General features: G+C 64.7%; 61 protein-coding genes (2 of these 61 running past the window's edge). 32 read left to right on the plus strand and 29 right to left on the minus strand.

Annotation, left to right across the window (positions count from 1 at the left end; genetic code table 11):
* Window positions 1-305, minus strand: partial view of a MarR family winged helix-turn-helix transcriptional regulator gene (locus tag E4K09_RS08505; protein WP_134496313.1) — the 5' portion only. Its footprint begins 235 nt before the window's first position; 305 of the gene's 540 nt are visible here — the first part of the coding sequence; it begins with the start codon at window positions 303-305; the stop codon falls past the left edge of the window.
* Between the two features lie 122 nt (window positions 306-427).
* Here E4K09_RS08505 and E4K09_RS08510 point away from each other — a divergent pair, with 122 nt between their 5' ends.
* Complete coding sequence (locus E4K09_RS08510; protein WP_134496314.1) at window positions 428-1,339, plus strand: DMT family transporter; 912 nt, start codon at window positions 428-430, stop codon at window positions 1,337-1,339.
* Between the two features lie 60 nt (window positions 1,340-1,399).
* Here the strand turns inward: E4K09_RS08510 and E4K09_RS08515 are convergent, their stop codons facing one another.
* From E4K09_RS08515 to E4K09_RS08525, 3 genes are all read right to left on the minus strand, one after another.
* Window positions 1,400-2,332, minus strand: a complete 933-nt coding sequence (locus tag E4K09_RS08515) for a ribose-phosphate pyrophosphokinase (RefSeq protein ID WP_134496315.1) — start codon at window positions 2,330-2,332, stop codon at window positions 1,400-1,402.
* A gap of 152 nt (window positions 2,333-2,484) precedes the next feature.
* Window positions 2,485-3,000: a hypothetical protein gene (locus tag E4K09_RS08520; RefSeq protein WP_134496316.1), complete on the minus strand. Its 516-nt coding sequence runs from the start codon at window positions 2,998-3,000 to the stop codon at window positions 2,485-2,487.
* A 62-nt stretch (window positions 3,001-3,062) separates the two neighbouring features.
* Window positions 3,063-4,223: a benzoate/H(+) symporter BenE family transporter gene (locus tag E4K09_RS08525; protein ID WP_134496317.1), complete on the minus strand. Its 1,161-nt coding sequence runs from the start codon at window positions 4,221-4,223 to the stop codon at window positions 3,063-3,065.
* Between the two features lie 157 nt (window positions 4,224-4,380).
* Between E4K09_RS08525 and uvrC the strand changes: the two genes are divergently transcribed.
* From uvrC to E4K09_RS08570, 10 genes are all read left to right on the plus strand, one after another.
* Entirely contained in the window at window positions 4,381-6,396 is a 2,016-nt protein-coding gene (uvrC, locus tag E4K09_RS08530) for an excinuclease ABC subunit UvrC (RefSeq protein ID WP_134496318.1), read from the plus strand.
* Between the two features lie 92 nt (window positions 6,397-6,488).
* The gene (gene pgsA / locus E4K09_RS08535) at window positions 6,489-7,067 is read left to right on the plus strand and encodes a CDP-diacylglycerol--glycerol-3-phosphate 3-phosphatidyltransferase (protein ID WP_244610420.1); all 579 of its coding nucleotides are present in this window, start codon (window positions 6,489-6,491) and stop codon (window positions 7,065-7,067) included.
* A gap of 4 nt (window positions 7,068-7,071) precedes the next feature.
* Window positions 7,072-7,323 carry a molybdopterin converting factor subunit 1 gene (gene moaD / locus E4K09_RS08540; protein ID WP_134496320.1) on the plus strand — a complete coding sequence of 84 codons (252 nt, stop codon included), beginning with the start codon at window positions 7,072-7,074 and terminating at the stop codon, window positions 7,321-7,323.
* A gap of 30 nt (window positions 7,324-7,353) precedes the next feature.
* Window positions 7,354-7,806, plus strand: a complete 453-nt coding sequence (locus E4K09_RS08545; protein WP_134496321.1) for a molybdenum cofactor biosynthesis protein MoaE — start codon at window positions 7,354-7,356, stop codon at window positions 7,804-7,806.
* 68 nt (window positions 7,807-7,874) lie between these two features.
* On the plus strand, window positions 7,875-8,111 hold the full coding sequence (locus E4K09_RS08550; RefSeq protein WP_134496322.1) for a hypothetical protein: 237 nt from the start codon (window positions 7,875-7,877) through the stop codon (window positions 8,109-8,111).
* A gap of 577 nt (window positions 8,112-8,688) precedes the next feature.
* Window positions 8,689-9,606, plus strand: coding sequence for an extensin-like domain-containing protein (locus tag E4K09_RS08555; RefSeq protein WP_244610421.1), 918 nt, complete (start codon window positions 8,689-8,691; stop codon window positions 9,604-9,606).
* Window positions 9,607-9,795: 189 nt separating this feature from the next.
* Window positions 9,796-10,143 (plus strand): hypothetical protein, encoded by a 348-nt coding sequence (locus E4K09_RS29750; RefSeq protein WP_244610422.1) that lies wholly within the window; start codon window positions 9,796-9,798, stop codon window positions 10,141-10,143.
* Window positions 10,140-10,802: a ribonuclease T2 family protein gene (locus tag E4K09_RS08560; RefSeq protein ID WP_204985705.1), complete on the plus strand. Its 663-nt coding sequence runs from the start codon at window positions 10,140-10,142 to the stop codon at window positions 10,800-10,802. The genes E4K09_RS29750 and E4K09_RS08560 overlap by 4 nt, the downstream gene beginning before the upstream one ends.
* A 72-nt stretch (window positions 10,803-10,874) precedes the next feature.
* Complete coding sequence (locus tag E4K09_RS08565) at window positions 10,875-11,723, plus strand: 23S rRNA (adenine(2030)-N(6))-methyltransferase RlmJ (protein ID WP_134496325.1); 849 nt, start codon at window positions 10,875-10,877, stop codon at window positions 11,721-11,723.
* A 75-nt stretch (window positions 11,724-11,798) separates the two neighbouring features.
* Window positions 11,799-12,404 carry a glutathione S-transferase gene (locus tag E4K09_RS08570; protein WP_134496601.1) on the plus strand — a complete coding sequence of 202 codons (606 nt, stop codon included), beginning with the start codon at window positions 11,799-11,801 and terminating at the stop codon, window positions 12,402-12,404.
* A gap of 59 nt (window positions 12,405-12,463) precedes the next feature.
* Here E4K09_RS08570 and E4K09_RS08575 read toward each other — a convergent pair whose 3' ends face one another.
* The gene (locus E4K09_RS08575; protein WP_134496326.1) at window positions 12,464-13,198 is read right to left on the minus strand and encodes an outer membrane protein; all 735 of its coding nucleotides are present in this window, start codon (window positions 13,196-13,198) and stop codon (window positions 12,464-12,466) included.
* A 294-nt stretch (window positions 13,199-13,492) separates the two neighbouring features.
* Between E4K09_RS08575 and E4K09_RS08580 the strand changes: the two genes are divergently transcribed.
* Entirely contained in the window at window positions 13,493-14,251 is a 759-nt protein-coding gene (locus E4K09_RS08580) for an SDR family oxidoreductase (protein WP_134496327.1), read from the plus strand.
* Here E4K09_RS08580 and pgeF read toward each other — a convergent pair.
* The 3 genes from pgeF to lgt are packed head-to-tail and all read right to left on the minus strand — an operon-like array spanning window position 14,241 to window position 16,951.
* Window positions 14,241-15,008, minus strand: coding sequence for a peptidoglycan editing factor PgeF (gene pgeF / locus E4K09_RS08585; protein ID WP_134496328.1), 768 nt, complete (start codon window positions 15,006-15,008; stop codon window positions 14,241-14,243). The genes E4K09_RS08580 and pgeF overlap by 11 nt on opposite strands.
* Before the next feature lie 12 nt (window positions 15,009-15,020).
* The gene (locus E4K09_RS08590; RefSeq protein WP_134496329.1) at window positions 15,021-16,097 is read right to left on the minus strand and encodes a class I SAM-dependent methyltransferase; all 1,077 of its coding nucleotides are present in this window, start codon (window positions 16,095-16,097) and stop codon (window positions 15,021-15,023) included.
* On the minus strand, window positions 16,094-16,951 hold the full coding sequence (gene lgt / locus E4K09_RS08595) for a prolipoprotein diacylglyceryl transferase (RefSeq protein ID WP_134496330.1): 858 nt from the start codon (window positions 16,949-16,951) through the stop codon (window positions 16,094-16,096). Before lgt ends, E4K09_RS08590 begins: the two co-directional genes overlap by 4 nt.
* A gap of 136 nt (window positions 16,952-17,087) precedes the next feature.
* Between lgt and E4K09_RS08600 the strand changes: the two genes are divergently transcribed.
* The 5 genes from E4K09_RS08600 to E4K09_RS08620 all read left to right on the plus strand — a co-directional run bounded on the left by E4K09_RS08600 (window position 17,088) and on the right by E4K09_RS08620 (window position 20,248).
* Window positions 17,088-17,360, plus strand: a complete 273-nt coding sequence (locus tag E4K09_RS08600; RefSeq protein ID WP_134496331.1) for an accessory factor UbiK family protein — start codon at window positions 17,088-17,090, stop codon at window positions 17,358-17,360.
* A gap of 245 nt (window positions 17,361-17,605) precedes the next feature.
* Window positions 17,606-18,106, plus strand: coding sequence for a type III secretion system chaperone family protein (locus E4K09_RS08605; protein ID WP_134496332.1), 501 nt, complete (start codon window positions 17,606-17,608; stop codon window positions 18,104-18,106).
* A gap of 88 nt (window positions 18,107-18,194) precedes the next feature.
* Window positions 18,195-19,022, plus strand: coding sequence for a pyrroline-5-carboxylate reductase (gene proC, locus E4K09_RS08610; RefSeq protein WP_134496333.1), 828 nt, complete (start codon window positions 18,195-18,197; stop codon window positions 19,020-19,022).
* A 147-nt stretch (window positions 19,023-19,169) separates the two neighbouring features.
* Window positions 19,170-19,871, plus strand: coding sequence for a TetR/AcrR family transcriptional regulator (locus E4K09_RS08615; RefSeq protein WP_134496334.1), 702 nt, complete (start codon window positions 19,170-19,172; stop codon window positions 19,869-19,871).
* Between the two features lie 17 nt (window positions 19,872-19,888).
* Complete coding sequence (locus E4K09_RS08620; protein ID WP_134496335.1) at window positions 19,889-20,248, plus strand: tRNA-binding protein; 360 nt, start codon at window positions 19,889-19,891, stop codon at window positions 20,246-20,248.
* 126 nt (window positions 20,249-20,374) lie between these two features.
* On the opposite strand, the gene E4K09_RS08625 is transcribed toward E4K09_RS08620, so the two are convergent.
* The 3 genes from E4K09_RS08625 to E4K09_RS08635 are packed head-to-tail and all read right to left on the minus strand — an operon-like array spanning window position 20,375 to window position 23,036.
* On the minus strand, window positions 20,375-21,742 hold the full coding sequence (locus E4K09_RS08625; RefSeq protein WP_134496336.1) for an ATP-binding protein: 1,368 nt from the start codon (window positions 21,740-21,742) through the stop codon (window positions 20,375-20,377).
* Entirely contained in the window at window positions 21,739-22,458 is a 720-nt protein-coding gene (locus E4K09_RS08630; protein WP_134496337.1) for a response regulator, read from the minus strand. Before E4K09_RS08630 ends, E4K09_RS08625 begins: the two co-directional genes overlap by 4 nt.
* A 38-nt stretch (window positions 22,459-22,496) precedes the next feature.
* Entirely contained in the window at window positions 22,497-23,036 is a 540-nt protein-coding gene (locus E4K09_RS08635) for a MarR family winged helix-turn-helix transcriptional regulator (protein ID WP_134496338.1), read from the minus strand.
* Window positions 23,037-23,188: 152 nt separating this feature from the next.
* Between E4K09_RS08635 and E4K09_RS08640 the strand changes: the two genes are divergently transcribed.
* From E4K09_RS08640 to E4K09_RS08650, 3 genes are all read left to right on the plus strand, one after another.
* The gene (locus E4K09_RS08640) at window positions 23,189-24,076 is read left to right on the plus strand and encodes a branched-chain amino acid aminotransferase (RefSeq protein ID WP_134496339.1); all 888 of its coding nucleotides are present in this window, start codon (window positions 23,189-23,191) and stop codon (window positions 24,074-24,076) included.
* Window positions 24,077-24,341: 265 nt separating this feature from the next.
* Window positions 24,342-24,629: a DUF3072 domain-containing protein gene (locus E4K09_RS08645; protein ID WP_134496340.1), complete on the plus strand. Its 288-nt coding sequence runs from the start codon at window positions 24,342-24,344 to the stop codon at window positions 24,627-24,629.
* A gap of 154 nt (window positions 24,630-24,783) precedes the next feature.
* A complete protein-coding gene (locus tag E4K09_RS08650) occupies window positions 24,784-25,776 on the plus strand; it encodes a Tim44 domain-containing protein (protein ID WP_425293825.1) in 993 nt (330 codons plus the stop codon).
* Between the two features lie 76 nt (window positions 25,777-25,852).
* On the opposite strand, the gene E4K09_RS08655 is transcribed toward E4K09_RS08650, so the two are convergent.
* Window positions 25,853-26,434: a type 1 glutamine amidotransferase domain-containing protein gene (locus E4K09_RS08655; RefSeq protein WP_134496342.1), complete on the minus strand. Its 582-nt coding sequence runs from the start codon at window positions 26,432-26,434 to the stop codon at window positions 25,853-25,855.
* Between the two features lie 231 nt (window positions 26,435-26,665).
* Between E4K09_RS08655 and E4K09_RS08660 the strand changes: the two genes are divergently transcribed.
* Complete coding sequence (locus tag E4K09_RS08660) at window positions 26,666-26,890, plus strand: hypothetical protein (protein ID WP_134496343.1); 225 nt, start codon at window positions 26,666-26,668, stop codon at window positions 26,888-26,890.
* Window positions 26,891-26,901: 11 nt separating this feature from the next.
* Here E4K09_RS08660 and E4K09_RS08665 read toward each other — a convergent pair whose 3' ends face one another.
* The 5 genes from E4K09_RS08665 to E4K09_RS08685 form a co-directional block, all read right to left on the minus strand.
* Window positions 26,902-27,624: a metallophosphoesterase family protein gene (locus tag E4K09_RS08665; protein ID WP_134496344.1), complete on the minus strand. Its 723-nt coding sequence runs from the start codon at window positions 27,622-27,624 to the stop codon at window positions 26,902-26,904.
* Window positions 27,617-28,540, minus strand: coding sequence for a nucleotidyltransferase family protein (locus tag E4K09_RS08670; RefSeq protein ID WP_425293832.1), 924 nt, complete (start codon window positions 28,538-28,540; stop codon window positions 27,617-27,619). The genes E4K09_RS08665 and E4K09_RS08670 overlap by 8 nt, the downstream gene beginning before the upstream one ends.
* A complete protein-coding gene (locus E4K09_RS08675) occupies window positions 28,537-30,120 on the minus strand; it encodes a class I SAM-dependent methyltransferase (RefSeq protein ID WP_134496346.1) in 1,584 nt (527 codons plus the stop codon). Before E4K09_RS08675 ends, E4K09_RS08670 begins: the two co-directional genes overlap by 4 nt.
* 101 nt (window positions 30,121-30,221) lie before the next feature.
* A complete protein-coding gene (locus tag E4K09_RS08680) occupies window positions 30,222-30,596 on the minus strand; it encodes a hypothetical protein (protein WP_134496347.1) in 375 nt (124 codons plus the stop codon).
* Between the two features lie 276 nt (window positions 30,597-30,872).
* On the minus strand, window positions 30,873-31,658 hold the full coding sequence (locus E4K09_RS08685; RefSeq protein ID WP_134496348.1) for a BON domain-containing protein: 786 nt from the start codon (window positions 31,656-31,658) through the stop codon (window positions 30,873-30,875).
* A 175-nt stretch (window positions 31,659-31,833) separates the two neighbouring features.
* On the opposite strand from E4K09_RS08685, the gene E4K09_RS08690 reads away from it, so the two are divergent.
* The 3 genes from E4K09_RS08690 to infA all read left to right on the plus strand — a co-directional run bounded on the left by E4K09_RS08690 (window position 31,834) and on the right by infA (window position 32,884).
* Window positions 31,834-32,094: a hypothetical protein gene (locus tag E4K09_RS08690; protein WP_134496349.1), complete on the plus strand. Its 261-nt coding sequence runs from the start codon at window positions 31,834-31,836 to the stop codon at window positions 32,092-32,094.
* Between the two features lie 206 nt (window positions 32,095-32,300).
* Entirely contained in the window at window positions 32,301-32,510 is a 210-nt protein-coding gene (locus tag E4K09_RS08695) for a cold-shock protein (RefSeq protein ID WP_047188264.1), read from the plus strand.
* Between the two features lie 92 nt (window positions 32,511-32,602).
* Entirely contained in the window at window positions 32,603-32,884 is a 282-nt protein-coding gene (gene infA, locus E4K09_RS08700; protein ID WP_009494617.1) for a translation initiation factor IF-1, read from the plus strand.
* Window positions 32,885-32,998: 114 nt separating this feature from the next.
* Here infA and E4K09_RS08705 read toward each other — a convergent pair whose 3' ends face one another.
* On the minus strand, window positions 32,999-33,547 hold the full coding sequence (locus E4K09_RS08705) for a sigma-70 family RNA polymerase sigma factor (protein WP_134496350.1): 549 nt from the start codon (window positions 33,545-33,547) through the stop codon (window positions 32,999-33,001).
* Complete coding sequence (locus tag E4K09_RS08710; RefSeq protein WP_134496351.1) at window positions 33,544-33,747, minus strand: NepR family anti-sigma factor; 204 nt, start codon at window positions 33,745-33,747, stop codon at window positions 33,544-33,546. The genes E4K09_RS08705 and E4K09_RS08710 overlap by 4 nt, the downstream gene beginning before the upstream one ends.
* Window positions 33,748-34,049: 302 nt before the next feature.
* Here E4K09_RS08710 and E4K09_RS08715 point away from each other — a divergent pair, with 302 nt between their 5' ends.
* Window positions 34,050-34,208: a DUF3309 family protein gene (locus E4K09_RS08715; RefSeq protein WP_134496352.1), complete on the plus strand. Its 159-nt coding sequence runs from the start codon at window positions 34,050-34,052 to the stop codon at window positions 34,206-34,208.
* Window positions 34,209-34,863: 655 nt separating this feature from the next.
* Here the strand turns inward: E4K09_RS08715 and uvrB are convergent.
* From uvrB to E4K09_RS08735, 4 genes are all read right to left on the minus strand, one after another.
* Window positions 34,864-37,569: an excinuclease ABC subunit UvrB gene (uvrB, locus tag E4K09_RS08720; RefSeq protein WP_134496353.1), complete on the minus strand. Its 2,706-nt coding sequence runs from the start codon at window positions 37,567-37,569 to the stop codon at window positions 34,864-34,866.
* A gap of 224 nt (window positions 37,570-37,793) precedes the next feature.
* On the minus strand, window positions 37,794-38,846 hold the full coding sequence (locus E4K09_RS08725; RefSeq protein WP_134496354.1) for a DUF808 domain-containing protein: 1,053 nt from the start codon (window positions 38,844-38,846) through the stop codon (window positions 37,794-37,796).
* Between the two features lie 273 nt (window positions 38,847-39,119).
* Window positions 39,120-39,341, minus strand: a complete 222-nt coding sequence (locus E4K09_RS08730) for a hypothetical protein (protein WP_134496355.1) — start codon at window positions 39,339-39,341, stop codon at window positions 39,120-39,122.
* A 200-nt stretch (window positions 39,342-39,541) separates the two neighbouring features.
* Complete coding sequence (locus E4K09_RS08735) at window positions 39,542-39,931, minus strand: DUF3775 domain-containing protein (RefSeq protein ID WP_134496356.1); 390 nt, start codon at window positions 39,929-39,931, stop codon at window positions 39,542-39,544.
* Between the two features lie 192 nt (window positions 39,932-40,123).
* On the opposite strand from E4K09_RS08735, the gene E4K09_RS08740 reads away from it, so the two are divergent.
* Both E4K09_RS08740 and E4K09_RS08745 read left to right on the plus strand, forming a co-directional pair.
* A complete protein-coding gene (locus tag E4K09_RS08740) occupies window positions 40,124-40,465 on the plus strand; it encodes a DMT family protein (protein WP_134496357.1) in 342 nt (113 codons plus the stop codon).
* Window positions 40,466-40,485: 20 nt separating this feature from the next.
* Complete coding sequence (locus tag E4K09_RS08745) at window positions 40,486-40,806, plus strand: YnfA family protein (RefSeq protein WP_134496358.1); 321 nt, start codon at window positions 40,486-40,488, stop codon at window positions 40,804-40,806.
* Between the two features lie 53 nt (window positions 40,807-40,859).
* Here E4K09_RS08745 and E4K09_RS08750 read toward each other — a convergent pair whose 3' ends face one another.
* The 3 genes from E4K09_RS08750 to E4K09_RS08755 all read right to left on the minus strand — a co-directional run bounded on the left by E4K09_RS08750 (window position 40,860) and on the right by E4K09_RS08755 (window position 43,476).
* Entirely contained in the window at window positions 40,860-41,999 is a 1,140-nt protein-coding gene (locus E4K09_RS08750) for a PQQ-dependent sugar dehydrogenase (RefSeq protein WP_134496359.1), read from the minus strand.
* Window positions 42,000-42,078: 79 nt separating this feature from the next.
* Complete coding sequence (locus E4K09_RS28950; RefSeq protein WP_166802226.1) at window positions 42,079-42,252, minus strand: hypothetical protein; 174 nt, start codon at window positions 42,250-42,252, stop codon at window positions 42,079-42,081.
* Window positions 42,253-42,495: 243 nt separating this feature from the next.
* Window positions 42,496-43,476, minus strand: coding sequence for a Bug family tripartite tricarboxylate transporter substrate binding protein (locus tag E4K09_RS08755; RefSeq protein ID WP_134496360.1), 981 nt, complete (start codon window positions 43,474-43,476; stop codon window positions 42,496-42,498).
* A gap of 122 nt (window positions 43,477-43,598) precedes the next feature.
* On the opposite strand from E4K09_RS08755, the gene E4K09_RS08760 reads away from it, so the two are divergent.
* From E4K09_RS08760 to E4K09_RS08775, 4 genes are all read left to right on the plus strand, one after another.
* Window positions 43,599-44,801 (plus strand): pyridoxal phosphate-dependent aminotransferase, encoded by a 1,203-nt coding sequence (locus E4K09_RS08760; RefSeq protein WP_134496361.1) that lies wholly within the window; start codon window positions 43,599-43,601, stop codon window positions 44,799-44,801.
* Window positions 44,801-45,121, plus strand: coding sequence for a hypothetical protein (locus E4K09_RS08765; protein WP_134496362.1), 321 nt, complete (start codon window positions 44,801-44,803; stop codon window positions 45,119-45,121). Before E4K09_RS08760 ends, E4K09_RS08765 begins: the two co-directional genes overlap by 1 nt.
* A gap of 188 nt (window positions 45,122-45,309) precedes the next feature.
* Window positions 45,310-47,349: an elongation factor G gene (locus E4K09_RS08770; RefSeq protein ID WP_134496363.1), complete on the plus strand. Its 2,040-nt coding sequence runs from the start codon at window positions 45,310-45,312 to the stop codon at window positions 47,347-47,349.
* A gap of 131 nt (window positions 47,350-47,480) precedes the next feature.
* Window positions 47,481-49,211 (plus strand): AMP-binding protein, encoded by a 1,731-nt coding sequence (locus E4K09_RS08775; RefSeq protein WP_134496364.1) that lies wholly within the window; start codon window positions 47,481-47,483, stop codon window positions 49,209-49,211.
* A gap of 396 nt (window positions 49,212-49,607) precedes the next feature.
* Here E4K09_RS08775 and E4K09_RS08780 read toward each other — a convergent pair whose 3' ends face one another.
* The 3 genes from E4K09_RS08780 to E4K09_RS08790 all read right to left on the minus strand — a co-directional run bounded on the left by E4K09_RS08780 (window position 49,608) and on the right by E4K09_RS08790 (window position 52,588).
* The gene (locus tag E4K09_RS08780) at window positions 49,608-50,498 is read right to left on the minus strand and encodes a LysR family transcriptional regulator (protein ID WP_134496365.1); all 891 of its coding nucleotides are present in this window, start codon (window positions 50,496-50,498) and stop codon (window positions 49,608-49,610) included.
* Window positions 50,499-50,612: 114 nt separating this feature from the next.
* Window positions 50,613-51,575: a thioredoxin-disulfide reductase gene (gene trxB, locus E4K09_RS08785; RefSeq protein WP_134496366.1), complete on the minus strand. Its 963-nt coding sequence runs from the start codon at window positions 51,573-51,575 to the stop codon at window positions 50,613-50,615.
* Window positions 51,575-52,588, minus strand: a complete 1,014-nt coding sequence (locus tag E4K09_RS08790; RefSeq protein WP_134496367.1) for a mitochondrial fission ELM1 family protein — start codon at window positions 52,586-52,588, stop codon at window positions 51,575-51,577. Before E4K09_RS08790 ends, trxB begins: the two co-directional genes overlap by 1 nt.
* A gap of 160 nt (window positions 52,589-52,748) precedes the next feature.
* Here E4K09_RS08790 and E4K09_RS08795 point away from each other — a divergent pair, with 160 nt between their 5' ends.
* Window positions 52,749-52,973, plus strand: partial view of an Lrp/AsnC family transcriptional regulator gene (locus E4K09_RS08795; protein WP_425293826.1) — the 5' portion only. 273 nt of this gene lie beyond the right edge of the window; the window shows 225 of its 498 coding nt (coding positions 1-225); the start codon lies at window positions 52,749-52,751; its stop codon lies beyond the right edge, outside the window.

The following is a 52,973-nucleotide window of genomic DNA, read 5'->3' on the forward strand; positions in this document are numbered from 1 at the left end:
AGGCGGTCCGTGAGCCCGCCCGACGAGATCATCAGGGAGCGGAACAGTTCCGTGGGGCGCAGCCGGTAGGGTGGGCCGGAGCGCAGCAGGGTGAAGAGAACGTCCGCTTCTCCGCTGTCGAGCCCATGGGCTTTGAGGACGGCTTCAATGGGGGGCCGCGCCGTCAGAGTGACCCAGCGCGCACGGCCAAGGATCGCCATGCCCCGGGTGTCGACGTCCGGCAGTTCCTTCGCCCATTGCTCCTGGCGCTTGTCGACCCTGTCCTGGGCCGGCAAATCCCCGCCGGAACCGGAATGTCTTGACATCGAGATAATTCCAGCTTTTATCTTGATGTTAAGATAAATCGGCGGGTGAGGGATGCCAAGGGCCTGTTTGGCAGGCGACCCGTTCGCCAGACTGGTCCGTTCCCGGCCCTAGAGGTTCCGCCATGAGTTTAACCATCGCCGCGCGCGCCTCCGCCGCTTCGGGTTCGCCCCTTGCTCTTCTGGGCCTGTGCGGATTTCTTTTCGCCAGCCGGATCATGATGTCCAAGATGGCGCTCTCCGCAGGCCTTCAGCCTTTCCAGCTCGGGGCCTTCGGCAATCTGGGCGCAGGCCTGTGCCTGTTGCCGTGGCTCGCCGCTTCCCGCCAGAGAATCCCGATGGAGCCGGAGCATCTGGCCCTCTATGCCGTCCTCGGGATCGTGAGCTTCGCGGCGCCGACGGTCCTGTCCTACTTCGTCGTCGAGCGGGTCGGGCCTGCCTATACGTCGATCGTCTACTGCCTGTCGCCTCTGCTGACCATGAGCTTTGCAGCCGGACTCGGCATGGAACGCATGTTCCTGCGCCGTTTCATCGGAATCGTGCTCGGCTTCTTAGGCATGCTGGCGCTCGTTCAGCAGCAGCTGCTCCAAATCAACGTCGGTCAGCCGGTCTGGGTGTTGATCGGTCTTGCCATCCCGGTGTGTGCGGCCAGCGGCAACATCATCCGTTCGGCTTGGTGGCCGAAAGGCACCTCGGCGCTTGCCTTCTCATGCGGCGCATCGCTCAGCTCGGCCGTGATGGTGGCGCTCATGGCGCCGGTTTTCGAGGCGCCGCTGGAATGGCGCTTTGCCGATTCCGGGATCCTGTCATGGATCCTGGCCTTGAGCATCATGTCCGCCCTGTCCCAGCTGATGAATTTCCGGCTGCAGCAGGTCGCAGGGCCGGTCGTGTTCAGCCAGATCGGCTATTGGGGCACGGGCTTCGGCGTCCTGCTCGCCGCTCTACTGTTCGGGGACGTGCTGACGAGCTTGTCCCTCGCGGGCCTTGCTTGCATCGTCGGCGGCGGCGTGCTGGCCAAGCGGCCTCGGAAGGCCTGAGGCCTGCCGCGTCGGCGATGCGCGGCCACGACCATCATGCCATGACCGCGTCGTCTTGGGTCAGTCGAACAGGCTCGACACGGAGCTCTCGGTCGCCGTGCGGCCGATGGCTTCGCCCATGAGGGGGGCGATGGAGAGGACCCGGATGTTGTGGGCCACCTTCACGGCCTCGGTCGGCATGATGGAATCGGAGATGACCAGCTCCTTGAGCTTGGAGCTGGCGATGCGCGATACCGCCCCACCCGAGAGCACGCCGTGGGTAATATAGGCGTAGACCTCTTTGGCGCCGTTCTTGAGGAGGGCCTCGGCTGCGTTCACCAGCGTGCCGCCGGAATCCACGATGTCGTCGACCAGGATGCAGGAGCGGCCGGACACGTCGCCGATGATGTTCATGACCTCCGACTCGCCGGGGCGCTCGCGACGCTTGTCCACGATGGCGAGCGGCGCATCGATGCGCTTGGCGAGCGCGCGGGCGCGCACCACGCCGCCCACGTCGGGGGACACCACCATGCGGTTACCGCCCTCGAGCCGTTCCTTGATGTCGCGGGCGAGGGTCGGGGCCGCGAACAGGTTGTCGGTCGGGATATCGAAGAAGCCCTGGATCTGCCCGGCGTGAAGGTCCAGCGTCAGCACGCGGTCGACGCCTGCGTGAGCGATAAGGTTCGCCACCAGCTTGGCCGAGATCGGCGTACGGGCGGCGGGCTTGCGGTCCTGGCGGGCATAGCCGAAATAGGGAATCACCGCTGTGATGCGGCGCGCGGAGGCGCGGCGGAGCGCATCGGTGATGATCAGGAGCTCCATCAGGTGATCGTTCGTGGGAAACGACGTCGACTGGATGATGAACACGTCCTCGCCGCGCACATTCTCCTGGATTTCGACGAACACCTCCATGTCCGCGAAACGCTTCACCTGGGCCCTGGCGAGCGGGACATTGAGATAGGTGGAGATGGCCTCGGCCAGCGGACGATTGGAATTTCCCGCAACGAGCTTCATGCAAGCAACTTTAGCTTTGAGTGACCTGTGAGCCCGCTGCGCATGTCGACACGGATGCGCGGTCAGGCGCAAGGCTCTTAGCAGCGATATGAAACCGTCACAATACGAGTCGTGCTGCTTAAAGTGCCGCAATCGCGATGACGGCTATGCGGTCACTGCACGGCGACGGGGGCAATCTCGTCCGCAACCTCGGCGGTTTTGATGGATTTCGAGGCGCTCAGGAATTCGGCGATCTCGTCCATGCTGGACTGGGCGAGCTTGGCGAGGGTTCCCTTGTCGAGGGTCGAGATCGAGCCGGAGGCCAATGCGACGGGCCGGGATCCCTCGAGCCGCTTGGCGCGCCGCTTCTGGGCATCGAAGACGTCCCAGACATAGGAAACCTTGGTCTCCCCGTCTTCCGTAACGGTGGAGATATAGCCGCGGACCCGGTAGCGGGCGTCGTCGCTGGAGCCCACAAGCTCGACCTTGCGCTCGGAGGCGGCCGTCGCAAGCTCCCCGAGAAGGGCGGTCTGGACCGGGGCAGGAGCGCCGTCGATGCTCTCCACGGCGACCGGCACGCCCTCGGGCGAGCCGCTCATGAGGGAGCCCTGGCAGGCGACAAGAACCATCGCCACAGCCATCGTCATCACAAGCGCGGCAGGCTGCCCCCAACGTTTCGTCCCGGCCATGAAGGCTCCCGTTCTTCGTTCTGTTGACGAAATGTTAACCGTAACGGGAGGCGCCGTCCAGATCAGCCGAGCTTGCGCAGGCGCAGGAAGGTGGCCTCCAGGGCGAGCGCCACGAGGCCCGCGGCCAGTCCCCAGAAGGCGGATCCGATGCCGGAGAGAGTGATCCCCGAGGCCGTGACGGCGAGCGTCAGCACGGCGGGAAACCGCTTGGCCTCCTCGGAGAGGGCCGAGCTCAGGGCGCCCGCGAAGGCGCCCATGAGGGCAAGGCCCGCCACGGTCTTGATGAGCTCCGGCGGCAGGGCGGCGATCAGGCCGATGAGCGCGGCGCTGAAGGCCGCGAAGGCCAGGTAGCTCAGGGTGTAGAACGGCCCGACCATCCAGCGCCTGCCCGGGTCAGGATGGGTATCCGGCCCGGTGCAGATGGCGGCGGAGATCGCCGCCAGGTTGCTGGTATGGGCCCCGAACAGGGCCGTGATCATGGAGGCAAGGCCCGTGACGGCCAGGATCGGACGGGTCGGGGGCGCATAGCCGGAGGCGCGCAGCACGGCGAAGCCCGGCAGGTTCTGGGAGGCCATCGTCACCAGGAACAGGGGCAGGCCGAGGCCGACGAGGGCCGTCGGCTCGAAGGTTGGCGCGATGAAGGTAAGGGTCGAGAGGCTGAGATCGGACGACAGTGGATGGGCCAGCCCGCCCCCGAAGGCAATGCCGAGGCCCACGAAGAGCACAGCCAGCACCGCGAGCGCGGGGTTGAACAGCCGGGCCACGAGGAACAGGCCCACCAGCGGCAGAACGAGACCGGGCGCTCCCTGGGCGCTTTCGAACACGGCCATCACGAAGCGGATCAGGACGCCGGCCAGCATGGCGGCGGCGATCGCGGTCGGAATCCTCTCGATCAATCGTCCGAACGGCTTGATGAAAGCCGCCAGCACGATGAGAAGGCCGGCCAGCAGAAAGCAGCCGACGGCTGCATGAATGGAAATGCCGCTGGAGGCCGCGATCAGCGCGGCGCCGGGCGTCGACCAGGCGGTGACCACCGGCATGCGGTAGCGCACGCTGAGAAAGCCGCTCGTGGCGGCCATGGACAGGCACAGGGCCGCGACCCAGGACGACGTCTGCGCCGCATCCGCTCCCACGGCCTGGGCTGCCGCGATGATGATGGCGATCGTGCTGCCGAAGCCCACAAGGGCCGCGACGACGGCAGATGAGATGATCGACAGGCGCATGGGAGGCTCCCGGTATGGCAGGCTTAGCCGTTTATCCCGAATGGCTCACCCATGCCAGTTCGCTGGCGCATCGTTTGGCCGAAAAGTCGATTCCACTTTTTCGGCCGATGCTTTGGCCGCACTTTCCTCGAGGGCGGGCAACGCTTAAATCTCCTCCATGAGTCGCAACACCTATAACGACGTTCCGCCGGACATCCTGGACAACGAGGAGGATAACGACGCCGTAGCGCTGGAAAGCGGCTCGGATGTCGAGTTCGACCTGGAGGCGAATCCCAGCTCCGTCCAGCGGGGCACGGAGGTCATCCGCCGGTTCTGGACGACGCTGCCCAACGCGCCGGGCGTCTACCGCATGCTCGATGCGAAGGGCGACGTGCTCTATGTCGGCAAGGCCAAGAGCCTGAAGAACCGCGTCGGCTCCTATGCGCGGGGCCAGGCCCATTCCAACCGCATCGCCCGCATGATCGGCGAGACCTCCTCCATGGAGTTCGTCACCACGGCGACCGAGACCGAGGCTCTGCTGCTGGAGGCCAACCTCATCAAGCAGCTCAAGCCCCGCTACAACGTGCTTCTGCGGGACGACAAGTCTCTGCCCTACATCCTGCTCACCGCCGATCATGCGGCCCCGCAGCTCGTGAAGCATCGCGGCGCGCGCAAGCGGAAGGGCGATTACTACGGCCCCTTCGCCAGCGTGTGGGCCGTCAACCGCACCATCAACGCCCTGCAGCGCGCGTTTCTCCTGCGCTCGTGCAACGACAGCTATTTCGAGAACCGCACGCGGCCCTGCCTGCTGTTCCAGATCAAGCGCTGCTCGGGCCCGTGCACCAACGAGATCCCGCCCGAGGAATACGCGTCCCTGGTGGACGAGGCCCGCGCCTTCCTGTCAGGCAAGTCGAATGCCGTGAAGCAGCGCATCACCGAGGAGATGCAGCTTGCGGCGGAGGAGCTCGAGTTCGAGCGTGCAGCGCGCTGCCGCGACCGGCTGGCTGCGCTCTCGGCGATCCAGGGCGTGCAGGGCATCAACACGCAATCGGTGGAAGAGGCCGACGTGTTCGCCCTCGACGAGCAGGCGGGGCAGTTCTGCGTCGAGGTGTTCTTCTTCCGCAACTGGCAGAACTGGGGCAACCGGGCCTATTTTCCGAAGGCCGACAAGTCCATGACGCCCGACGAGGTGCTCGGCTCCTTCCTGGCGCAGTTCTACGACGACAAGCCCGCGCCGCGCCTGATCCTGCTCTCCCACGAGATCGAGGATGCGGAGCTGATGGCGGCAGCGCTCTCGACGAAAGGCGAGACGCGCGTCGAGATCCACACGCCGCAGCGCGGCGAGCGCCGTCAGCTCATCGACTACGTTCTGCGCAACGCCAAGGAGGCGCTCGGCCGGCGTCTCGCGGACACGGCTTCGCAGCAGAAACTCCTCATCTCCCTGGGCCAGGCCTTCGCCATGAACCGTGCGCCCAGGCGCGTAGAGGTCTACGACAATTCCCACATCATGGGCACCAACGCGGTGGGCGCCATGGTGGTGGCCGGCGCGAACGGCTTCATGAAGCAGCATTACCGCACGTTCAACATGAAGTCGGAGGACCTGAAGCCCGGCGATGATTACGGCATGATGCGCGAGATGCTGCAGCGGCGCTTCGCGCGGCTGGTGAAGGAGGAGCCGAGAACGCCCGGTCAGCCCGAGGCGGACCGGGCGTCCGGCTCCGACGACGGGTTTCCCGCATGGCCCGATCTCGTCCTGATCGACGGCGGCAAGGGGCAGCTCGAAGCCGCCCGCCAGGCTTTGGCGGAGGTCGGCGTGGGCGAGGACGACGTGACCCTCGTGGGCATCGCCAAGGGGCGCGACCGGGACGCGGGCCGCGAGACCTTCTTCAAGGTGGGCCAGCCCCCGTTCAAGCTCCCGCCCCGCGATCCGGCGCTCTACTTCGTCCAGCGCCTGCGCGACGAGGCGCACCGCTTCGCCATCGGCAGCCACCGGGCCAAGCGCAAGCGCGAGATGGTCAAGAACCCGCTCGACGAGATCCCCGGCATCGGCCCCACCCGCAAGCGGGCGCTGCTGCACCATTTCGGAACCGTGAAGGCGATCCAGCGCGCGGCCCTGGAGGACCTCATGAAAGCCCCCGGCGTGAACGCCGCCACGGCGCGCGCCGTCTACGATTTCTTCCATGAGCGGGGGTAAAGGACACCGATGACGGCATTGTGGGCTACCCCTCGGTTGACGGACCGCGCCGAGGCGTGCTTCCTGCCTGTCCCATGAGCACAGCACGTACCATGCGCCGATCCTCAGCCTTCAATCTCGCCAACCTGTTGACCTATGGCCGGCTGGTGGCCGTGCCGGCGGTCGTCGGCCTGATGTTCTGGCCCGAGGATCACTGGTCGCGCTGGTTCGCTCTCGCCGTTTTCGCCCTGGCGGCGATCACCGATTACTTCGACGGCTACATCGCCCGCACGTTCTCGCAGCAATCGGCCCTGGGTCGCATGCTGGACCCGATCGCCGACAAGCTCCTAGTGGCGGCCTGCCTGCTCATGCTGGTCGCCGACAGAACGATCCACAGCTGGGACATCTGGGCGGCCCTCGTCATTCTCTGCCGCGAGATCCTGGTGTCCGGCCTGCGCGAATTCCTGGCGGAGCTGAAGGTGGGCGTGCCGGTGAGCCGGGTCGCCAAGTGGAAGACCACCTTCCAGCTTCTCTCCCTCGGCTTCCTGATCGCGGGACCTGCGGGCGAGACGGTGCTGCCTGGCACCATCCTGATCGGACGCGTCCTTCTGTGGATCTCTGCCCTGCTGACAATCTATACGGGGTGGGATTATCTCAAGACCGGCATCAAGCATCTCGTCGACAAGGACTGATCCGATGAAGCTCGTCTATTTCGCCTGGGTGCGCGAGCGGGTCGGCAAGACCGAGGAGACCCTCGACCTGCCCGACGGCATCGCTACCATCGCCGATCTCGTGCGCTGGCTGAAGAGCAAGGGCGAGGAATACGAATATGCCTTCGAGAACGAGGCCGTCGTCCGCGCCGCCGTCGACCATGTGCACGTGAAGCCTGAAGCCTCGATCGCCGGTGCGCGGGAGATCGCCTTCTTCCCGCCCATGACCGGCGGTTAACGGGTCGGCAAAGGGATCTACAGAGGTTTCATGGCGACCATCCGCATCCAGGCCGAGCCCTTCGACCCCGCCGCCGAAACGGCAGTCCTGACGGGCGGGCGGGGCGACGTGGGCGCGACGGTGGCCTTCACGGGCTTCTGCCGGGACGAGGGAGGCCGGCTGTCCGCCCTGGAGCTCGAGCATTATCCCGGCATGGCCGAGGCCGAGATCGCCCGGATCGCCGGGGAGGCGCAGGCCCGATGGTCCCTCTCAGGCCTCACCGTCATCCATCGCCACGGCCTCATCCGCCCGGGGGAGCCCATCGTGCTCGTCCTGGCGGCGAGCGCCCACCGCCGGGCGGCTTTCGAGGCCGCCGAATTCATGATGGACTACCTGAAGACCCGGGCTCCGTTCTGGAAGAGGGAGCATCTGAAGGACGGCACGGCCGGCGCCTGGGTCGAGGCGAAGGAGAGCGACGATGCCGCCACGGAGCGGTGGGGCTGATCCGTTGCCCCTTGACCTGCTCTGCTCGCAGGAGGACCATGCCGCCTGAACGACGAGCGGAGGCGTTCATGCCCAACGTCTTGGTCTTTCTCGCGCTCCTGGCCGGCACGCCCGCCGGGGCCCAGCATGTGCAAGCTCCGGGCCATAGCTCTCTCGACTGCTACTGCCGCGCCGAAGGAAGGACGTTCGCTCCAGGGGAGACCATCTGCCTGAAGACGTCCGACGGTCCCAGGCTCGCGCAATGCCGGATGGAGATCAACGTGATGTCCTGGAGCATCACGCCGAGGCCGTGCCCGGAGGCATGAAAAACGCCGCCGGAAACGGCAGCGCTGTCAGGGTAACGAAGCTCGGTTGTTCCAGCCGTCGGACGGCTGGTGTCGCCTTTAAAGAAGGCCGGCGACGGTCGCGCAAATGAACGAGAAGGAAAGACAGGCCGCAGCGATGTTGAGCTTACAGGCCAAATCGAAATTCGACGTCATGTTCATGACAGACCCCCTGTCTGAATGGAGAGGGAGACTATCAGGATGGAGCACCCCTGAAAAGGCCCGGGCGAGGGGGTAAAGACCAAAACGATGCGCCAAAATGGTTAACGATCAGTTAACCCATTGAGTTTGTTGAGGGCGGTTCGCTGGCTCCCTGCGACAAAAAGTTTTCTGGCCGTGGAGGCGATTTGCGGAACCGGGCCGGGGTGGGGGCAGGGCAAGGGAACCTTGAAGGAGGCCGTTGACCTGATGTTTACCGGAAACCCGGTACGCTCGGCCCATGCGTCGTGTGTTAGTTGCGTTTGCGGCCCTGTCCCTTGTCGGGTTCGGTTTGAGCGGTTGCGGGCTGTTCCGGTTCGAACAGCGCGAGCCCTGGCGTGCGCAGGCCGAAGAGGCTTGCATGGCGCAGCGCGTCGTGCAGCCGTCCGCCTATATGGCTCTCTCGTCCAAGATCGACGGTCCCGGCGTCTGCGGCATGGATTATCCCTTCAAGGTCGCCGCCTTCAACAATGGTGCGGTGGGCCTGACCTCCAAGGTGACCCTGGCCTGTCCGATCATCCCGCGCATCGATACCTGGCTGGACGAGATCGTGAAGCCCGCCGCCGTCATGTATTTCGGCGCTCCGGTCGTCGACCTGAGGGCGGGCTCCTATTCCTGCCGCCCGCGCAACAGTCAGCGCGGCGCCAAGCTCTCCGAGCATTCCTTCGGCAATGCGTTCGACGTGATGGCCTTCCGGCTGGCCGACGGGCGCGAAATCAAGGTGGCCACGGGCTGGAGGGGAGACCCCGTCGAGCAGGACTTCCTCCGCGAGGTGTTCGTGGGCGCCTGCCGGTACTTCACGACGGTGCTGGGCCCGGGCTCCGACGCCTTCCATTACGACCATTTCCACATCGATCTGGCCCGACACGATCCGCGCGGCACCCGCCGCATCTGCAAGCCGATCATCAAGTTCACGCCTCGGATCGACCCGGAGCAGAGCCGCCAGATCCTCCAGAGCGTGAGCGCTCAAGGCGACCTGCCGTCCGCGGAGTTGGAGCAGGACCTGCCCGTGGAGAGCGCCGCAGCCGGATATGCCTCCGATTCGTCGCTGGACGCGCCCATGGCGCCGCCCCTGGTCTCCGCTCCCGTGGCGCCGCCGGTCCAGCGCTCTTCCGGCTACGGGGCTGCCGACGTCTACACGCCTCCGCCGCCGCCCGGATACGGCGGCTATCCTGCGCAGCCAAGCGCGCGGCCGCCTCGGCAGACCTATGCACCACCGGGGCCTGGGCGCTCGTCCGCAGGGCAGCCCCTGGTGCTCAACGGACACGCCGCCTATTAAAGCGCAAGCGGAGCCTTGACCTTCGGGGCCGCCGCCCACATGGTCAAACAGACGTCAATCTGTCGACCTGTTGGAGCAGTGAAAATGAAGTGGCTGGCGGCTCTTATCTCTTGCCTGGTGGTGAGCGCACCCGTGCTTGCTCGCGAGATAACCCCGGCTGAGCGGCGGGAGAGGTCGCACGAGCTTTCCTTGAGAGGCTACGATGCCGGTTTGCCAGCCTGCTCCGATCCGGCAGTTCTCGGCAACATCGCCTCACGATTCGAGACCACGGAGCGTCGTTTCTGGAACTCCGACCTCAAGATCCTGGGTTTCGAGCGGATCGAGCAGGTCGCATGGCGTCCCTGGGGCCTCGACTACATCCCCCGCCGCTACTGCACCGGCACGGCCATCGTATCCGACGGTTACCGGCACAAGGTGAACTTCTCCATCCGCGAGGATCTCGGCTTCATCGGCATCGGCTGGGGAACCGAGGCCTGCGTCGACGGCTTCGACCGCCATTACGCCTACGCGCCCCATTGCAAGCAGGCCGCGCCTTGATCCTGAGGCGCTGCGCTGCCCTGGCGGGCGCCTGCCTCCTGCTGATCGTCCCTTGCGCGGCCCAGTCGCCGCGCGAGGTGAGGGGAGCCCCCATGGGGCGCTTCGATTTCTACGTTCTCGCCCTGTCCTGGGCGCCGGGCTATTGCGAAGCCAGTGGCCGGAAAAGCCGGCAATGCGACAGCGGAAGCGGTTTCGGATTCACGGTGCATGGGCTCTGGCCCCAGATGGAGCAGGGGTATCCCAGCTTCTGCGAGCCGAGCGGGCGTTTCGTTCCGAGCGCGGCGGTCAGGGAAATTTCGGGCCTCTTCCCGGACGACAACCTCGCCCGCTACCAGTGGCGCAAGCACGGAAGCTGCTCGGGCGAAAGCCCCAGCGGCTATTTCAAGGCCGTTCAGCGCGCCCGGGACCTGGTGCGCATTCCCGACAGCTTCAAGGCGCTCCACGACCGCTCGATGGTTCTCCCGAGCGAGATCGAGCGGGCGTTCATCAGCCTGAACCCGGGTCTGCGCGCCGACATGATGGCCGTGTCCTGCGGACGCCGCATCTTTCAGGAGGTTCGGATCTGCCTCGACAAGGACCTGCGCGGCTTCCGCCAGTGCCCGGAGGTCGACCGGGACGGATGTCGGGCGGGTGAAATCGCGGTCCCGGCGATGCGTTGAAGCATCGGGCGGGAGCGACGGTGGCTCCCGCGACGCATGCCGTTTCCGGGACGATGCGCTAGGATTGAAGAAATGAATTACCGCCATGCCTTTCACGCCGGCAACTTCGCCGATGTCATGAAACACGCGCTCCTGGTGCGGATCCTCGTCTATCTGCAGCGCAAGGAGACGCCGCTGCGGGTCATCGACACCCATGCGGGCATCGGTCTCTACGACCTGGCCGCCGAAGAGGCTGAGCGGACGGGGGAATGGGTCGAGGGAATCGGGCGCCTCGACGAGCCTTTTCCGGGGGAGGTCGAGGCGATCCTGACGCCTTACCGCAAGGTGATCGCCGATGTGCGTACGCGGCACGGCGAAACCATCTACCCGGGCTCGCCCGGCATCGTTCGGGAATTGCTGCGGCGTCAGGATCGCGGCGTCTTCGTCGAGCTGCATCCCGCCGATCACGCGGTGCTGAACGAGGCCTTCAACGCGGTGTCGAACCTCAAGGTGATGCATCTCGACGGGTGGACGGCCCTTCACGCGCTCATTCCCCCGAAGGAGAAGCGCGGCCTCGTGCTGATCGATCCGCCTTACGAAAAGACCGGCGAGCTGGAGCGGCTGGGCACCGAGCTTCTGGCGGCGCTCAAGAAATGGCCGACCGGCGTTTACGCAGGCTGGTACCCCGTGAAGGACGTGGCGCCTGTGGACGCGGTGGCCCGGCGCCTCCATGCCGAGAGCCCGCGCCCCGGCCTTCGTCTCGAACTCTATGTGGACGACCCAAACGATCCGTCGCGCCTGAACGGCAGCGGACTTTTCGTGCTCAATCCGCCCTGGTCGTTGAAGGACGAGGCGGAAGCCCTTCTGCCTGCGCTCGCGGAGCGCCTTTCCCGCAGCGGCTATGGGGCCTATCGCTGTGACGCCTTCGGGCCTCCTGCATAAGGCGGATTGCCGCCTCGGCCTGGAGAGGGCATGAAGGCAGCCGTTCCCAGGCGCATCCTCGACAGGACCCCTTTCATGCTCGTTCTTCGCTCCTCTCCTGCATCGCCCTTCGGCCGCAAGGTCAAGATCGCCGCTTCTCTCCTCGGTCTCACCGACCGCCTCCAGATCGTCGCTACGGATACGATGAGCCCCGAGGACAGCATCCGTCAGCAGAACCCGCTGGGGAAGATCCCCGCGCTGGTGCTGGAGAACGGCGAAGCGCTCTACGATTCCCGCGTGATCGTGGAGTATCTCGATTTCCTGGCGGGGGGCGGACGCCTGTTCCCGGCGGGCGAGGCCCGGTTCACGGCCCTGCGCGAGCAGGCGCTGTCCGACGGCATCATGGATGCGGCGCTGCTGCAGGTCTACGAGGGCCGCTTCCGCCCGGAGGAGAGGCACGAGCCCAAATGGGTCGACCATCAGGCCGGCAAGGTGGAGCGCGGGCTGGCCTATGCGGAGGCGCATCTCTCGACGCCGGCCGCCGATCTGCATATCGGCCATGTCGCCCTGGCCTGCGCGCTCGGTTATCTCGACCTGCGGTTCGCCGGCCGCTGGCGCGAGACCCATCCCAAGCTCGTGGCATGGCTCGCCGATTTCGAGGCCCGCGTCCCGGCTTTCGCCAAGACCAAGGTCACCGCGTAAGGGGAACGAAAAAAGGCCCGGGTTTCCCCGGGCCTTTTCTGTCGCGGATGCGACGGATCTTAGTAGGTGCCGAACTTGTAGCTCAGGCCCACGCGAACCGTGTGGAAGTCGACTTCGCTCTCGCCCACGTCCTCACCGTCGAACACGATGTTGTCGCCGTCGAAGCTGGTGTAGCGGTACTCGAGGCGGGTCGTCAGGTTGTTGGTGAAGGCGTACTCGAGACCAGCGCCCAGCGTCCAGCCGGTCAGCGTGTCGTCATCGGCGTCGCCGATGCCGTCAGACAGGCCCGCGAAGGCGAAACCACCGGTTGCGTAGATCAAAGCGCGATCGAACGCGAAGCCGGCGCGAGCGCGGATCGAGCCCTGCCAGTCGATGGAGGTGCCCGGAATCGACACGACGATGGGATTACCAGCATCGTCTTCGAACACGCCGTCGAAATCATCGTCGTCATCGCCGAAGACGCCTTCGATGTCGCCCTCGAGACCGACCACGAACGAGCCGATCTGGTAGTTGTAGCCAGCATGGACACCGGCCAGGAAGCCGTCGCCGTCGTCCCCGCCGAAGCCGGTGAACGGAACGCCGTCGACCGTGACGCCAGCCGGAACGGCGAAGTCGTTGTCGCCGGTATTCCAGCCATAGCCAACCTGACCACCGACGTAGAATCCGGTCCAGGTGAAGATCGGGGCAGCCGCCACGATCGGAGCCGGAGGAGCGGAGCGCATGGGCAGGTCCGCAGCCGAAGCAGCACCGGCGAAGCCGAACAGAGCGACGCTGGCGAGAAGAATCTTCTTCATGGTTTCTCTTTCCTTATCGATGTCATACTCCGCGCGAGCCGAGGGGATACCTGGTTCGAGCGGGGCACTATCCATTTATAGAGCGACAACCGCACGAGGGCTGTGACATGACAACCACAATCCCAAAAGGCACTGTGGCGGCAATGTGGCGATGTGGTTTGAATTCCCCTTATGGCCTCGCTGGACTCCACAACGCGCAACTTGGCAGTAAGTTCACGGCGGCCGTCGAAAAATGTCATTTTTTTGGCGAAGCCGCCAAATAGCGTTACGTGCTAGCATTTCAAGAGGTGGGCGATGATGAAGGCTGCGCTTGTCACGGGGGGAGCGAAGAGAATCGGACGGAGCATCGTCGAGCGGCTCGCGCGAGAGTGTTACGGTGTTGCGATCCACTGCCGCCGGTCCACGGATGTGGCGGAGGAGATGGTCTCCCGGATCGAAGCGGCGGGCGGCCGGGCCGCCGTCGTGCGCGGCGATCTTGCCGATGCGTCCGCGGTCGACCGTCTGGTGGGTGATGCAGCCGCCGCCCTCGGGCATCCATTGACGCTGCTCGTCAACAACGCATCGGAGTTCGAACCGGACGAGGTCGAGACCCTCTCGCAGGATCGCTGGGACAGGCACTTCGCCGTGAACCTGCGTGCGCCCGCCTTCCTGGCGCGCGACTTCTCGCGTCAGCTGCCCTCCGACCGCGAAGGCTCCATCGTCAACATCGTCGACCAGCGGGTCTGGAAGGTCACGCCGCAATTCTTCTCCTACACGCTGACGAAGGCGGCCCTGTTCACGGCGACGCAGACCATGGCCCAGGCGCTCGCGCCACGCATCCGCGTGAACGCCATCGGTCCCGGTCCCACATTGGCGAATGAGCGTCAGGGCGAGGAGGATTTCGGCAAGCAGGCCCGCGCCGTGCTCCTCGGCCGCGGCGGCACGCCGGAGGAGATCGCCGAGGCGGTGGTCTATCTCGCGGGGGCGCGCAGCGTCACGGGCCAGATGATCGCCGTCGACGGCGGTCAGCATCTCGCCTGGGAGACGCCCGACGTGGCAGGCATCAAGGAGTGAGGGCGATCGCCGAGATCAGCCGGCCGTAATCGGGCTCCTTGCGATGGGTGGTGCGGCGATAGCTGAAGAACCGCTCCTCATCGGAATAGGTGCAGAGCGCGAGATCGGTGAAGCTGCCAATGCCCGCCGCCTTCAGGCGGGCGCCGATGAAGCCCGGCAGATCGAACATGGCGTGGCCCGGCTTCTCCGCGGGACGGAGAAAGCGTTCGTGCCCGGGGGCTTCCTCGGCGAAGCGCTGGACGAAGTCGGGGCCGACCTCGTAGGCCGCCTGGCTGATCGTCGGGCCCAGCACCGCGACCGTCCGGCTGCGCTCCGCACCGAGGCGCTCCATGGCCTGAAGGGTGGATTCGAGAACGCCCGTCACGGCTCCGCGCCAGCCGGCATGGGCCGCGCCGATGACGCCGCCCTGCGGGTCCGCGAACAGCACCGGGCCGCAATCCGCCGTGGTGATGGCCAGCGCCAGGCCCGGCACCTTCGTGACCATGGCGTCGGCCTTGGGGCGCTCGGGCCCCCACGGACCTTCCACGAGGACCGCATCCGGCGAATGCACCTGGTAGACGCTGATCAGCGCCTCCGGCGCGACGTCCAGAGTCTCCGCCATTCGCCGGCGGTTTTCCCTCACCCGCTCCGGTTCGTCCGAGGAGCCGATGCCGCCGTTGAGGGAGGCGTAGAGGCCCTCCGACACCCCGCCCTGACGCGTGAAGAAGGCGTGGCGGATCGTCGGCAGGGAGGCGAGGGCGGGAGCTTGGATGAGCATGGGCTTGAAACTTCAGGAAGCAATGGAAGGGGGCGGCAATCCGGGAACGGCCTGGAGGCCTTTATGGGTAACGGCCAAAACCTTAAAGAGGTCGCCCATGCCCTTGTCGCCGCGCTCGGTCAGGCGCGCGAGGGCGGCTTCGATGTCGGCGGCTTGGGCCGGCGTGGCGCGCATCTTGAGAGACGTGGCCCGTGCCTCGATCCCGAGAGCCAGGAGGAAGTCGCGCTGGCTCGCGGGGCCGTGCGCGTAGAGGCCCTGCGCCGAGGCTGCCTGCGCCAGGCGGTGAAAGTCCACATGGGCTGTCAGGTCGGCCTCGCCCGGTTCCTCCAGCGGATCGACCGGGGTGTGCTTCTTCAAGGCCTGCAGCGTGTCGCCGAAGGCCGGGCCCCAATAACCGTAATCGATCACGAGCGCGGCGCCCGTGTCGCGGGCAAGCCTGCGGGAGAGGTCCTGGATGATGTCGATGGACAGGGAGGGCCATTCGAGCACGTCGCCGATCCGCAGCGGCTTGCCGAGCGGCCCCTCGGCCTCCGGGCGCAGGCCGAAGATCAGGCGGTCGCCTTCGAGACCCACAAGGCGCTCGCACCAGCCGCGCTCCGTGGCGATGAACTGGCGCACGGGCAGCGCATCGAAGAACTCGTTGGCGACGAGGAGCAGCGGACCGTCCGGCACATCCTCCAGCCTCTCGTGCCATTGAACAGGAAGGCCGGAGGATGCGAGCGTCGCCTGCTGCCTCTGGCGCAGGGCCGGGCTCACTTCCACCAGGTGCACCTGCGCGGCGGTGAGAAAATCCGGCACGAGCCTCGCGGCCCGCAGCAGATCCGCCATCAGGGTGCCGCGTCCCGGTCCGAGCTCCACCAGATGAACCGGGTTGGGGCGGCCCATGCCGCTCCAGACCTCCAGCAGCCATAGGCCGATCAGCTCCCCGAACATTTGGCTGATCTCGGGCGCGGTGGTGAAGTCGCCGCCCGCGCCCAACGGGTCCCGGGTGGCGTAGTAGTGCCTCAGGCACAGGCTCATGTAGCGTTCGACCGTGATCGGCCCCTCGATGGCGATGAGCTCGCGCACATGCCGGCCCAGGGACGTCATGCGGCCTCGACGGTCTGTGCTGGGCGCGTATAGCCGCGCAGAGCCATGACGATGAACACGAAGCCGACGATCGCCATGGGCACCGAGAGCAGCATTCCCATGGTGACGCCGCCCCCTAAGCCCTGCACGGACGACCCGAAGAGGAAGCCGAGCTGCGCATCGGGCTCCCGGAAGAACTCGCACAGGATTCGGGCCGTGGCGTATCCCAGCACGAAGATGCCGCCGAGGAGGCCCGGGCGCCTGAAGCCGAAGGCCCGCGCGGCGATCGCCATGACGACGAACAGCAGCAGACCCTCGCCCAGGGCTTCATAGAGCTGGCTCGGATGCCGGGGGACCGGCCCCGCATGCGGGAACACGACGGCGAAGGGAAAGTCCGGGGCGGGGCGGCCCCACAATTCGCCGTTGATGAAGTTGGCGATGCGCCCGAAGAACAGGCCGATGGGCGTCACCACGGCGGCCATGTCGAGCAGTGCCAAACCGTTGAGGCCGCGCGAGCGGGCGAAGAGCACGAGCGCCAGAACCGCGCCGAGAAAACCCCCATGGAAGGACATGCCGCCATGCCAGACGGCCAACGCCTCGAGCGGGTTCTGGAGATAGGCGCCGAAATTGTAGAACAGCACATAGCCCAGGCGGCCGCCGAGCACGACGCCAAGCGCGACCCAGACGATGAGGTCGTCGATGTCCGTCGGTTTCGGCTGGCGTAGCGGCCCCCAGAGTCCCGATCGGGCCGCGAGGCGCTTGGCATAGAACCAACCGCCCAGGAGGCCCGCCACATAAGCGAGCGCGTACCAGCGGATCGCGAAGGGGCCGATCGAGAAGGCGACGGGATCGAGGATGGGAAATGACAGCGGCATGACGGGCCTTCGGTGAACGCTGTGCCATTGGACCGGGCGGGGACCGATCGTCAACCCTGTTGCAGTTTCCGTCAAATGCGCCCACATCTGCTTTTTCTGGGCTTATAAGCCTCTCAAATCGTGTGGACCCTCGATCATGACCCAATCCTCGAACCGGATCTTCGATGAACTCGCCCGCTTCGCCACCGATGCCGCGGGCGCCGCGCAGGGCGTCAGGCGCGAGGTCGAAACCGTGGTCCGCAGCCAATTCGAGCGCCTGATCAGGGACATGGATGTCGCCACCCGCGAGGAAGTGGAGGTGCTGCGCGAGATGGTTCTCGCCGCCCGGGCCGAGAACGAGCGACTGGAGGCCCGCCTGAAGGTCCTGGAGGAAAGGCTCGCCTCGTCCGCCGGCCCGGCCGTCTCCTAGCCTTTCGGGGTATGGGCCCTGCATAAGGCGCAGCCCTCCTGTTGTGGACAGGTTCTGAAGGCGCATTGTGAGCAGGGGCAAAATCTAAGACTGTGATTCATGCGCTGATTCGGGCATGACGTGGCAAGAATCTCGGATGCTTCTGTGTATTCGAGAAGCTCTTTGCAAATATTGTCCGAACTTACGAAATGATATTGCCTGCTTGTGTTTACCATAATGCAGACAAAACAGCTTTTTGGATCGACATGTCTCAGCATCACATCGAAATCGATCGCGTGGAACATCCCCTTGACGTTGTCGAGCGGCTGGCTTCCCTGCGGCACTGGATTTTCGATCGGGCGGAAGCTGACGAAATGTCGGTTTCGGTGGCCGGCCGCTGGGCCGATTACGATATCGCCTTCACCTGGATCGAGGACGTGGAGGCCCTCCACGTCGCCTGCGCCTTCGACCTGAAGGTGCCCGAGCGGCGGCGCCAGGACGTGCTGCAGTTGATTTCCCTCATCAACGAGCAGCTGTGGGTCGGCCATTTCGACCTGTGGAGCTCGGAGAACGTGGTGATGTTCCGCCATTCCCTCCTGCTGGCGGGCGGCGCGGACCCGACGCAGGGCCAGTGCGAGACCATGCTGCGCGTGGCCGTGGAGGCCTGCGAGCGGTATTTCCAGGCGTTCCAGTTCGTGATCTGGGCCGGCAAGTCGGCGCGCGAGGCCCTCGATAGCGTTCTGTTCGAGACCGAGGGCGAGGCTTGAAATTTCGAGCCTAAACGAGCCTCGACAGGGCAGGGCGGCATGTGAATAGTAGCGGCCGTCGCTTCACTCCCACGCCGGAAGATTCCCGATGTCGATCAATCCTGACCGCTTGCCTTCGTCCCTTGTTCTCGTCGGTGCCGGCAAGATGGGCGGCTCCATGCTGGAGGGCTGGCTCAAGGTAGGCATGAAGCCCTCCGGCATGACGGTGATCGATCCTCGCGCGTCGGACGAGATGGTGCGCTTCTGCACAGAAATGGGCATTGCGCTCAATCCCGCCGATCCCTCGGCGCCCGACGTCCTCGTGCTCGCCATTAAGCCGCAGATGCTCGACGCGGCCGCGCCCGCCTTGGCCGCGTGGGTCGGTCCGCAGACGCTCATCATCTCGATCCTGGCAGGCAAGACCATCGGCGACCTGAGGAGCAGGATTCCGTCCGCCTCCGCGGTCGTGCGCGCCATGCCGAACCTGCCTGCGAGCATCGGGCGCGGGGCGACCGGCGCGGCCGCCAATGCCGAGGTTTCGGAAAAGCACCGGTCGATGGCCGATGCGCTCCTGTCGAGCAACGGCATCGTCGAGTGGCTGCCGTCCGAAGACCTCATCGATGCGGTTACCGCCGTTTCCGGTTCGGGACCGGCTTATGTGTTCCATCTCGTCGAATGCCTGGCGGAAGCGGGCGCCGCCGCCGGGCTGCCCGCCGAGCTTGCACAGCGGCTGGCGCGCGCCACCGTGACGGGCGCGGGCGAACTTCTGTTCCAGAGCGACCTGCCGCCCGCGACCCTGCGCCAGAACGTGACCTCGCCGGGGGGCACCACGGCGGCGGCGCTTGAGGTTCTCATGCGCGATCCGGATGGGCTGAAAGGCCTCATGCGCGAGGCGGTGGCTGCGGCCAAGCGCCGTGCGGAGGAGCTCGCGGGCTGACAGACGGGCTTGGGCGCCTAGAGCTGTTTCCACGGGCGTGGAATCATCTCTCTTCTGGGGTGTGCCGCTTTTTTGGCGGCGAACCGGAGCCACTTCGCCGAAAAATGCTCTAGATCCACGGGACGATTGCATGTTCAGGAGAATGCCATGACGGTGGAATCCCCGGTCGACAAGCGCAGCGCCATCATCGATGCCCTGATGGGACTGGCCGCCACGCGGCCCTGGAGCGAGATTGAGATCAACGACATCGCGCAAGCCGCGGGCGTCTCGCTGGCGGAGTTCCGCGATCTCTTCCCGTCGAAAGGCGCAGTGCTCGGGGGGCTCTCGCGGCGGATCGACCGCAGGGTGCTGCAGGAGACGACGGACGATCTCGCCGGCGAACCCGCCCGTGAGCGCATCTTCGACGTGCTCATGCGCCGCTTCGATGCGCTTGAACCCTACAAGGAAGCGCTCCGCCGGATTTTCCGCGACATCCAGTACGATCCCCTCTCGATGGCGGCCCTGCATCAGGTGGCCGTGAATTCCATGCGCTTCATGCTGGCCGCGGCAGGCATCGGCACGGAAGGGCCGCTCGGAACGCTCAAACTGCAGGGGGCGGTGCTCGTCTATTCCAACACCTTACGCACATGGCTCGACGACGATGATCCGACCCTCGCCAGAACCATGGCGCGGCTCGACCGCGAGCTGCGCCGTGGCGAGCGCGTGCTCGAAGGCGCCGAGGATCTGCGCCGGTTGACGGCTCCACTGCGTGCCGTCGGGCGCGCGCTGAGGGAAGGGCGCCGCTCCACGCGCCGCGAGCGACGCGAAACACGGGAAGGCGACGCGGACAATCCCGCCGCCGCCATCTGACGGAGAAGGGGGCATTCATGGACCAGGCGCCATCGCCGACGCCGACGATCACGTTCGACGACTTTCTGAAGGTAGACATCCGCGTCGGACGGATCACAGCCGCGGAGCCTTTTCCGCAGGCCCGCAAGCCGGCCTTCAAGCTCACCATCGATTTCGGTCCCGAGATCGGCACCAAGCGTTCATCCGCCCAGATCACCGTGAACCACACGATCGAGGAACTGGTCGGATCGCTGGTGCTCGCCGTGGTCAATTTCCCGCCGCGCCAGATCGGTCCGTTCATGTCGGAGGTTCTCACCCTCGGGGTGCCGGACGCGAACGGCGACGTGATGCTCATCCGCCCCGACCGCGACGTGCCGGTGGGCGGAAGGCTTTATTGAAGCCACGGTCCGAGCGGTCGGGACGTCATCACCGGCCGCGTGCCGGTGATCTCGCTTCGGTGAAGCGTTGCGTTCTTCCAATCGGGATGGCTGGAACAGGTTCGGCCATAACGGGGCTGAGCGCCATCAGGCCGGCAGGCGCACCGTCGCGCGCAGGCCTCCGAGCGGGCTCTCGCTCAAGGTGATGTCTCCACCGTGAGCGCGCGCGATGTCGCGCGCGATGGACAGGCCGAGGCCGGAGCCGCCTTTGTCCTGGTTGCGGGCCTCGTCCAGGCGCACGAAGGGCTTGAACACTTCCTCGCGCTGGCCCTCCGGAATGCCCGGGCCGTCGTCGTCTACGTGCAGCACAAGCCAGCGCGTTTCATGGTTGGCGGAAATCTCGATGCGCTTGCCATGGCGCGCGGCGTTGGACACGAGGTTGAAGAGCAGGCGCCGGAAGGCATCGGGACGAACGATGATGATGGGATCGCCCACGATGTCGAGTCCCGTCACGTGGCCCTGGCGCTCCGCGTCCGACTGCACCTCCTCAAGAAGCTGCCGCAGATCCGCTTCCCCTGCCTGCTCGCCCGCGTCGTCGCCTGCGCCGCGCGCGAAGGCGAGATAGCCCTCCAGCATACGGCTCATCTCGTCCACGTCGCGCTTGAGGTCCTCGATCTCCGGCGTTGCGGGCATGAGCGCAAGCGAGAGCGTGAAGCGTGTGAGAATGGTGCGCAGATCGTGGCTGACACCGTTGAGCATGGTCGTGCGCTGTTCGAGGTTGCGCTCGATGCGGCGCTTCATCTCGATGAAGGCGTAGCCGGCCTGGCGCACCTCGCGCGCGCCGCGCGGGCGAAAGTCGATCTCCCGACCCTTGCCGAGCGCTTCGGCGGCCTCCGCGAGCCGAAGGATTGGGCGGATCTGGTTGCGCAGGAACAGGATTGCGATGCCCAAGAGCACGAAGGACGAGCCGCCCATCCAGACCAGGAAGATGTGCGAGTTCGACGCATAGGCCTGGCTGCGCCGCGCGAGAACCCGCATCACGGTGTCCTGATCGAGCTTGATGCGCACTTCCACGAAGTTGGAGCGTCCCACCGTGTCGAGCCAGTAGGGCCGGTCGATCTGGCGGCGCAGCTCGTTGGAGAGGGTTTCGTCCAGGATCGAGAAGAACGGCTTCGGGCCCGGCGGCGGCAGATCCGCATTGTGCAGAATGTCCATGTCGAGCTGGAGGCTTTCGGACGCGATGCGCGCGAGCGTCGATGCGTTCCTGTCCTGCGGGTAACTCTCGTAGATCTGGATGAGGGCTGCGATGTCCGCCGTGACGGCGGAGGACAGGCGGCGCGTCACCAGCTCGTAATGCCGCTCCATGAACACGTAGGCGACCACGGATTGCAGCAGGATGACCGGCGCGATGATGATGATGAGCGCGCGCGCATAAAGCCCCTTCGGCAGAAATCTGCCGAACCAGCGCGCCGCCCGATCGAGCGGCGTGTAGTGAAGGGCCGCGCCGATTTTCATCGGTCGATCACGAGGCGATAGCCGATCCCGCGCACGGTCTGCAGAAAAATCGGATTGGCGGGATCGTTCTCGATCTTGCGACGCAGACGGTTGATCTGCACGTCCACGGTCCTCTCGTTGGCGGCGGCGCCGTTCCCGGCAAGCGCCTCGCGCGGGACGTTGTCGCCGGCGGCGGAGCCCAGAATCGTCAGGATCTCGCGCTCACGCTCCGTGATGCGCACCACCTCCTCGTCGCGGCGCAGCTCGCCGCGATCGAATCGATAGGAGAAGGGGCCGAAATGGATGGTGTCGGGAACATCTCCGCCCCGGGCGCCCGGGGCCGGGACGGCGCGCCTGAGGATATTGCCGAGACGCAGCAGAAGCTCGCGCGGCTCGAAGGGCTTTGCGAGATAGTCGTCCGCCCCGATCTCGAGGCCCGTCACGCGGTCCGACGTATCGGACCGGGCCGTGAGCATCAGGATCGGTACCTGGGAGGTCTGCCGGATGCTGCGGGCATAATCGAAGCCGGTTTCCCCGGGCATCATCACGTCGAGAACCAGGGCGTCGAACAGGAAACTCTCGGTTTTGGATCGGGCTTCCGCGGCGCTGGCGGCCGCCGTCACCCGATAGCCGTTCTCCGACAGGAACCGCGTGAGGAGGTCGCGCAGACGCCGGTCGTCGTCCACCACGAGAACGTGCGGGGCGTGGTCGGGGATATCGATGCGGGTCGCTTCCATGGGCTCGAGGATGCTGGAGAAAGAGGCACCCTGCTTTATCAGGTTTTGTCGGGCCCGAATACGAGGCGCTTCACATGCTCGCGGTCATCCGGATCGATCAGGCTCAGGAGGTACCGGCTGACAGCCTCCTTGGCGGCGGGCTCCGCATCCGCCAGGGCCCGCATGATCCGGCGGGTCTGGAGCTTGGCGAGCTTCAGGGCGAGGTCGTGGCCTTGCGGCGTGGCGTGGAGAAGCCGCTGACGCCGGTCGGCCGTGCCCATCCGGCTTTCGATGAAGTTCTTTTCGATCAGCTCCTTGAGAACGCGGTTCAGGCTCTGCTTCGTGATCCTGAGGATGTCCAGAAGCTCCGCGATCGTCAGGCCCGGCTGGCGGCTGACGAAGTGCAGGACCCGGTGGTGCGCCCGACCGAAGCCATATTCGTCCAGGATCCTGTCCGGATCGCTGACGAAGTCGCGATAGGCGAAGAAGAACAGCTCGATCAGGTCGTAGGCCGGCGTTTCGGCCAGGATATCCCTTTCGAGGGTCTGCTCGGAGGATCGTCTCTTGAAAGCCGGGATCGCGTCAGGCACCGTCCCCATCCAGTTTTATGTCAGCCTTGTTGACATATCTCAGGACGATTGTTACTCGTCAAGCCGCTTTCGTGAAATGAATGGAACCCAAAGATCACGGATGCGACCGGAAATTACACGGCCCCGGTTTGCCACAAAGGTCGGCATTAAAGGAGAAGACGATGTCCGCGACCCCCTTCGATCAACGTGATGGATGGATCTGGTACGACGGGCAGCTCGTACCCTGGAAAGACGCAAAGCTCCACGTTCTCTCGCACGGTCTCCATTACGGCTCGAGCGTGTTCGAGGGCGAGCGCGCCTATGGGGGCGAGATCTTCAAATCGACCCAGCATTCCGAGCGCCTGAAGAAATCGGCCCAGATCCTGGATTTCGAGATCCCCTACACGGTGGCCGAGATCGACGCCGCCAAGCGCCTCGTGCTGGAGAAGAACGGCATGATCGACGCCTATCTGCGCCCCGTTGCTTGGCGCGGCTCGGAGATGATGGGCGTGGCCGCGCAGGCGAACATGATCCATCTCGCCATCGCCGCATGGGAATGGCCGAGCTATTTCGATCCGGCTCAGAAGATGAAGGGCATCCGCATCGATATGGCGGATTACCGCCGCCCGGATCCGGCGACGGCGCCGTCCACGGCCAAGGCCGCAGGTCTGTACATGATCTGCACCATCTCGAAGCACAAGGCGGAGCGCAAGGGCTATGCCGATGCGCTCATGCTAGACTGGCAGGGCCGCGTCGCCGAATGCACGGGCGCCAACGTGTTCTTCGTGAAGGAGGGTGTGGTCCATACCCCGGTCGCCGACTGCTTCCTCGACGGCATCACGCGCCAGACCGTGATCGAGATCGCCAAGCGCCGCGGTCTTGAAGTGGCCGAGCGCCGGATCATGCCGGACGAACTCTCGGGCTTCCAGGAGTGCTTCATCACCGGCACGGCGGCCGAGGTGACGCCGGTGTCGGAGGTCGGACCCTACACCTACACGCCGGGCGCCATCACCAAGATGCTGATGGACGACTACACGGCCGAGGTGCAACCCAAGGCCAAGGCTGCGTAAGCCTTTTCCGGTTTCTGTGCGACACGGCATGCCCGGGCTCGTCCCGGGCATTTTTCGTGGGAGCTCGTTCCGGGGGGCCGGCCACGGGAAGCAGGCCGTTCGGGCGCGAACAAACTCGGAACCCGAGCGTGGCCGCAAGTTCGCCGCGTAGCCTGTGGATAACGGGGACGAGTCGGCGGAGGTAGTCCGTCTTTCCGCAGCGGAACCAACACCATGATTCAGATGTTCTCGTTTTGGAACAAACAGAGAACAATAGGAGTCTCGCATGACATCGCACAGCAAAGCCACCGGTCAGCAGGCCCATGAGCCTGCTCACGAGCGCCAGCATGCTCCCGCGGCCGAGAACCCGAAAGGGAGCCCGGATGCTCAGGGCAACCAGATCAAGGATCCCGAGGATTGGGTGACGGGGCATGAGCCGATGACCGGGGCGCAGGCGTCCTATCTCAAGACGCTCTCGGAGCAGGCCCACGAGCCCGAAGCCTACGATCCCAAGCTCGACAAGGCCGAAGCCTCCAAGCGCATCGACCAGCTCAAGCAGGACAGGGACCGTTAATCCTTTCGGATCGATCCCGCCTTTTCGGCATTGGATAAGATGGTCCGCCCCTTCCGCCGGGGGCGGACCATCACCACATTGAAGGCTGGAGCATCGTGCTCCGGAAGGATGAAACGCAACGATGATGAAACTTGCTTCTCGCCGAAGCCGCGTCATGGTCGCTCTGGCTGCCGCCCTGGTTCTGGCCGGCAGCGCCGCCGAGGCTCGCGTCGGCGGACGGGGCAGCTTCGGATCGCGCGGCGGACGCACCTATACGCCGCCGCCGGCCACTCGGACGGCGCCCGAGGCGGCCGCGCCGATTCAGCGCTCGCAGATTCCGAACCAGGGGCCGAACCTCAATCGTCCCGGCACCCCGGCTCCGAACGTGGCGCAGCCGCGCCGCTTCGGCTTCGGCACCGGCCTCATGGCCGGCCTCTTCGGCGCGGGCCTGCTCGGCCTGCTGATGGGCAACGGCTTCTTCGGCGGCCTCGCCGGTCTCGCCTCCATCATGGGGCTTCTGCTCCAGATCGGCCTGATCGTGCTGCTGATCTCGTTCGCCATGAAGTGGTTCCGCCGGCGTCAGGAGCCGTCCTATGCGGGACCGCAGGGGCATCAACAAAGCATGGCCGGGGGCAGCGTGCCTCCCGCGGGCGGACGTCCCATGGGCGGTGGACTCGGCGGGATCGGCGGCCTCGGCGGTGGCGCTCTCGGCGGCGCCTTGGGCGGGCTGAACCAGTCGCGCCGCCGCACGGAGGTGCGCGACGAGGTCGGCATCGGCGAGAAGGATTACGCGGCCTTCGAGCGTTCCCTCGTCGAGCTGCAGGACGCCTATTCGCGCCAGGACATCGAGAAGCTCTGGACTATGGCGACGCCCGAAATGGCGGGCTACATCCAGGAGGAGCTCAACGACAACAACGCGCGCGGCGTCGTGAACAAGGTCACGGACGTGCGCCTGCTTCAGGGCGATCTGTCCGAGGCGTGGCGTGAAGGCACGACCGAGTATGCGACCGTCGCCATGCGGTTCTCGCTGATCGACATCCTGACCGACAAGGCCACGGGCCGGGTGCTTGAAGGCGATCCTTCGAAGCCCGAGCAGGCCACGGAGCTGTGGACGTTCCGCCGCGACCAGGGTGGCCCCTGGAAGATCTCCGCGATCCAGCAGGCTTAAGGCCTCTCGATCGTCAACTATGGGAAAGCGGCCGGTTCTCCGGCCGCTTTTTTGTTGGCACGCTCGCGATGAGCGATCACTCCGCAGCCTGGCGGCGGTTGGCGTGAGAGCCCTCGCGAACCTCCTCGATGATCTTCTTGACGAAAGCGTCGAGATCGCCCGGGTTGCGGCTGGTGATCACGCCCTGATCGGTCACCACCGTCTCGTCGCGCCACTCGCCACCGGCATTCATCACGTCCGTCTTGATAGAATGGTACGAGGTGCATGCCTTGCCCTTGAGCACGCCCGCCTCCACGAGTAGCCAGGGCGCGTGGCAGATGGCGGCGATGACTTTGCCGGACGAATAGAAGGCGCGGATGATCTCGATGGCTTTCTGCTCGACGCGCAGCTTGTCGGGATTGATCTGGCCGCCAGGCAGCACGAGCGCGTCGTAGGCGGCAGGGTCGACATTCTCGAGATCCTTGTCGACCTTCACGCTCTTGCCCCAATCCTTCTCGTCCCAGCCGCGAATTTCGGACTGATTCATGCGCGATTTGGGGGCGGCCACCTCGACCGTTGCGCCTGCTTCCGAGAGCTTCTGCTGCGGCACCATGAGTTCCGACTGCTCGAATCCGTCCGTCGCCATGATGAGGATCTTGGCGTGTTGAATTTCAGGCATGATGCTCTCCATTGATTGTGAGCGCGCCGTCCGGAGGAGCGGATCTGCCCTTGCCGATCACCCGACGCGCTGCTGTGAAAAGGAGCACCGGCGCATCCCGTCCGATGCCCTCTGTGGACGCCCATGGAACGGATGAGGCGGGCAGGGGTTCCGAACGCCACGCGTGTTCGGAACCTGGTTTGCGTAGGCCGGTTGACTGAGGTCGCGGACAATTCAACAGGGATGACGAGAATGGCCAATCCAGGAATGCCCACAGACGAGCCGTCGCCCGGTGGAAACATTCCGAGCGATGTGCCGCCGCCCGGCAGCGATCCCGACGATCTGCCGGATACGGGCCCGACTGGTCCGCGCACGCCCTATCCCGTGAACGATCCGGGCATCATGGATCCGAAGGGGCCGGGTTCGGAGCCCGATTATCTGCCCGGAAACCCGACCGATCCGGGAACGCGGTTCTAGCAAGCGAAAGGTCAGATTTCGAGGATCGCGTAGGGTTTTCCGTTCGGCTTCTCGATGTGCTTGGCGACGTTGTAGACCGGTTGCCCGCCAGGCGTGCGGCCTTCGAAACGGCCGCGATGGGCATGGCCGTGCACGATGGCGTTGACCTTGAAGCGGTCGATGGTCTCGGCCAGGCGCGAGGAGCCGAGGAAGGGATAGATCTCCAGAGGCTCGCTCTCAATGGTATCGGGCACCGGCGCGTAGTGCAGAACGACGACGGAGCGTTTGGCGCGCACCTGGCGCATGGCGTTTTCGAGCCGCAAGGTCTCGTTCATGGTCTCGTTGACGAACTGCTTCATGGCGGGCTCGCCGAAGAAGCCCAGCATGCGCCGCCCGAAGCCGCCCGCAAAGCCCTTTACGCCGACGAAGCCGACACCGTCGATCTCGACGGATTGTCCGTCGAGCACTTTCATGCCCGCCTCGCGCAGGATCCGCGCGACCTCTTCATGAGCGCCGCACTCGTAGTCGTGATTGCCGAGCACGCCCACGACGGGGATCGAGCAGGCCTTGAGATCCTGCGCGAGGATCTCGGCCTCCTTTGGCTTGCCGAGATCCGTGAGATCACCGGCAAGGACGAGAACGTCCGCCTCCTTGGAGATTTCGCCGAACAGTTCACGATAGGAGCTGCCGTTGTCTTCGCGCACGTGAAGGTCGCCCATCGCCGCGACCTTCAGAATCTTCTCACCGTCACTCATTCCGCCATTCACCTTCGCCGCCCACATCGGCGAAGCCCCATTGCTTCACGTCGATCTCGTAGTCGATCCGCGAGAACATCCGCCCGCGGCACACCTTCATCTGCGGCGGCGGCAAATCGCGTTGTTTGGTCAACCGGTCGAGCAGCTCGTCCATCACCCAGCGCGGGACCTTGTCGCGCTCGGACGGATAGATCCAGCGGAAGTTGAGCAGGTGCATGAGCAGCACCTCCCAATGAACTTCCATGTAGGCCAGCAGGCGATGCCAGTCGATCTGATCATGCGCCTTGAGGATGGTGTGCGCCACGTCTGCGCCGTCGTAGCGGTGGCGAAGCTGGATGAAGCACTTGGACCAGACGAGCTCGGTCGGACCGACGATGCGCACCGGATGGCCGAACACCTCGATCTGCCGGGCATGCTCGAACCAGGGATCGCCGATCGGCATCGTGCCGTTCGACGAGGCGAAGATCACATCGAAGAAGTACTGACCCTTGAACACCTTCCCCAGCCAGCGGTCGTCCTCGATCTCGACGGAGTATCCAAGGTTCTTGAAATGCGAGAGGACCCGCGTGTAGTCGCCGGCCTTGCAGAAGATGTCCAGGTCCTTGGTGGGACGCGTGATGCCGGTATAGGCCGAAAGGGCATAGGTGCCGGCCAGCAGGAAGGGCAGGCCGAGCTGGTTGAGCTCCCGGAGAGCTTCTGCGTAGAAGGCCTCGGATTCCGGATGCTTGAGCGTCGGCTCCGCCTTCGCGTCGATGATCGGAACCGCGTAGGGAGGAGCATGGGCGGTGAGGTCTGGGTCGTGAGCTGCCATGGGCCTTGTCCAAAGCGGGGCCGATGATGACCCGCGTTCGACAACCGTATGGCCGTTATGAAGTTCCGCGACGGCTCGGTTTGAGCCTTTGAAGGGGTCCCTCAGGCGCCGAGGCGGATCGGCTCCCGCGAGGCTGCGTTCATCGCCCGCCCGAGAAGCCCCAGCGTCCTCCAGATGGGCTGCGTCTTCGTCTCGTGCGAAGACAGGAGGAGCTTCAACTCGGCGAGGTTTTCCTCCTTGGTCTGCAAAGTCTTGCCGTCCTTGGTCAGTTTCAGGCCCGCCTGTGTCATGGAATTCCACACGGCTCCCGGAATGTCCTCCTCCTTGTTGTGGAGAGCGAGCCAGACCAACAGGTTGATCGGGTCGTGGGACACGCCGCCACCGAGGACCGGCGATGCCAGGGTGGTGAGCTGGGCGCCTTCCCCGGTGCGCTCGGCGACGGCCTTGTTGAAATAATCCGTGCGGATCTTGCGTTCGCTCTGTCCCTGTTCCGGAAGGCAAGGGTGCAGGGCATTCTGTTCGATGAGGATCGAAATAACTTGGATCATGTTCTCCAGGTTGTGATCTTTGAATGCGGGCAGGCCCATGATCTCCCGCAAGGAGCGGGGGCCGGCTTCGAGCGTGGACACGAGGTTCCCGATCAGAGCCGGCTGTATGTTGAGCGTATGACGGATGCCCTTGACTTCATGGGAGGCATTGCCGGCGTTTGTCAGGGCAATTCTCGTCTCACGCCATCGGTCCGCGACGGATCGGCGGCTGAGCCGGAGTGGACCTTTGACGAAGATGTCGCGCCGAAACTGCTGATTGACGATGTGATCACGGACCGTTTCGCGGAAATCAACGTCGTCGATCCCGGCGAGCAGCTCCTGCTGCTCCTTCGTCAGATGAATGATGTCCAGGCCGGAGATCGCGCTGGCTGGACCCACCCATGTGAGCTTGGCTTCCGACAATTCGCGGATCACATCCTTGAAGTAGAATGGGGTCAGGTCGCGGTTGAAGTATTCGTGCGCGATGTAGTTGCGGCTGGCCTTCTTCATCTGCTTGAGATGCCCGTCCAGCAACGGGTGGCTCTTGAAATAGCCGGCCTCCAGACGATGGAGGGATTCGATGAACTCGAGGGAGGCGGAGACGCGCGGCAGCAGGGGCCGGGATGCTCCCTGGGATTGCGCATGCTCCGTCAGAAGATGCCTGAGCGGCATCATGGCGGCCCAGCCCGGCATGCAGTTGTACGAGATATAGACGATGCCGCCGGGCTTCAGCCTCTTGGCGATGAAGGCGACGATGTCCTGTCGCGCCTCGGGCGAGATCCAGCTGTAGATTCCATGCAGGACGATGAAGTCGAATTCCGGCAGATCCCTGCGCTGCAGGTACTGGCCGAAGCTGTCATCGGAGAAATGCACGTTCGGGAGCTTGGCCGTCCGCGCTAGATCCTGCGCGCCCGCGATATGGCCCGGGTTGAAGTCGGTCGCATAGAACTGGATGTGCGGATTGCTCGCCGCCAGAACGTTGGTGGTGTAGCCCTGGCCGCAGCCCAGTTCGCAGTAATTGCGCGGCTCCAGGTCCGAGCCCGGGGCTTCGACGCCGCGTAGGAGGGCGAACAGGCTCAGAAGATGGGGCGTCAGCGCCTTGTAGAAGCCGTAAGTGTAATCGACATCGGTGACGTAGCCCGAATTCCAGGTGCTCATGGTCAACCCACCCTATCCGCAATCGTGTGGTCGTATATCGCGATTATACGTTATACAGACACATTTGCAGATGGAACTGGCCGGATCAAGCCTTTCCGGGGCTAATGGTCTCCATGAGAGATGCGCACATCCCGCGGACTGTTGAGGATTTCCAGCAGGCTCGTGGCGATGTGCCGGGCCTCGTCGTCCTTCAGGCGCAGCAGGAAGGGGGGCATCATCCCGGCCTGCAGACCCACCACCGCCAATCCGTGCTCGTCGGTTCCCACGTCGATGGTCGAGGAGGTGACTTCCACCAGTTCTTCGGGAGTCTCATCCTGGTCGTCGCTGCTTTCGCCAATGGCGATGAGGAGCTGGCTGAGGGCCTTGACCAGGGAGCGGGCGGCATGGGGATCCATGACCACGGCCGTCGATTGCTCATCCTTCTGGAACGCGATCTGGATGTTGTCGCCTTCGAGCGTGACGGAGATACCTGCCATTGTCGTTCTCATCCTTTCCGTCGCCAGAGCATTGGACCGAAAAGCGGACATCGCCTTCCGGGCACGCCCGATGCTCCTCTTCTTGATAGCGCATCCTCGGGCGCGGAAAAACCGGGTCCGACGGCCCGCCTCCTATGTTAGGAGGTCGGACGCATGCGGGAAAAGGCAAGATCCTCGTACGACAGGTGCACCCCGCTCCCAAGAGGGCAGGGCGCAACCACGCCGGTGCTCACAGTTTTTTGTGAGGGGAACGGCGTCCCCGCATGGCCGAAAGGGTCAGGTGCCGCGCTTGCGGCCGCCGATGCCGCCCGCGTCTGCAGCGTTCACCTCAGGGCGCCCGACCGTTCCGGCGCCGGCCGCACCCGCTCCCGAGAGCATGCTGCCGCCCATGCCCATATCGGCTGCCTGCTGGATGCGCAGGTTGTTCTGCACATGGGTGACTCCCGAGACGGAGGCCGCGATGTCCTCCGCATGCCGCTTCTCAAATCGGCTGTTCACGGTGCCGCTTAAGGTGACCTCGCGGTTCGACACCGAGACCTCGATCTCGGAGGCGTCGATATGCGGGTCCTCCGTCAGGCGGTCGTTCACGTCCTCCATAATCCTGGCGTCCGACCGCTGATAGCCTTTCGGGCCGCGGCCGCGATGCTGGCCAGCCTGGCGCATGTCCTGATCGCCGCGGCGCTCGGCGTCGTCGCCGAACCAGGACCGCACCTCATCCCCAGCGCGGTCGAGGAAGCCCCTGTCCTCGTTATAATCGCGCGAGCCGCGCCCGAAGGTGTCGGAGCCGGACCAGTCCCGGTCGTGCTCGCGGTTCGGATTCCCGCCGCGGTTGCGGCCCGACCGGAAGAGCGAGGAGGGATCGTAGTCCCTGTCCTGGCCGACCACGTCGCGCCAGTCACGGGTAGAGCCGCCCGAGCCGTAGCCGGCGGAATCCCCGTAATCGCGCCTGGGCGTGCTCTCGTAGCTGGCATCGCGGCTGCGGTCGTAGCCGGCGCGTTCGTTGCCGAAGCCTCGACGGGCGATATAGCCGTCGTCATCGTCGCGATAGCGATCGTTGGCCATGGGAGCGCTCCTTTCCAATACCTGGGAATGGGCCCGCCTCCAGGGGCGGCCTTGCTCCAAACAACGTAAGGCCTCAAAACCCGTTCCTCCTGCGGCTTTTTCCAAGGCCGCGCTTGAACGGGTCCGTCGGGACGGCATTGACCGGATGCGGCGATCCACAAGGCAGAGGTTCCCCATGGCGCAATTATCGGGTTTGAGCGACGAGGCCCTGGCGGTCTTCGCCTTCGCGGCCTATCACCAATTGTCCAGCGGCCAGATGGTCAGAAGCGTGGTGCAGCGCGACGGGGCCGGGCACAAGGCCAGCGATTCCGCCGTGTCCGAACTGACGGGACGGGGCCTCATCGAGGCGGATGGCGACGAGATTCGCTTCACGGACGAGGGGGAGAGCGCCCTGAGGGCCTTCGTCTCGGGCCTGCGCGGAGCCGGATCTGGCTGACTGGTCTACCCAACAAGGCTTAGCTGTCCTGCCTTGCAATTGCCAAATCCTTCCCCTACTTATTTCGGCATCGACATTTGGCCGGACGACTGGGCTACTTCGCTTTGGCACTGCCGGGCGCACGTTCCTTCTCTCTACCAATATCGACTAACGGGCGGTTGGCTCAGGCTCTCGCCCACGTGCAAGCGACAGTGAAAGGAATTCCCATGGAACAGGGAACCGTGAAGTGGTACAATGAAACCAAGGGTTATGGTTTCATCCAGCCCGACAACGGCGGCAAGGACGTGTTCGTCCATGCGACGGCGCTCGAGCGCGCCGGCATGCGTGGCCTGCGCGAGGGTCAGAAGATCTCCTACGAGCTTCAGACCGACCAGCGCACCGGCCGCACCTCTGCAGTGAACCTGCAGAACGCGTAAGGTTTGATACTGGAGAGCGTGCCCCGCACGCTCTCTTGCTTATCGGCCGTTCCGCATGAGGAGCGGCTTTTTTGTTATGAGGAAGGCTTTGCATGGCCAAGGAAGAACTGATCACCTTCGAAGGACTTGTGACTGAAATTCTGCCGGACGCCCGTTATCGCGTGCAGCTCGACAATGGCCACGAGGTCATTGCCTATACGGCCGGCAAGATGAAGAAGAACCGCATCAAGACGCTGGCGGGGGACCGCGTGACCGTCGAGATGTCGCCCTACGATCTCGAGAAGGGCCGGCTCATCTTCCGCCACAAGGACTCGGGTGCATCGTCCGGCCCACGTCCGCCGCAGCGGGGCAACCAGCAGTTCCGGCGCCGGTGATCCGGTTGCGCGGCTGAAATCTGCCCAGTTCCAGTCCCATATCATCCGACGAACAGAAGCCCGGGAGCGGTGTGCCGCTTGGCCGGGCTTTGGTGTTCAGGAGCCTTTGTTGTGTCAGGCGATGGCGTGCATCACCGAGAGCGTCACGCGGTCGGGGCCGATATCCTCGTCCATATCCTCGAAATGCATCAGCTCGGCGAGGCGGTTGCGCGCACGGTTCACGCGGCTCTTGATCGTGCCCACCGCGCAGCCGCAGATCTCCGCGGCCTGCTCGTAGGAGAAGCCCGAGGCCCCCACCAGCAGCAGTGCCTCGCGTTGATCGTGCGGCAGGCGCGCCAGGGCTTTCTGCAAATCCTCAAAGTCGAGATGAGGCATCTGGTCGGGCTGCACGGAAAGGGCGGCCGCATATTTGCCGTCCGCATCCTCCACCTCGCGCCGCCGTTTGCGGTATTCGGAATGGAAGAGATTGCGCAGGATGGTGAAGAGCCACGCCTGCATGTTGGTGCCGGGCTGGAAACGGTCGATGTTGGCGATCGCCCGCATCAGGGTTTCCTGCACCAGATCGTCAGCGCGGTCCACGTTGTTCGTCAGAGAAATCGCGAAAGCGCGCAGGTTCGGCGTTGCCTTGAGCATGGAGTCGCGAAGATCGATGGCGATGCTCATGATTGCTGCTTCTCCGGCTCTCGCTCGTCCAAGCGATTGATGATCTCGATGAAGCGATCCGGGACCGGCTGCTCGCCCAGCGCCAGGGCTTCATAGAATTGCCGCAGGCGCTGCCCGAGCTGGGCTTGGACCGAGCGGCTGAGCGCGGGTGAAGATGATTTTTGGAGGCCCGGAACAGGCTCTGGATCGTGCTGAGACATATGATGTGAAATCTTTTTTTGCATCGGGTCGCCCTGATCCGTTCGAGGCGGCGACCTCCCGCAGGGGTCGCGCTTACGGCGGCACCCAATCGCCGCTGAGGTAACGCCAAGCCGTGTTGATCGTTCCGTTACGGCAGCGATTCCTGTGGACAGCCGGTACCCCGGTCATGGGAACTAAATCCGAACGGCCAAGTTCTCCTCGTACAGCTCAGTTTCGGCTGAGGGTTGCGGGTTCCGGTGCGTAGGCCGGCCATGTGAGAAGCGGCAGCCTTCGGTCGACACACCTAACAGGAGGCCATATCATGGGCGTAAGCACCATTCTGCTCATCCTCGTCATTCTTCTGCTCATCGGCGCCGTGCCCGCATGGCCCTACAGCCGCGGCTGGGGCTATGGCCCGAGCGGCCTTCTCGGCGTCATCCTGCTGATCCTCATCATCCTGCTGCTGATGGGACGCCTGTAAGCAGGCATTGTGGTCATGCCCGTGTGCAGCCGCACATCGCGACAGCTGCGGAACGCTAAGGATGGCATCGTCGGCGGCCGTCGAGAGACCCTTCAAAACCAGCAGGCATGACACGCCGATGCCTGCGTCTCCCGAAGGCCCAGACACCTTTCCGAAGCGTGTGCGCTGGGGAAAGCCCCCGTCATCTGGTATCCCCTTAGCAGATGACGGGGGCGGTGCCCCAAGCCCAGCATTCATCCTCGGAAGGAGGCTCTCGGAAGCCGGATCCGCGCTCACCCTCGATGCTCTGATGAAGAAATAGAGAGGCAAGCAGGGTGCCACGTGAGCTGCCTGCCCTTTCAGTGAAGCCATGGGCGACCCCCGGTCTCACCAGGTTCTCCTTGGCCCAGGAGGCCAAACCATACCATGGCGACAAGCCCGTGGCACCATCCTCACACAGGCGGGGATCCATCGACGCGACATGGTCGGGAACGGGCTGCGCGTGTCAGGGATGTTCCGGTCATGCCGATCGGAAGCGGCGCCTCTGTGTCATTCCCGGCCGGGCTTAGCCTGACGATGACACGACACTGTCGTGGCTCTTCCCGTCATGGCCGTGCTTGTCACGGCCGCGAATGGTTCCACGAGCGGAACGGCACCGGCGGGCCAAGGGGTGGTCCTACCGCCCCTTGCGTCCCTTGTATTTCGGCTTCTGGCCCGCGAAGCCCTGCGTCGAGCGGCCCGCCGGGCGCTCACGGAAATTCAGCGGGATCTCGCGGTCCGTGCCGGGGCCCATCTCGTCGAGCCCGGGCTTGCGGATGCGGGTGCTCTCGTCCGAGCGCCCCTTGCCGAGCGGGCCGTAGGAGCTCGCATCCTCGTCGCCCTCGCTCGCGCCCTCCGCCGATGGAGGCAGCCCCTTCGGCGGCAGGTTGGCGTTGCGGCCGTACTTGCGCGAGCCACCGTACCGTCCGGCATCCTTCTCAACGTCGCTCTGGCGCGCCATGGGATCGTCGCTGATGGCAAGCTCGGTGGCTTGCAGGCGCTTGAGCTCGTCGCGCAGCCGCGCGGCTTCCTCGAATTCGAGATTTGCGGCGGCCTCGCGCATGCGCTTTTCCATGTCGGCGATGACGGCCTTGAGGTTGTGGCCGACCGTCTTGTCCGCGAGACCCGTGTCGACGGAGACATGGTCGCGCTCGTAGACGCTCTCCAGGATGTCCGCGATGTTCTTCTTGACCGATTGCGGCGTGATGCCGTGCTCGACGTTATAGGCGAGCTGCTTCTCGCGGCGGCGGTTCGTCTCCGCGATCGCACGCTCCATGGAGCCGGTCATCTGATCCGCGTAGAGGATTGCCTTGCCCTCCACGTTGCGCGCCGCGCGGCCGATGGTCTGCACCAGCGACGTCTCGGAGCGCAGGAAGCCTTCCTTGTCGGCGTCGAGAATGGCGACGAGCGCGCATTCCGGAATGTCGAGGCCCTCGCGCAACAGGTTGATGCCGATGAGCACGTCGAAGGCGCCCAGCCGCAGGTCGCGGATGATCTCGATGCGCTCCAGCGTGTCGATGTCCGAGTGCATGTAGCGCACGCGGACGCCGTTCTCGTGGAGGTATTCCGTGAGGTCTTCCGCCATGCGTTTGGTAAGCGTCGTCACGAGCGTGCGATAGCCCTTCGCGGAAAGCTCCTTCACCTCGTGCAGGAGATCGTCGACCTGGCTGCGCGCCGGCCGGATCTCCACCACCGGGTCGACGAGGCCGGTCGGGCGGATGACCTGCTCCACGAACACGCCGCCAGTCTGCTCCATCTCCCATTTGCCGGGTGTCGCCGACACATGGATCGATTGCGGCCGCATGGCGTCCCATTCCTCGAAGCGCAGGGGCCGGTTGTCGAGGCAGGAGGGAAGGCGGAACCCGTATTCCGCGAGCGTCGCCTTGCGGCGGAAGTCGCCGCGATACATGCCGCCGATCTGCGGCACGGTCACATGGCTCTCGTCGGTGAACACGAGGGCGTTGTCGGGAAGGTATTCGAACAGCGTCGGCGGCGGCTCGCCCGGCTTGCGGCCCGTGAGATAGCGCGAATAGTTCTCGATGCCGTTGCAAACGCCGGTGGCTTCGATCATCTCGAGGTCGAACTGGGTCCGCTGCTCCAGCCGCTGCGCTTCGAGCAGACGGCCCATGCGGGCGAGTTCCTGCAGGCGATGCTGCAGCTCGTCCTGAATGCCTTTGACGGCCTGCTGCAGGGTCGGGCGCGGCGTCACGTAGTGCGAGTTCGCATAGACCTTCACGAACGAGAGGTCGTTGGTCTTCTTGCCCGTGAGAGGATCGAACTCGACGATGCTCTCGATCTCGTCGCCGAACAGGCCGATGCGCCAGGCGCGGTCCTCCAAGTGGGCCGGGAAGAGCTCGATGACGTCGCCGCGCACGCGGAAGGTGCCGCGGGCGAAATCGCTCTGGATGCGCTTGTACTGCAGGGCCACGAGATCCGCGATGAGCTGGCGCTGCTCGATGCGCTCGCCTACCTTCACCGAGAAGGTCATGGCGGTGTAGGTTTCGACCGAGCCGATACCGTAGATGCACGACACGGACGCGACGATGATCACGTCGTCGCGCTCAAGCAGGGCGCGCGTCGCCGAGTGGCGCATGCGGTCGATCTGCTCGTTGATGGAGGATTCCTTCTCGATGAAGGTGTCCGAACGCGGCACATAGGCCTCGGGCTGGTAATAGTCGTAATACGAGACGAAGTATTCCACCGCGTTGTCGGGGAAGAACGACTTGAACTCGCCGTAGAGCTGCGCCGCCAGAGTCTTGTTGGGGGCGAGGATGAGCGCGGGGCGCTGCGTCTCCTCGATGACCTTGGCCATGGTGAAGGTCTTGCCCGAGCCGGTGACGCCGAGCAGCACCTGATCGCGCTCGGAGCGGCGCACGCCGTCCACGAGTTCGCGGATCGCCTGCGGCTGGTCGCCGGAGGGCGTAAAATCGGATTTGATCCTGAACGGAATGCCGCCTTCCGATTTCTCGGGCCGCGGCGGGCGGTGAGGCACCCAGGGCTTGCCGTTCTTGAAGCGCGGATCACCTTCCGTCAGCAGCTTGGAGAGCGCATCGACGGTGGCCGACACGCCGGACCCGGGGGAGAGATCGCCGAGCTCGCTGGCCACGTCCGGCCCGTCATCGGGACCCTTCAAGCCCAGCTTTTTGGCAAGCGCCGGATCCACATCCGTGACGTCGCCGTGGACGAAGGTTTCCTGAGCGCGCTCGGCAAAGCCTTCCGCCGCCTCCCGCTCCCGGTTGACGGCGGGATTGAGAAGATCGGCCAGGTAGGGATCCAGCGGCTTCAGCTCAGGTTTGGATGCTTTCCCGGTGGAAAGCTTGGGCTTCTTGGGTGATTTGGCCATAGAACGAATATGGTACGAAAGGCTCGGGAATGGAAGGGTGTGGCAGGGGCCCCCGGGATCCTACGACGGTGGGCAGCAGCAGCGACTTGAGCCTCCCGCTGCGAGAATGCCTCATGAAATCCTCCAGAGCGTACACCAACAGGATCGATGAAGGGCTTCTCTTGGACAACGGCGGATTTGGCCGCGAAGGGGCGCGTGACGCCGCCACGCGATTTTGGGGTGTTTCAGATCGGATGCTTCTCGGCCTTCCGGTTCCCGCCGCGCACGGCTTTCGTCAGCGGCACCAGAACGTAATGGGCGAGAGGGATCAGAGCCACTCCCAGAACGAGCCCGACAATACCCGAGGCCGCAGCCGTGACGAGCCATTCCACGGCGCCGCTGAAGGCCGGTGCCGCGTGTGCCGCGGCCACCGCGACATCATGGATCGCGTGGCCCAGCCCCGCGAAGCCGTAGCCTTCGAGGCCGTGGACGATGATGCCGCCGCCGACCCAGACCATCGCGGCGGTGCCCACGATGCTCAGGATACGCATCAGAACCGGCATCGCGCGCACGAGACCGCGCCCGAAACCCTGCGTCAGCGGAGACAGGGCTCTGTCCGTGCCGGTGGGCGCATCTTCGCCACGGTTCAGGAGGCTTGAAACGGGGCGGTTGTTGGCGGCCAGCGCCAAGCCCGCATCATCCGCCTTCACGATCAGGGCGACACCGCCATAGACCACTGCCGTGATGCCGATTCCGACCACGGCCAGCACCAGAGCCTGCATCCAGGGTGAGGCTTCCGATACCGTTCCGAGCGTGATCGCCATGATCTCGGCCGAGAGGATGAAGTCGGTCTTGATGGCGCTGTTGACCTTCTCGTCCTCGAAGCTCTGCGCGCTCTGCACCGCATCGCCCACAGCCGCCTCGTGCCGATGAGCGCCATGCGGGAAGAGAGCCTCGAAGACCTTTTCCGATCCCTCGTAGCAGAGATATGCGCCGCCAATCATGAGAAGCGGGGTGATCGCCCAGGGCGCCGCGAAGCTGAGAAGCAGCGCCGCCGGCAGGAGATAGAGGAGCTTGTTCTTGAGGGAGCCCAGCGCGATCTTGCCGACGATGGGCAGCTCGCGGGAGGCCGAGAAGCCGACCACATAGCGCGGCGTGACGGCGGCATCGTCGATCACCACGCCGGCCGCCTTCGCGCCGGCTTTGGCCGCCTGCGCGCTCACGTCGTCAAGGGAGGCGGCCGCAACCTTGGCCAAGCCTACGATGTCGTCCAGCAACGCGATCAGGCCAATGCTCATGGGGGCTCCTGTCGAAGGGCAATCGGAAGGGGGCCGGGTGTACCGGGAGATGCTAGAGGACTTCTCCCGACATCGACAACGTCCGAGCCGAAGTTTCGGTGCACAAGGGATTGCGTCCGGAGCGGATGCCGTATCCGGCGACGGGGTGAGCGCGACAGTGCTGGCGGGAGCGTCGAGCCATCACAGCAAGCGGCTCGGGCGGAAGGCCCAGCCGTGCAACACGACAATCAATGGGCGGGAACGATGGGGAGATGCCTGCAGATGTTCGAAGACTCAAGCAGAGAAAACCGTCGGCCCTTTCATGTAGGCTTCGAGACGGTCGAGGACAATCTTGGCGTCAGCGTCTTCCCCTTGCAGGGACGCTGCGGGAGGGGTGGCGCGAGGTTCGGAATCGGCCGGCGCGTGCGTAGGATCGTGGGGCGCGTCATGCTTGTCTTGCAGAGACCTGTTCTGCAAGTCGGCGGTTGACCTGTCTTCCGGGTTGCGCGGAGTCATGGCGACCTCCTCCAGCGAGCAAGACGAGTGTTCGCCCAATCCATGTCGCAAATAGGGCACCGTTGCAGCGTCGCGAGGTCTTCAAGAGCTTGTTATCTCGTTTTTCGCCGGACGCGTTGCAGGATCGGAGAAACCTGAGGCGCTGCCGGATTCAGAACGTTCGTGTCGGATTCGGCAAACCACCGTCCTGACGGCGCAGCTTACGTGCAGCTGCGGCCCATCGCGTTGAGGCCTTCATCCAGAAGGTCGGCGAGGTTCGGGATTCCGATCAGCCAATCCGCGGTCGAAATCGAGCTTGCTTCCTCCCGCTCACGGGCGAGGCGCACGGCATCGCCCCATTCCTCCGGCTCCATGTCGCCACGGCCGATATACACGAGGGCGATCAGATCCGCGCGCTCGTCGTCGTTGAGGCCGGCGATCACGTCGCGAAGCTCGGTTTCCGTCGCATCGTCCGGCGAGGCCGTGAGGGCATCGATCGCGCCATCGTCTATTGGGTTCGAACCCGATGCCGGATCGGTAGGACCCTCTTTCACGTCAATGGCCCTGGCCCGGAGAATGAGTTCGCAGACCTTGTCGAGCGCGATATCCATCGAATTCCTCTTGTAACGATCTTTGCTGCCTTCGGTGACAGGAAAACCCTTGAGACGGCTTTCGGTTCGGCTGCGGTCAAGCCCACCTGCGGGCGCGCCGTCCGCCCCTGGGCCCTGGGCCGGGCCCTTGACAGGATCGCAGGGAGGAATAGGGCAGGGCATCTCTCCTCCCTCCTTCCCCACCATGCTCCCATGAACCCTCAGACCGCGCCCATTGTCCTGCTGATCGCCTCGAACGTCTTCATGACCTTCGCCTGGTACGGCCACTTGAAGTTCAAGACGTCGCCGCTCTGGATCGCGGTCCTTGCGTCCTGGGGCATCGCCTTCGTCGAATACTGGTTCGCGGTTCCGGCCAACCGCATCGGATCGGCCGTCTACTCGGCGGCCGAGCTGAAGACCATGCAGGAGGTCATCACACTGATCGTCTTCGCGGGCTTCTCGGTGCTCTACCTGAAGGAGCCCCTGGGCTGGAACCACCTGATCGGCTTCGTGCTGATCGCCTCGGGCGCCGCCTTCATCTTTCAGGGGCGGTGACGCGACGGAGCGGTGTGCCGATGTCGATGCTTGTGTACGTGGCCGCGGCGCTGGCCGAGATCGCAGGATGCTTTTCCTTCTGGGCATGGCTGCGCATGGCCAGGTCGCCGCTTTGGCTGCTGCCCGGGATGGGAGCTCTGGCTCTGTTCGCTTATCTGCTCACGCTCGCTCCAAGTGATGCCGCTGGCCGGGCCTATGCGGCCTATGGCGGCGTCTACATCGTTGCATCGATCCTGTGGCTGTGGGCCGTGGAAGGGGCCCGGCCCGACCGGTGGGACCTGGCCGGCGGAGCGATCTGCCTGGCGGGTGCCGCCCTGATCCTCCTCGGACCGCGCGCCTAGAGCATTGTAAGGCGACGTCGATCCGAGGCTCCGCCCGACGCTCTGAGACGCGGTCAGGTGGCGGGCTTCATCCGCAGGATGCGTCCCTGCCGGGAATCGGTCAGGAGATAGATCAGGCCGTCGGGACCCTGGCGCACATCCCGGATGCGCTCGCCCAGGTTCTGCAACATGCGCTCTTCGCCGGTCACGCGATTGCCGCTGGTCTCGAGGCGCGAGACGAGCTTGCCGGCAAGGGCGCCGACCAGAATGCTGCCGCGCCAGGCCGGGAATTTGTCGCCCGTGTAGAAGGCCATGCCGGAGGGTGCGATGGACGGGTCCCAGTAATAGACCGGCTGTTCCATTCCGGGGCGCCTGGTCCCCTGGCCGATCTTCTGGCCGGAGTAATGCACGCCGTAGGAGATGACGGGCCAGCCGTAGTTCTTGCCCTTCTGCGGAATGTTGACCTCATCGCCTCCGCGCGCGCCATGCTCGACGGTCCAGAGCTCGCCTGTCGTCGGGTGAAGGGCGGCCGACTGAATGTTGCGGTGGCCGTAGGACCAGATCTCCGGGCGGGCATCCTCCTGGGTGACGAAGGGGTTGTCCGGGACGGCGCCCCCGGCTGGCTTGATGCGGACGATCTTGCCGAGATGGTTGCCGAGGCCCTGGGCCTGATCGCGCAGGTCGTTCCGCTCGCCCAGGGTCACGAAGAGATTGCCGTCCCGGTCGAAGACCAGGCGCGATCCGAAGTGATAGGTGCCCGCATAGGACGGTTCCTGGCGGAAGATGACCTGGGTGCCCTCGAGGCTCGTCCCGTCTTGGCTGAGGCGTCCCCGCGCGACGCTCGTGCCGTTCCGGCCTTCGCCCCTGTCTTCGGCAAGGCTCAGATAGACCAGCCGGTTCTGGGCGAAGTTCGGATCGAGCGCCACGTCCAGAAGACCGCCCTGGCCCCGTGCCGAGATGGGGGGAAGCCCCTTGATCGGCTCGGAGAGGTTGCCCTCCGGATCCACGATGCGCAGCCGTCCCGGTCGTTCGGTGACCAGCATGCGGCCATCGGGCAGGAAGGCGAGGCTCCAGGGATTCTGAAGATTTCGGGCGAAGGTTTCGACAATCACCTCGACCTTGTCGGTGCGGAGGCGCTGCGTATCCTGGGCCAGAGCAGCCGGGCTTGCGGCAAAAAGCAGGGCGCAGGCAAGGGCGAGGCGAAGTTTCGGCATGAGGACTCTCCGTCGATCCAGAGGCGAAGAGCTAACCTCCCGGCACGGGGCGTCAACCTCGTGGCCGTTCACTCGCGTGTTACTTAAGGGAATATTGGTGGACGGCGTTCGAATCGTGCGCCGACAGGGTCTGGGTTGTGGCCAGAACCGACAGGGTGGCCAAACCCATCAGCATGATCAGGGCCAACGAGCAGCGGGTCTGCTGCCGAAGGTCCATCCGATGGGCCCGGGAGGCAACGCGGTTTCTCGGCATGTATGTCTTCATTGGCTCATTCCCCATGAAGTGCCAAATTGGCTTTGGAGAAAAAACCCATTCATTACAGGAAAGTTCCGCCCTGTGTTCGGCTCTTTCTTAGAGTTACCTTGCCAAGTACAAGTGTTAACCTTTTGTTAACCAATATTAACGTTCTGATCAGCTGGCCAAGGCAGGAACAGCGGCAATAAAAATGGCCGGGGCGAAGCCCGGCCATCGGGTAAAAACCTGAATGCTGAGAGCCTATTCTGCCGTGATATGGGCTGCCTTGATGATCTCCGCCCAGGTCTGGATTTCCTTCTCCAGGTAAGGTTTGAAGGCCTCGGGATCGCGCACGTTCAAAGTAAAGCCGAGCTTCGTGATGCGTTCCTTTGCGTCAGGCTTGTTGAGGATGGCGATGATCGTTCCCGAGAGCTTGTCGAGAATGGGCTTCGGCGTATTCGCGGGCGCAAAGAAGGCGGCCCAGGATTCGGCGTCCGCATCAGTGATGCCCTGCTCCCGCAGGGTAGGCACATCCGGCGCCAACGGGTTGCGTTGCGGGCTTGCAAGGCCGATGGCGCGCATCTGGCCGGCCTGGAACTGCGAGAGCACGCTCGGCAGGGTCGAGTTCGAGACGTCGATGCGCCCCGCCATGAGTTCCGTCACCAGAGGGGCCGCACCCCGGAAGGGCACATGGGTCATCCTGATGCCAGTGCGGGTCATGAAGAGCTCGGTCGCCAGATGCGAGCCGGAGCCCACTCCCGTCGAGCCGTAATTGAGCTTGCCGGGATCCTTCCGGGCGAGTTCCACCAGCTCCGGGATCGACTTCGCCGGCAGGTCGTTCTTCACCACGAAGACGTGCTCGAAGGCGCCTGCGCCCGCCAGAGGCGCGAAGTCCTTCACGGCGTCGTAGCCGGGCTCCTTGAGCAGGAACATGTTGTTCCCGTGCGTCTGATTGTTGCCGAACACGATCGTGTAGCCGTCGGGCTCCGCCCGGGCGACCGCGCGGGTGCCGATGGCGCCGGAGGCGCCCGCCACGTTCTCGACGATCACGTTCTGCCCGAGATCCTTGCCCATCTCCTCCGCCACGATGCGGGCGATCACGTCCGTCGGGCCGCCCGCCGGGTAGGGCACGATCATCTTGATCACGCGGCTGGGATAGGTCTGCGCGGCGGCCGCCTGGGAGAGCAGGGCGGCTCCGGCGAGAAGGCCGAGGGCCATGCGGCGGATGAGGGAAAAGGTCATGAAAAGGCGGCTCCTGAAAATCCCGGTTCAAGGGGGGCTGTTTCGCTTGCTTGAGCAGCGTGGGCAGATTAGGGTCCGCCCCCGTCACGTTTCCTTCCTAACGCCCTGATCGGAGGTTTCCCATGGGCTTTTTGTCTGACGCCCTCTCGCGCATCAAGCCGTCTGCCACGATCGTCATCACGCAGAAAGCGCGAGATCTCAAAGCCCAGGGCCGGGACGTGATCAGCCTTTCCGTCGGCGAGCCGGATTTCGATACCCCGGACAACATCAAGGAAGCGGCCATCGCGGCCATCCGCCGTGGCGAGACGAAGTACACGCCGGTCTCGGGCATCGTGCCGCTGCGCGAGGCCATCGCCCGCAAGTTCAAGCGCGAGAACGGCCTGGACTACAAGCCCTCGCAGACCATCGTCTCCACCGGGGGCAAGCACGTCATCTACAACGCGCTGCTGGCCACCCTGAACCCGGGCGACGAGGTCATCATCCCGGCTCCGTACTGGGTGTCCTATCCTGAGATGGTGGTGCTCTGCGGCGGCAAGCCCGTCTTTGTCGACTGCACGATGGAGCACAGTTTCAAGCTCCAGCCGGAGCCGCTCGAGCGGGCCATCACGCCGAAGACCAAGTGGATCATCCTCAACTCGCCGTCGAACCCGACCGGCGCGGCCTATACCCGCGCCGAGATGAAGGCGATCACCGACGTGCTGATGCGCCACCCCCATGTGTGGGTGCTCACCGACGACATGTACGAGCACCTGACCTACGGCGATTTCGAGTTCGTGACGCCGGCTCAGGTCGAGCCGAACCTCTATGAGCGCACGCTCACCATGAACGGCGTTTCGAAGGCCTATGCCATGACCGGCTGGCGCATCGGCTATGCCGGCGGCCCCGAACATCTCATCAAGGCCATGGATTTCGTCCAGGGCCAGCAGACATCCGGCACGAGCGCGATCTCCCAATGGGCCGCCGTCGAGGCGCTCGACGGCCCCCAGGATCACCTGAAGGTGTTCAAGAAGGCCTTCGAGGAGCGGCGCGACCTGGTGGTCTCCATGCTGAACCAGACGAAGTACCTGAAATGCCCGATGCCGGAAGGGGCATTCTACGTCTATCCGTCCTGCGCGGAGGCGATCGGCAAAACCGCGCCGTCGGGCAAGGTGCTCGAGACCGACGAGGACTTCGTATCCGAACTGCTGGAAGCTGAAGGCGTGGCCGCCGTGCATGGCTCGTCCTTCGGCCTGGGTCCGAATTTCCGCATCTCCTACGCCACGTCCAACGCGGCGCTGGAGGATGCCTGCAACCGCATCCAGCGGTTCTGCGGATCGCTTCGCTGATGAGCCTGCCTCGGACATTCCATCCGGATCCCGAGGCGGAGCCTTATCGGATCGACCAGCAATCGGCCTTCCGGGTGAAGTCGGATTTCCGTGTCGACTTCACCAATGGCGGCTATGTGGAAGCGAGGGATTTCCTTCTCGACATCCCGGGTGACAGCGTGACCCCCGAGCGTCTGGCCGAGATGATCGTCTCGGCCATGAACCTCCTCCGGGCCGGGCCGGTCACGATCTTTTCGATGACGATCGTGCGCCGCGGCGAGCACCAGGATGCCGTTCCAGCACGGTTGGGACGCCCCGGAGAGCCGCCTTCGCCTGCGTGAGTGTGGCTCCTTCCGCGGACGGCATTCGTCGCGGCAAACCGCACCGGCGGCGCCAAAAAACGCACTCGGCAAGAAGCGTGGCCGTTCTCCTGCCCGAAAAATGCCCTTGCCAACCTCTCCAGACAGGCAGAGCATCCTCTTAACGCGACGGCTAAGAGCGCGCTGACGGGGGCGGGGAGGAGACTACCATGGCACCCAACGGCAGAGGACCTGCGGGCCCGCGATGCATCGCCATCGTTGGCCCATTCCAGAGCGGCAAGACCACGCTTCTTGAAGCCATCCTGGAGCGCACCGGGACCATCTCGCGCGCAGGCCGCGTGACCAATGGCGACAGCGTCGGTGACGCGAGCGCCGAGGCCCGCGCTCACGGCATGAGCATCGAGCCCAACGTGGCCACCGTCGATTTTCTCGGCGAGACGATGACGTTCGTCGACTGCCCCGGCTCCACCGAATTCCTGCACGAGATGCGCAACATCACGCCCGTCTGCGATGCGGCGATCGTGGTATGCGAGTCCGACGAGCGCAAGATTCCTGCGCTCGAGATCATCCTGCGGGAGCTGGAGGAGGCGGACATTCCGCGCTTCCTCTTCATCAACAAGATCGATACGGCGACGAAGCGCGTCCGCGAGACGTTGAGCCTACTGCAGCAGGCCTCGCGCACGCCGCTGCTGCTGCGCCAGATTCCGCTCTGGAAAGACGGTATCGCGATCGGTTTCATCGATCTCGCCCTGGAGCGCGCCTTCATCTACCGCGAGCATGCGCCCAGCGAAGTGGTCGAGATGCCCGACGGCGAAAGCCTGCGCGAGCGCGAGGCGCGCTTCGCGATGCTGGAGCGGCTGGCCGATTACGACGACGAATTGATGGAGGAGCTGATCTCCGAGATCGAGCCCCCGCGCGACCGCATCTTCGACGACCTCTCCAAGGAGCTGCGCGAGCGGCATGTGGTTCCGGCGCTCATCGGCTCCGCCGAGCGCGGCAACGGCGTCACGCGGCTTCTGAAAGCGCTGCGCCATGAGGCGCCGACGCTCCCGGAAACCCGCACCCGTCTTGGAATCCCCGATGAGGGCGCGCCGCTCGCCCATGTGATGAAGACCCTGCATATGGGCCAGGGCGGCAAGCTCTCCGTGGCGCGCGTGATGCGCGGCGCCTTCCACGAAGGTGACATGGTGGTCGGGTCGCGCGGTGCGGAAAGCCGTGTCGGCAGCCTGCTCACGATGGTCGGCGGCAACACGACGCGTCGGGCCGAAGCGGCCGCCGGCGATGTAGTGGGCTTCGGTCGCCTCGAAGGCATCGCGACGGGCGACAGCTTCGCGTCGGGCAAGTCGCGTCCCGACACGATTGTCTCCTCGGCGCCTCCGGAGCCCGTCTATGCGGTGTCCCTCAAGGTGCGAGACCGCAAGGACGATGTCCGCCTTTCGAGCGCGCTCGCCAAGATTACAGAGGAGGACCTGTCCCTGGTGGTGGAGAACCGGCCGGAGATGGGCGAGATCCGGCTGCTCGGACAGGGCGAGATGCATCTGCGCGTCGCGGTGGAGAAGCTCGCCTCGCGCTTCCAGGTCGGTGTCGACATCGGCAAGCCGCGCGTCGCCTATTGCGAAACGATCCGCATGCCCGCATCGGCTCGCGGCCGCCATCGCAAGCAGACCGGCGGTCATGGCCAGTACGGCGACGTGATGATCGAGATCAAGCCGCTGCCGCGCGGTGAGGGATTTGCCTTCGAGGACCGGATCACCGGTGGTGTCGTTCCGCGCCAGTACATCCCCTCCGTGGAGACGGGTGTCCGCGATGCGCTCCGGAGCGGGCCCCTGGGCTTTCCGGTGGTCGATCTCGCGGTCAGCCTGACGGACGGCTCCTATCACACGGTGGATTCGTCGGACGCGGCGTTCCAGGCGGCGGCGAAGCTCGCCCTGGCGGAGGCTCTGCCGAAGGCGAAGCCCGTGCTGCTGGAGCCGATCCTTTCCGTCGAGATCACGATACCCACGGAGGCCCTGTCGAAGGCCACGAGCCTCGTCACCGCCCGGCGCGGGCAGATCCTGGGCTATGACGGACGGCCCGGATGGGCCGGATGGGAGGTGCTGAACGCCACCATTCCGGAATCGGAGATCGGCGACCTGATCGTCGAGCTGCGCTCCGTCACGGCGGGCGTCGGCACCTTCTCGACGCGCTTCGATCACATGGCCGAGCTTAGCGGCAAGCCAGCCGACCTCGTGCTGCAGAAAGCTCATTGAAGCCCTCTCCGAGGGGCGTTTCCGGCCCTCAGGGAACGCCCATCGACAAACTACCCCTTCCGCGCCAATCTAAGCTTCACCGGAGACGCTGTCTCCCATGAAACAAACTCGCCCTGGAGCGGGAGGAAAAAATGAACGCCACGATCGAACCGGCCGCATCCACGGATACGGCCGGGCAAACCTTGGACAGATCCTGGTTCAAGTCCTATCCCCCGAGTGTGCCCCACGCGATCGACGACGCCAGCATCGGCACTCTCAACGACATCTTCGTCAAGGCGGTCACAGATTATCCGAACCGGGCTGCCGCCGAGAGCTTCGGCAAGCGCATCACTTATGCGGAACTCGGCCGCAGCGTCGACGCCGTGGCCTCCTGGCTGCAGCAGCAGGGGCTGAAGAGGGGAGACCGCATCGGGATCATGCTGCCGAACGTGATGGCCTATCCGGCGATCCTTTATGGCGTGCTGATGGCCGGCGGCACGGTGGTGAACATCAATCCGCTCTATACGCCGCGCGAGTTGGCCTACCAGCTGCAGGATTCCGGAGCGCGGTTCCTCTTCGTTCTCGAAAATTTCGGAGCGACGGTCGAAGAGGCGCTGCCGGATCTCAGGCTCGATCGCGTGGTCGTTGTGAAGCCCGGCGATCTGCTGGGTGCGAAAGGCGCCATCGTCAACCTCGTGTCCCGCTACGTGAAAAAGGCGGTCAAAAGGTTCAGCCTTCCGAAGTCCGCATCGTTCAAGACGGTGCTGAAAGAGGGCGCGCGAAGGCGGCCGGACGTCGTGGCGGTCACGCGGGACGACATCGCCTTTCTGCAATACACGGGCGGCACGACGGGCATTTCGAAGGGGGCGGTTCTCCTTCACCGCAACGTTGCCGCCAACGTGCTGCAATGCGAAGCGTGGATGCGTCCGTTCTTCGGCGAGCGTGACGATCATGTCATGGTCACGGCGTTGCCCCTCTATCACATCTTCGGCCTGACGGTGTGCTCGCTGTTCATGACGAAGATCGGCGGGTGTCAGCTTCTCATCGCCAATCCGCGCGACATTGCCGGATTCGTGAAGACGCTCCAGAAGAGCAAGATCACTCTCATGTCGGGTGTGAACACGCTCTACAACGCGCTGGCTCACGCGCCGGGCATTCGAGACGTCGATTTCTCGCAACTGGTGTTCGCCGTCGCCGGAGGCATGGCCACGCAGGAAGCGGTCGCGAAGACGTGGAAGGAGATTTCCGGTCGGCCCATCATCGAAGGGTACGGCCTGTCGGAGACCTCACCGGTGGTTTGCGTCAACCGCCTCGACATCGAGGAATTCACAGGCACCATCGGCTATCCGCTGCCGTCCACGGACGTAACGGTGAGAGCGAGCGACGGCAGCATCCTGCCCCCGGGCGAGCGCGGCGAATTGTGCGTGAAAGGCCCGCAGGTGATGGCCGGCTATTGGCAGCAGCCGGATGAAACGGCGCGGTCGATGACGCCCGACGGCTATTTCCGCACAGGGGACGTCGCGATGATCCTCCCGGACGGTCAGGTGAAGATCGTCGACCGGATGAAGGACATGATCCTGGTCTCCGGCTTCAACGTCTATCCGAACGAGGTCGAGGACGTGCTCGTGAAGCATCCCGCCGTCATGGAGGCTGCTGTCATCGGACTGCCTGACGAACAATCGGGCGAGGCGGTCGTCGCCTATGTGGTGTGCAAGGACCCGAACCTCGACCCTGACGAACTGCGCCACTTCTGCAGGGAAAATCTCACCGGCTACAAGGTGCCGCGCCGGATCGAGTTCCGGGAATCGCTGCCGAAGACCAATGTTGGCAAGGTGCTGCGCCGCGTCCTGAAGGACGAGGTCGCCTCGTCTCGGCAGGCATGACGAGAGCAAAAAAAAGCCGGGCCAAAGGCCCGGCTAAAGTAGAGGTCCGACAATTGAGTCAAAACCTTCCAGAGGGAACGGCCGACACGGCATCGCCGGGAGGAAGAAAAGCGCTGCCGCGTTGAAATCAGCCAATGCTCATATCGGCCGCATTCGACCTATTTGCAATGCAACATGCCTCATAAAAGGGCTGCGTCGGCTGCATGGCTTAGACGAAAGGCTGACGCAAAACTGCCACGCTTGTCCTCGCAAGCGTGATTCAAGGATGGATGCCATCTCTCTCGGCAGCACGTCGCCCGGCACAAACGCAAGGCCGCGCTGGAAAGCCCTGCATCTGGCCTGGGTATGAAGCGAAGACCAAAGACATGAAGTCACTCCACGCCAGTGGAAACAGCCCTAGTAGGTCCAGCGCTGGGCCTTCGAGATCAGGAAGTCGCGGAAGGCCTGAACGCGCGCGACGGAGCGCATTTCCTCCGCATAGACCAGGTAGCTGTCGAGGGACGGCATCTCGACGTCGCGCAGGACCTGGACCAGGTTCGGATCGCCTACCACCGCATAATCCGGCAGCACGGCGATGCCGGCCCCGGTTTCCACCGCAAGCTTCAGGGCCGTGATGTTGTTGACCTCGTAGTGATACTGGCGCGGCTCGCGCCCCTCGCGCCCGGCCGTCGCGAGCCAGTGCACCGCCAGCAGGTAGGAGGGCTGGTCGCCGCCGAAGGAGACGATGCGGTGCTCGTCGAGGTCCTCCAGGGTCTTCGGCTCGCCGAAGCGCTTGATGTAGTCGGCCGACGCGTAGACGTGGAAGTGGATCGTGAAAAGACGCCGCTGGATCAGATCCGGCTGCGCCGGCCGCCGCAGGCGGATCGCAACGTCCGCCTCGCGCATGGCAAGGTCCAATTCCTCGTTGGAGAGGATCAGCTCGACGCGGACATCCGGATAAAGATCCAGGAACTCCGCGATGCGCTGGGCAAGCCAGATGGAGCCGAGGCCCACCGTGGTGGTCACCTTGAGCTCACCGGAGGGACGCTCGCTTGTCTCGACGAGGCGCGCCTTGGTGGTTTCCAGGCGCATGCGCATGTCCCGGGCCGCACGGAACAGCAGGTCGCCTTGTTCGGTCAGGATCAGGCCCCTCGCATGGCGGTGGAAGAGGGGCGCCTTCAGCTCCCGCTCGAGGGCGCTGATCTGGCGACTGACGGCGGATTGGCTCAAGCCCAGGTCGTCGCCGGCGCGGGTAAAGCTGCCCGCTTCTGCGACCGTATAGAAAATCCGGATTTTGTCCCAATCCACGGCGTTCCCCTGAATACCCCGCATTCCTCCGGCGCAGGGCTCCCTATCTCTTCCGAGCTGGCGGCAGGATGCAATAGGAATCCTGCCCAAGGGTCAACCAGTTGTGAATAAAACCTATTCTGCGGCCTCCTGGGTGGCCTCGAGGGCCGCCAGGTAGCGTTCCGCGTCCAGGGCAGCCATGCAGCCCATGCCTGCCGACGTCACCGCCTGGCGGTAAACGTCGTCGGTGACGTCGCCGGCCGCGAAGACACCGGCGATGTTCGTGCTGGTCGAACCCGGCTTCACCTGGAGATAGCCGCCGGATTTCATGTCGAGCTGTCCCACGAACAGCTCCGTCGAAGGCTTGTGGCCGATGGCGATGAACACGCCGTCCGTCTTGAAGTTCGAAACCTCGCCCGAAACAAGGTTCTTCAGCCTCACGTGGGTGACCGAGTTGGGGTTCTCGGTGCCACAGATTTCCTCCACGGCGCTGTTCCAGAGCACGTCGATCTTCGGGTGCTTGAACAGGCGGTCCTGCAGGATCCGCTCGGCCCGCAGGGAATCGCGACGGTGAACCAGCGTGACCTTCGAGGCCAGATGGGCCAGATAGAGGGCCTCCTCCACGGCCGTGTTGCCGCCGCCCACCACCACGACTTCCTTGTTGCGATAGAAGAAGCCGTCGCAGGTCGCGCAGGCCGAGACGCCGAACCCCTGGAACAGGCCCTCGGACGGCAGACCCAGCCACTTGGCCTGGGCGCCGGTCGCCACGATGAGGGCATCGCAGGTATAAGTGTCCCCGGAATCGCCTTCCAGACGGAACGGGCGCTGCTTCAGGTCCACCTTGGTGATGTGGTCCGAGATCATCCTGGTGCCCACGTGCTCGGCCTGGAGACGCATCTGCTCCATCAGCCAGGGGCCCTGGATCACCTCGGCGAAGCCCGGATAGTTTTCCACGTCGGTGGTGATCATGAGCTGACCGCCCGGCTGGAAGCCCGAGATCATGACGGGCTCGAGCAGCGCGCGGGCCGCATAGATCGCCGCCGTATAGCCTGCGGGCCCCGAGCCGATGATGATGAGCTTGGCGTGAGAATGGGCCATCAGGAACTCTCCAGCGAAAACGCAATGTCCGGCAAGCCGAGGGAGCGGCGGTGAAGGCTGAAGCCCCGGACGATGGCAGCAGCAATCTTGGGTGTTGAATTTAGGGGTTCGTAGGCCTGTCCTACAAGATGGCCATCGAACGGATGCACAATTCCATGGCCCCTCAGGCGCTCCATGTAAACAGCGAGTTTGGGGTGGCCGCCCGAGGGCTCGAAGACCAGGATCGGCTTTCCGGACGCGGCGGCCTCACCGATCATGTTGAACGAGTCCGCTGTCGCCACGATGAAGTCGGCGAGGCCGAGCAGGTCCACATAGGGGTTCGGGCCCGACCCGTCCCAGAAGAATGCGCCATGCCGAGCGGCGAGATCCATCAGCGCCTCCCGCAGGGCCAGGGGCGTGCGGCGGGATGTCGTGATCATCAATCCCGCTCCCGATCGAGCCAGAATGGTCAGGCGCTCGAGGAGGGTGGCTCTGTCGTGGTCCGTGAACCGGTGATGCCGGCTGTCGCCGCCGACGAGCACCGCGACGCGAGGGCCAGGCAGGCCGGCGAGGCGGGGATCGGGATGCGCCCGCGCGGCGGCGATCCGCCGGTCGGAAATCCTGTGCGGCGGGGTCAGCGTGGTCAGGACGTTCGGGCCGCGCAGGCGGTCGTATTCCGGCGACCAGATGAAGTCCGCCGTCTTCGGCCCCGTGCGAGGGTCCTTGAGGAAAACCGTATAGGTCCGCTGGCCCGAGGCGCGCTTGACGAAACGGAGATAGGGCACGGCCCTGCGGCCGGAGGCGAGGAGCAGGTCGGGGTAGGGCGGGGCGATGGGGCTTCCGGGCACGCTCGGCCGCTCCCGCGGGTCGATGGGTCCCCACGGCATCATCCAGGTGAAGGGCGCGCGAGGCTCGATCCGTCGGATCTCCGGGTGGAGGCCCAGGGCCTCGGCCACGCTCAGGCCCTGGAGCTCGTCCCCGGCCTTGCCGTCGCTCAGGACCCAGGTGATAAGGCGGGAATCGTCGCGCAACATTCGATCAATGAGCTTGTGGAGTTCATATGGTTCGTTGCGACTTAATCGCCCGTCCCGCTTGTGCAGACCCTTTACACGGTCTACTCAGCCAAGACGAGTTTTTTGCTTGGAGGGTGCATGATCCGGGCCGCGGGGGCTCCCCGGTCGGGAAATGCGCTCCATGGGAGTGACCGTGCGCGGACGCCTCGATTCGATCGACTGGGCTATTCTGAAGGAACTACAAGCCGACGGCAGCATCACGAATGTGGAGCTGGCCCGCCGTGTCGGGCTGTCGGCACCCCCGTGCCTGCGCCGGGTGCGAGCGCTGGAAAGCGCCGGTATCATCAAGGCCTATCGTGCGATCCTCGACCCCAAGGGCTTAGGGTTCGAGATCGTGTGCTTCGCC

This window comes from Microvirga pakistanensis, from assembly GCF_004458765.1.
Classification (GTDB): Bacteria; Pseudomonadota; Alphaproteobacteria; order Rhizobiales; family Beijerinckiaceae; genus Microvirga; species Microvirga pakistanensis.

Excerpts from the sequence above, each read along its gene's own strand:
- E4K09_RS08635 (WP_134496338.1), bottom strand. The coding sequence starts at position 23,036 with ATGGGGACGGTGCCTGACGCGATCCCGGCTTTCAAGAGACGATCCTCC.
- E4K09_RS28950 (WP_166802226.1), bottom strand. The coding sequence starts at position 42,252 with ATGCCGAGAAACCGCGTTGCCTCCCGGGCCCATCGGATGGACCTTCGG.
- E4K09_RS08650 (WP_425293825.1), top strand. The coding sequence starts at position 24,784 with ATGGTCGCTCTGGCTGCCGCCCTGGTTCTGGCCGGCAGCGCCGCCGAG.
- E4K09_RS08615 (WP_134496334.1), top strand. The coding sequence starts at position 19,170 with ATGACGGTGGAATCCCCGGTCGACAAGCGCAGCGCCATCATCGATGCC.
- E4K09_RS08565 (WP_134496325.1), top strand. The coding sequence starts at position 10,875 with ATGAATTACCGCCATGCCTTTCACGCCGGCAACTTCGCCGATGTCATG.
- E4K09_RS08730 (WP_134496355.1), bottom strand. The coding sequence starts at position 39,341 with ATGACTCCGCGCAACCCGGAAGACAGGTCAACCGCCGACTTGCAGAAC.
- E4K09_RS08625 (WP_134496336.1), bottom strand. The coding sequence starts at position 21,742 with ATGAAAATCGGCGCGGCCCTTCACTACACGCCGCTCGATCGGGCGGCG.
- E4K09_RS08665 (WP_134496344.1), bottom strand. The coding sequence starts at position 27,624 with ATGAGTGACGGTGAGAAGATTCTGAAGGTCGCGGCGATGGGCGACCTT.
- E4K09_RS08755 (WP_134496360.1), bottom strand. The coding sequence starts at position 43,476 with ATGACCTTTTCCCTCATCCGCCGCATGGCCCTCGGCCTTCTCGCCGGA.
- E4K09_RS08600 (WP_134496331.1), top strand. The coding sequence starts at position 17,088 with ATGACCCAATCCTCGAACCGGATCTTCGATGAACTCGCCCGCTTCGCC.
- pgeF (WP_134496328.1), bottom strand. The coding sequence starts at position 15,008 with ATGCTCATCCAAGCTCCCGCCCTCGCCTCCCTGCCGACGATCCGCCAC.
- E4K09_RS08510 (WP_134496314.1), top strand. The coding sequence starts at position 428 with ATGAGTTTAACCATCGCCGCGCGCGCCTCCGCCGCTTCGGGTTCGCCC.
- E4K09_RS08620 (WP_134496335.1), top strand. The coding sequence starts at position 19,889 with ATGGACCAGGCGCCATCGCCGACGCCGACGATCACGTTCGACGACTTT.
- E4K09_RS08515 (WP_134496315.1), bottom strand. The coding sequence starts at position 2,332 with ATGAAGCTCGTTGCGGGAAATTCCAATCGTCCGCTGGCCGAGGCCATC.
- E4K09_RS08750 (WP_134496359.1), bottom strand. The coding sequence starts at position 41,999 with ATGCCGAAACTTCGCCTCGCCCTTGCCTGCGCCCTGCTTTTTGCCGCA.
- E4K09_RS08775 (WP_134496364.1), top strand. The coding sequence starts at position 47,481 with ATGAACGCCACGATCGAACCGGCCGCATCCACGGATACGGCCGGGCAA.
- E4K09_RS08725 (WP_134496354.1), bottom strand. The coding sequence starts at position 38,846 with ATGAGCATTGGCCTGATCGCGTTGCTGGACGACATCGTAGGCTTGGCC.
- E4K09_RS08715 (WP_134496352.1), top strand. The coding sequence starts at position 34,050 with ATGGGCGTAAGCACCATTCTGCTCATCCTCGTCATTCTTCTGCTCATC.
- moaD (WP_134496320.1), top strand. The coding sequence starts at position 7,072 with ATGAAGCTCGTCTATTTCGCCTGGGTGCGCGAGCGGGTCGGCAAGACC.
- infA (WP_009494617.1), top strand. The coding sequence starts at position 32,603 with ATGGCCAAGGAAGAACTGATCACCTTCGAAGGACTTGTGACTGAAATT.
- E4K09_RS08660 (WP_134496343.1), top strand. The coding sequence starts at position 26,666 with ATGGCCAATCCAGGAATGCCCACAGACGAGCCGTCGCCCGGTGGAAAC.
- E4K09_RS08630 (WP_134496337.1), bottom strand. The coding sequence starts at position 22,458 with ATGGAAGCGACCCGCATCGATATCCCCGACCACGCCCCGCACGTTCTC.
- uvrB (WP_134496353.1), bottom strand. The coding sequence starts at position 37,569 with ATGGCCAAATCACCCAAGAAGCCCAAGCTTTCCACCGGGAAAGCATCC.
- proC (WP_134496333.1), top strand. The coding sequence starts at position 18,195 with ATGTCGATCAATCCTGACCGCTTGCCTTCGTCCCTTGTTCTCGTCGGT.
- E4K09_RS08680 (WP_134496347.1), bottom strand. The coding sequence starts at position 30,596 with ATGGCAGGTATCTCCGTCACGCTCGAAGGCGACAACATCCAGATCGCG.
- E4K09_RS08740 (WP_134496357.1), top strand. The coding sequence starts at position 40,124 with ATGAACCCTCAGACCGCGCCCATTGTCCTGCTGATCGCCTCGAACGTC.
- E4K09_RS08695 (WP_047188264.1), top strand. The coding sequence starts at position 32,301 with ATGGAACAGGGAACCGTGAAGTGGTACAATGAAACCAAGGGTTATGGT.
- E4K09_RS08765 (WP_134496362.1), top strand. The coding sequence starts at position 44,801 with ATGAGCCTGCCTCGGACATTCCATCCGGATCCCGAGGCGGAGCCTTAT.
- E4K09_RS08550 (WP_134496322.1), top strand. The coding sequence starts at position 7,875 with ATGCCCAACGTCTTGGTCTTTCTCGCGCTCCTGGCCGGCACGCCCGCC.
- E4K09_RS08790 (WP_134496367.1), bottom strand. The coding sequence starts at position 52,588 with ATGTTGCGCGACGATTCCCGCCTTATCACCTGGGTCCTGAGCGACGGC.
- E4K09_RS08735 (WP_134496356.1), bottom strand. The coding sequence starts at position 39,931 with ATGGATATCGCGCTCGACAAGGTCTGCGAACTCATTCTCCGGGCCAGG.
- E4K09_RS08520 (WP_134496316.1), bottom strand. The coding sequence starts at position 3,000 with ATGGCCGGGACGAAACGTTGGGGGCAGCCTGCCGCGCTTGTGATGACG.
- E4K09_RS08525 (WP_134496317.1), bottom strand. The coding sequence starts at position 4,223 with ATGCGCCTGTCGATCATCTCATCTGCCGTCGTCGCGGCCCTTGTGGGC.
- E4K09_RS08570 (WP_134496601.1), top strand. The coding sequence starts at position 11,799 with ATGCTCGTTCTTCGCTCCTCTCCTGCATCGCCCTTCGGCCGCAAGGTC.
- E4K09_RS08690 (WP_134496349.1), top strand. The coding sequence starts at position 31,834 with ATGGCGCAATTATCGGGTTTGAGCGACGAGGCCCTGGCGGTCTTCGCC.
- E4K09_RS08685 (WP_134496348.1), bottom strand. The coding sequence starts at position 31,658 with ATGGCCAACGATCGCTATCGCGACGATGACGACGGCTATATCGCCCGT.
- E4K09_RS08605 (WP_134496332.1), top strand. The coding sequence starts at position 17,606 with ATGTCTCAGCATCACATCGAAATCGATCGCGTGGAACATCCCCTTGAC.
- E4K09_RS08575 (WP_134496326.1), bottom strand. The coding sequence starts at position 13,198 with ATGAAGAAGATTCTTCTCGCCAGCGTCGCTCTGTTCGGCTTCGCCGGT.
- E4K09_RS08760 (WP_134496361.1), top strand. The coding sequence starts at position 43,599 with ATGGGCTTTTTGTCTGACGCCCTCTCGCGCATCAAGCCGTCTGCCACG.
- E4K09_RS08545 (WP_134496321.1), top strand. The coding sequence starts at position 7,354 with ATGGCGACCATCCGCATCCAGGCCGAGCCCTTCGACCCCGCCGCCGAA.
- pgsA (WP_244610420.1), top strand. The coding sequence starts at position 6,489 with ATGCGCCGATCCTCAGCCTTCAATCTCGCCAACCTGTTGACCTATGGC.
- E4K09_RS08675 (WP_134496346.1), bottom strand. The coding sequence starts at position 30,120 with ATGAGCACCTGGAATTCGGGCTACGTCACCGATGTCGATTACACTTAC.
- E4K09_RS08555 (WP_244610421.1), top strand. The coding sequence starts at position 8,689 with ATGGCGCAGCGCGTCGTGCAGCCGTCCGCCTATATGGCTCTCTCGTCC.
- E4K09_RS08580 (WP_134496327.1), top strand. The coding sequence starts at position 13,493 with ATGATGAAGGCTGCGCTTGTCACGGGGGGAGCGAAGAGAATCGGACGG.
- trxB (WP_134496366.1), bottom strand. The coding sequence starts at position 51,575 with ATGGCCCATTCTCACGCCAAGCTCATCATCATCGGCTCGGGGCCCGCA.
- E4K09_RS08590 (WP_134496329.1), bottom strand. The coding sequence starts at position 16,097 with ATGACGTCCCTGGGCCGGCATGTGCGCGAGCTCATCGCCATCGAGGGG.
- E4K09_RS08645 (WP_134496340.1), top strand. The coding sequence starts at position 24,342 with ATGACATCGCACAGCAAAGCCACCGGTCAGCAGGCCCATGAGCCTGCT.
- lgt (WP_134496330.1), bottom strand. The coding sequence starts at position 16,951 with ATGCCGCTGTCATTTCCCATCCTCGATCCCGTCGCCTTCTCGATCGGC.
- E4K09_RS08770 (WP_134496363.1), top strand. The coding sequence starts at position 45,310 with ATGGCACCCAACGGCAGAGGACCTGCGGGCCCGCGATGCATCGCCATC.
- E4K09_RS08640 (WP_134496339.1), top strand. The coding sequence starts at position 23,189 with ATGTCCGCGACCCCCTTCGATCAACGTGATGGATGGATCTGGTACGAC.
- E4K09_RS08705 (WP_134496350.1), bottom strand. The coding sequence starts at position 33,547 with ATGAGCATCGCCATCGATCTTCGCGACTCCATGCTCAAGGCAACGCCG.
- E4K09_RS08655 (WP_134496342.1), bottom strand. The coding sequence starts at position 26,434 with ATGCCTGAAATTCAACACGCCAAGATCCTCATCATGGCGACGGACGGA.
- E4K09_RS08710 (WP_134496351.1), bottom strand. The coding sequence starts at position 33,747 with ATGTCTCAGCACGATCCAGAGCCTGTTCCGGGCCTCCAAAAATCATCT.
- uvrC (WP_134496318.1), top strand. The coding sequence starts at position 4,381 with ATGAGTCGCAACACCTATAACGACGTTCCGCCGGACATCCTGGACAAC.
- E4K09_RS08745 (WP_134496358.1), top strand. The coding sequence starts at position 40,486 with ATGTCGATGCTTGTGTACGTGGCCGCGGCGCTGGCCGAGATCGCAGGA.